Genomic DNA, 57,671 nt, shown 5'->3' with positions numbered 1-57,671 from the left:
AAATCCATCATTCAACCGATTTGATCAATTGGCGTTTGTTGAAGCACCCCTTAGATACACTTGCCCACCTGAATATGATTGGCATAGATAATTCAGAGGGCGTTTACGCACCGACCCTATCTCATGCCGACGGTAAATTTTGGCTGTGCTTTAGCAATGTTCACAGCTGTCGCGGTGGTAGTTGGATGGCAACGCCCTGTTTTGTGGTGACCGCAGAGCAGATTGAAGGCCCGTGGAGCGAGCCGATTTCGATCGGCAACTATGGCTTTGATCCGTCCTTGTTCCATGACGATGATGGCAAAAAATACATGGTTAACATGTTGTGGGATGGACGCAAACACACGAATTATTTTGGCGGCATCGTACTGCAAGAATTTGATGCCGACACCGAGCAACTAAAAGGCCCGCTGAGGAAGATTTTTGCAGGCACTGAGCTTGGCTGTACCGAAGGACCACAAATTCTCAAAAAGGACGGTTACTACTACTTGGTCACCGCCGAAGGAGGCACAGGCATTCACCATGCTGTGACGGTTTGCCGATCACGTTCGCTCACCGGGCCATATGAGATCCACCCCAATAATCCAATGCTAACGTCACGCTTTAAAGAGCATGCCGAGTTGCAGCGTGCAGGTCATGGTTTCTTCTTCCAAACACAAGCCGGCGAGTGGTATATGACCCACCTCTCAGGGCGACAAATCAAGAACCCTGAGGGGCATCAATTCATTCCGAAGTGGGGCCATGGGCATAGCATTCTCGGTCGCGAATCTTGTCTTCAAAAGATCCAATGGCGCGATGGCTGGCCTTATTTAGAAAGTGGTGGAAACACACCATTGGTGAAAGTTCCGGCGCCCAATCTCCCCACTCAGCCTTGGCCTGCCACTACCGGCCGAGATGACTTTGATAACCCTAATCTAGGCATTGACTATCAAACCTTACGAGAGCCCTTTACGGAAACTTGGGGCAGTTTGATCGAGCGGCCCGGTTACCTGCGTTTGCGAGGCCGTCACTATTTATATTCGCGCTACCAACAAAGCTTAGTGGCTCGCCGTCTACAAGCGTTTTACGCCAGCGTAGAAACCGCAATGGAATTTTCGCCATCAAGCTTTTTGCAAATGGCTGGCCTCGTTGTTTATTACGCCCGAACCGGTCACTACTTCCTCAAGCAAACCCTGAATGATGACGGCCAGACAGTGCTGCAAATCGTGCAATATCAAGATGATCAATACGACGAACTGCCAGAAGTCACCATTGAGAGTAACGGGCGCGTGTATCTGAAGGTCTCGCTAGAAAAGCAGTGGTATCAGTTTAGCTACTCCCTTGATGGCATAAACTGGCACGCCATTGGCCCTCGCCTAAATAGCACACCGATGTCCGATGAAGGCGGCTCAGATACCTTCCGCTTTACGGGAACATTCGTCGGCTTATTTGTTTGTGATGTTAGTGGCCAGCAATTGCATGCGGACTTCGATTACCTCGATTATCAAGTGCGCCCTGATGCCGATTGGGATTAATGCAGAAATGGCGGTACCAGCACAGCCGCCATTTCTTTCAAACACAACGTTGAGCACGCTACTTTAAATCGTCAACCGCATAAATTGAGTGAAATTGAACACGCTGGCGATTAAATTTTGGTTGCTCTGGTGCAGCTGGTAACGGCATGACCGATTTTTCTTTGGCTTTGAAAAAATAGGGGGCGACCGTTCCCTTAAAGCTTTTCGGCAATGCAAAATATAGTGTTGCTGGCTCGCCAGCAAATTGCTGAAGGCCAAGATAAGAAATCAAGGCATGCTCTAAGGTGTGGTAGCCATTTTTCCAGTGGTGTTGTTTACCAAACCTTTCTTCACCGTATTCTGGGTCCATACGAAAGCGAACAAACCCATCGAGTGTGTGAGTCAGGTATTGCAAAAGAGAAGGATCAAAAAGCGCCAAGGTTACCGCCGCTTGATCGAGCTCCGCCCATTGCCACCACGAAGCATACATAGCATTTTCATCACCGCGCCAAATCATAAACTCACCATCTTCGCCGTAAATATCCGACAGCATCTTGCGATATTCCGGATCAGACAGGGTTTTAATCGCCATGTAATTGGTCGCGCGGTCAAGCGTTAACCGTATTCCACGCTCGGCTTGTTGTTTCCAGTCATTGAGCTTGAGGTAGTCAGCCGCCAAGTAAACCATCCAATAGCCTTTCACGGTGTGGCCATAGTCATTATGTCGGCCAAAACTAGCTTTCGCCGCCGGGTGGTGAATGCCTCCCCAAAATCGCATTTCTTCTGCACTATGGTATTGGTTCATCAACACTCCCGTCAGCCAAGCCAAGTCGGCATTCCATTTGGCTTGATGTGGCTCTGGCAGCAATGGCGCCACCAGCAGCATATAGGCATTGATCTGATCGAGTTGCGCCACCAGCTCTTGCTGTTTAGCGCTTTGTTCATCGCTGTCGCGTATCACCCAGTAGAGTTCGTTTTTCTGCTGGTTGCGGTACTTGTCGAAAATAAACGCCTGGGTCTCGATAAGCACATTTTCCACGATAGGATCGCGCGTGAGGTAATAATAAAAAGCCAGTCCGAGCAATGCGTACGCTTGATCTTGAGTGCTTCGTTGTTGCCACTTCGATCCTGCCTCACCATTCTCTAGATAACTCACAAAGCCGCCATTTGTCTCATCACGATGCTGGGCCAGCAGGTAGTCAACGCCAGCTTTGGCAAGCGCCAACGCTTTTACATCACCGGTGAGGTGGTAAATCACGCCATAGGTAAAGGTTTGCCGAGACAACATCCGCGTATATTGACGCCCAAGCAAGGGTTTGATCCAAGGTTGATTCAAGGCATCGCACAGGTTGTTCAAATCTGGCAACTGACCATCAAAGCAGCGAAACGTTGGAAAATTGCCAACAGGCTCGCCATACGCTTCAGGCTGCATCCAAAAACGTACTAAATTGTGGTCGATATGATGGCGCCATTCTTTCTCACTCGGCAGCACAACGGGCCCAGCTTGGGCTTGGGCTTGGGCTTGGGCTTGGGCTTGGGCTTGGGCTTGGGCTTGGGCTTGGCAATAAATCGGTGCAACTGCGGCCAAGCAAGCCAACACTAAAGCCACTAGCCAAGCGTTGCGATAAGGTATTCTCGGCATCGGAGTTCTCCTTGATGTGAGACGCCATTTGCCATTGAAGGTAGTTCATCAACAAACAATAAAAATTGACCTACAACAGCGGATTGGCAGAGGGTTTATCCACCACCGGTCAAACCAGCAAAGCAATCGACAAAACAGTGATCCCGAGCCAATCAAATTTTCATATTGGCGGTATCATTGCATGCCATTATCGTCTGTACTCCCAACGCTGTCATAGGGAACGCGCACGTGCAAAGCAAGTCATGTCACATCGAAAGCATTGAGCAATTGCTGGACTGGTTACCACAAGTATCAGCCCACTTACCTGCGCACCACTCGGCGCTCCTCATTCAACTATTCGCATACGACTATGCCGATAACGCGTTGGCCTACGCCCAGCTTTTACATGAACACTGGCCCGATGCGCACATCATAGGCGCCAGCAGTCAGCAATCATTGGCTGAGGGGGAGGCGCAAGAGCATGGCATCACCGTGGTGGTTTCATGTTTTGAACACACCACATTAAAAGTGGCATTCCATGAATTAGATGACGACATCGCGAGCGTAGGACAACAGCTGGCTCAGCAGCTCATAACACCCGATACCAAAGCGTTGATCCTGTTCGCAGATGATGCCGCGTATAATGACGAAGCTTTTTGGCACGGCTTAAGTTCACCAGATCAGCAATTAATTATTGCCGGCGGTCAGGCTGCCCCTATTCCTTCAGGCTCTTGGGTACTGCTCAATGATCAAATACACCATCAAGCGGCTGTTGCCGTCAGTTTGTGCTCAGAGCAACTAACCGCGGTTAATAATGCGTTTAGCGAATGGTTTCCAATTGGTCGTGCCCATGCGGCAGGGTTCAGTCAGGGCGAGCGCTTGTACCGCATTGGTGAGCGTACTGCCTACGAGCAATACTGCCATTACCTCAATGGCGGTCAACCGGTGTCACTCGAAGCAATTGCTGACTTTCCGCTAATGAGCGATGAACACCGCAGCCACAAAATCATCAAACCAACGCTCATTCATGACGATGGCAGCATCAGCTTCAGCGAAGGGATTACGGAAGGTGAATCGGTGTGGTTTGTGTATAGCCATCCGTCATTAACCGAACAACACAAGCAAGACAATATTCGCCAGCTGACAAACTACCAACCGCAGAGCATTTTTATATACAACTGTGCATCGCGCGCGCAGCTAGCTTTTGGTGACACCAGCGAACTGACACCATTTGCGGCCATTGCGTCTACCGCTGGTTTTTATTGCCATGGTGAATTTTCTGGCATTCAGCGCCCGCAGTCGCACCATCACACGCTGACTTACTTGGCCTTATCAGAGTCGCCACAGGCGCAACCAGAGCAGGCACAGTCTTACGATCAACACAGCTCGTTAACGCACTTGTTCTATATGATTCGTCGGTCGTTAGGCGATCTCGAAACCATGACGGTGAACTTAGAACAACAAGTTGAAAACAAAAACCAACAACTGCTGGCGTCGTTAAAAATAGATGCACTCACTGGGCTTCCCAATCACATGGCATTGCAAGCCAGTTGTGAAGTTCTACAGGACATTACCCACGCCGTAGCTATTCGGCTGACCAACCTAGCGGCAATTAACGAGTTTTATAGTCACCATATTGGGGATATTGCACTACGAAAGGTGTCCGAAGAGCTGCAACGTTGGGTTGCTGACTACCCACAAACCGGCCAACTTTACTCCACAGGGCCGAGCGAATGGGTCATCACCTTGCATAAAGTGAGTGATGACATGACCGCCAGCCTTGCCCGCTCCATTGAATACCTAATTGAAGAGCTAGAGTCAGAGCCGCTCAATGTGGAACATGAAATCAATGGGGTGATGCTGAACTTAACGCTGACCGCGGGTGTGGCGGATTACCTCGACATCAAACAGCAAGGTGGCAAAGGCCATGATTTAGTTTTAAAAGCTCAGGAGGCACGCCGCCGAGCCATGCAGCGCAACACAGTCGTGTGCACAGCCGATGAACTCTATCGCTCCAACAACAAGGTCGAACACCACATCAATGCGCTGTGTATCGTCAATAAGGCGCTCTCTGCGGAGCAAGTGTGCATCTTCGGCCAGCCCATTTTCCATGCCGGTAGTCGTCAGCAAGCATCAACCGAATGCTTGGTACGAATTAACAATAAGGGCCGAATCATTAGCCCCGGCGAATTCCTTAGCGCGATCCAAGATACCCACTTATACAGCCGATTAAGTCGGCAGATCATCGAGCAAGCATGTCAACTTATGGATGCGACCGGCCAGCGCTATTCCATTAACTTGGCACCTCAAGATCTGCAAAACGATCACACCATGCAACTGTTACTGCAGCGTATTGGTCAACTCAAAAACCCAACTGCATTGGGCATTGAAATCGTTGAAACCGAGGCAATTGAAGACTACCTGCATTTGAAAAATATTTGCTCGGCGCTGCGCCGACTTGGCACCCGATTAATCATCGATGATTTTGGCTCTGGCTATTCCAATATTGATGAGATCCTGATGCTAGAGCCTGATGTCATTAAGTTTGATGGCAGTTTGATTCGCAATATCGATCGTAATCAGCGGCAGCGCTTAATTGTGTCGAATATGGCCAAGTTGTTTGCTGATATGAACATTAAAACGGTTGCTGAATTCGTCCATTCAGAGGCGGTTTGTAACGTGGTTGAAGAACTAGGCGTGGACTACTTACAAGGTTTTTATTTAGGCCAACCGCAGCCACTTTAGCATTGCTTCAATGAAAACATTCGCCTAAAACGAGCCGTGATAGGCGCAACAAAAAAGGAGCCTCAGGCTCCTTTTTTAATTATCGACAAATTGACTGGCTTTAGAACGTATTAACGTGGAATACGTGTTCAACGGCAGCAATTGCCGCAATCAATTCGTCTGTCGGTTGGTGCTCAACATCCAAAATCGTGTAAGCCACTTCGCCGCGGCTTTTGTTCAACATATCGATGACGTTGATATTCATCTCAGACAACACCGCTAATACTTGGCTCAATACCGCCGGTACATTGTCATTGGCGAAGGTAATGCGGAACCCTTCACTGCGCTCCAAGCGCAAATTCGGGAAGTTGACTGAATTCTGGATATTACCATTTTTCAGGAAATCCATTAGTTGGCGAGCAGCCATTTCAGCGCAGTTGTCTTCCGCCTCACCGGTACTCGCACCTAAGTGCGGCAACAAGATCACATCATCTCGGCCCATTAAAGCTGGTGATGGGAAATCACAAACATATTTGTGAATGCGGTTGTTTTCGAGTTCGTTTAATACGGCCGCTTCTTCTGCCACAGAGCCTCGAGCAAAGTTCAGTAATACCAAACCACGTTTGGCTTGCTCTAGGTTTTCTGCGTTGAGCATATTCTTGGTGTGCTCATTGGCCGGAACGTGCAATGACACATAATCACAACGTGCTAGCAGCGACGGTAAGTTATCTGCACGTTCAACATCCGATGATAAGCGCCATGCGGCTTCAACAGATAGCACAGGGTCATAGCCAACGACGTTCATGCCCAGTGCTAACGCAGCATGCGCAATGTTGGCACCAATCGCCCCCAAACCAATGACACCCAAGGTTTTACCTGCGAGCTCTGAACCAACAAATTTCTTCTTACCCGCTTCTACTTTCTTGTTGAAGTCGCCGGTTTCTAATGTGGTATCAAGTGCTTGGCTGAAATTGGCTGCATCTAACAAGTTGCGTGACGCCAGCAACATGCCCGCAAGCACCAACTCTTTAACCGCGTTGGCATTTGCGCCAGGCGTGTTAAACACCACAATGCCTTGCTTGGTGCAAGCTTCGACCGGAATGTTATTCACGCCGGCACCACAGCGGGCAATGGCTTTAACACTCTCAGGGAAGGTTTCCTGATGAAGGTTATGTGAACGTAGCATGATGGCATCGGGCTCACCCACCACGCTATCGACTTTGTATTGTGCTTCTGGGAATAACACCAGACCTTTTTGGCTAATCGCGTTATAAGTACGAATTGAACGCATTTTTTATATTCCTTGTCTGATGATCAATTAAGCGGCGGTCACTTGCTGGTAGCCCCATGCCAACCAAGGCAGCATGGCTTGTAAATCACTTTCTTCAACGGTAGCACCACACCAAATGCGCAAGCCTGCTGGCGCGTCACGATAGGCGCCAATATCATAAGCAACACCTTCATCAGCCAGTAATTTGACCAGCGCTTTGACTTGCTCTGCGGTTGCATCGAGTTTCAAGCAAACAGACGTGTTTGAGCGGGTTTCGGCCGTTTCAGCCAAGAAATCAATCCAGTCATTGGCAGCAACAAACTGCTCAACGGCTGCGAGGTTTTGCTTTGATTTAGCAATAGATCCCGGCGCTCCGCCAAGGGATTCAACCCAGCTCATGGCATCAATGGCATCGGCTACACACAACATCGATGGCGTGTTGATCGTGGCGCCTTTGAAAATACCTTCGATTAATTGGCCGCCTTTGGCTAAACGGAAGATTTTTGGTAGTGGCCAGCTTGGCGTATAGCTTTCTAAACGAGCTACCGCTTTCGGGCTTAAAATAACCACACCATGAGCGCCTTCACCACCCAGTACTTTCTGCCAGCTAAAGGTAATGACATCGAGCTTTTCCCATGGCATCTCCATGGCAAAAACAGCAGAGGTCGCATCACAAATCGACAGGCCATTGCGATCATCGCTAATAAAATCAGCATTCGGCACACAAACACCTGAAGTTGTGCCATTCCAAGTAAAAATCAAATCATTGTCAGGGTTCGCTTGGCTTAGATCGGGCAGCTGACCGTAATCGGCGGTGTAAGTGTTGCTTTCAATCTTCAATTGTTTGGTGACGTCTGTGAGCCACTCTTTACCAAAAGATTCCCATGCAAAGACATCCACTGGGCGTTCACCCAGCATTGACCACATGACCATTTCCATCGCACCGGTATCAGACGCAGGAACAATGCCCACGCGATAGTCAGCTGGCAGTTGCAACACTTGTTTAGTTTGTTCAATAGCCTGCTGCAACGCAGCTTTACCAACCGCAGAGCGGTGAGAGCGGCCCAAGGTGCTCAAGTCCAGCTTGCTCGCATCGTAGCCTGGGCGCTTGGCGCAAGGGCCAGACGAGAAATTAGGGTTGGCAGGTTTTAATTGTGGTTTAGTCATAGTGGCTTAGCTCCGTGACACTGTCGTTCGGAATGACGCATGGATTTAAAAAAGAAGGGGATTATAAAGATCTTGGCGTTGCAAAAATACTGACCTAGCGCATTTAATTCAAAAAAAACGCATAAATATTCACTATTACGTTATTTCGAATTGCCATATAGCTCAGTCACCGTCCGAGCTAGAATTTCGATCCCTCGTTTTACATCAGCTTCAGGACCGGCGTATGACAAGCGGATACATTGTTGGCAATGAGGCCATGGTTCAGCCAAGCCAGGAAAGAAGTGCTCGCCAGCAACCAACAATAACCCTTGCTGCTTAAGCCGCTGGTAGAGTTCTCGACTGGTGATCGGCAATTCGTCAAACCACAACCACAGGAAGATGGCGCCTTCTGGTTTGTGGATCCGGAATCGAGGATCTGGGATCGCTTGTTTAAGCCAATTCGCGGCACGTTCGGCGCGCTGCTGATAGTAAGGCTTGACGACTTGCTCGCTCAAAGTCAGCAACTCTCCTGTTGCAGCCCAGTGCTGAGCAACGATAGGGCCAATGCTGCCCGGAGCCAACCCCATAATGCCGTTGAGATTACTAATCGCATTGATAATTTCAGGCTTGGCAACCACGATGCCGCAGCGAGCACCCGGCAACCCCAGCTTCGACAAACTCAGGCACAGCACAATGTTGTCATTCCAGATGGGCGAGGCTGACTCAAACATGATGTTTGGAAACGGTGCACCATAGGCATTATCGAGGAGTAGCGGGATATTGGCATCACGGCACAATCGATCAAGCCGAGCCAACTCTTGGTCAGTAATGACATTACCCGACGGGTTAGTCGGTCGTGACAAACACACCACGCCAATGGAATGATCCATAGGTAATTTGTCGAAGTCGGGGTGATATTTAAATTGGCGCTCAGGCAACAATTCTATGCGCGGTTTCACCGTTACAAATAGGTCATCTTCCAGACCTAAATCGCCATAACCAATATATTCGGGACACACCGGCAACAGTACTTTCTTTTTAACACCATCCGCCGAGGTGCCGGCAAAGAGGTTCATCAGGTAGAAGAACGCACTTTGAGACCCATTCGTCAGGGCGATGTGATCAGCACTAATGTCCCAGTCAAATTGTTGGCTGAGCAGTGCCGCCAGCGCTTGTCGAAAACTATCTTTGCCTTGTGGGCCATCGTAGTTCATTAATGACTGCACCAACGAGCCATCGTCTAACGCTTGTTGTAGATGAGCCTTCAATTTCGTTGCTACTTCGGGGATCTGTGCAGGATTGCCACCGCCAAGCATCAGCATTCCATCGCCTTGCATGCCGGCATTAAGATCATCCATCAACTCAGTAATGGCCGAATGCTGCAAAAACTTGTTGGCAAAATCAGACTGCATCATGAACCCAAGATCGCAAAAATTCGCATAAGCATACATGCCCCTGCGTGGTTGGCCAATTTGTTGATAAATCTAACCTGTTCCTGATCTGCGCTGCTATTTATGGCGAAGCAGCTCAGGCATACTATGGTTCTTCCAACAGACATAACCAAAAATCACACACATTATGAAACGAGAATTGGCCATCGAATTTTCCCGAGTGACCGAAGCCGCAGCTCTTGCGGGCTACAAGCACCTCGGCCGGGGCGATAAAAATACAGCTGACGAAGCGGCCGTCAACGCCATGCGCATCGTCATGAATCAAATTGAAATTGACGGTGAAATTGTCATCGGCGAAGGCGAAATTGATGAAGCGCCCATGCTTTATATTGGCGAACATGTTGGCCAAGGCGGCGACGCAGTGGATATTGCTGTCGACCCGATTGAAGGCACCCGAATGACCGCAATGGGGCAAAGTAATGCGCTCGCCGTACTCGCCGTGGGCGAAAAAGGCAGCTTCCTCAAAGCGCCAGACATGTACATGGAAAAGATCGCGGTAGGCCCTGGCGCTAAAGGCGTCATTGATCTTAATAAGCCATTACTAGAAAACATAGAAGCGGTGGCGCAAGCACTCAACAAACCCTTGTCAGAGCTAACCGTGGCAACACTGGCAAAACCACGTCACGATCCCATCATCAAACAATTGCATGAATTAGGCGTTCGCGTGTTTGCCGCGCCCGATGGCGACGTCGCGTTGTCGATTTTAACCTGTATGCCGCGAAGCGAAGTGGACGTCATGTACACCATTGGTGGCGCCCCCGAAGGTGTGGTATCAGCTGCAGTGATCAGAGCGTTGGATGGCGATATGCAAGGCCGTCTAATGTTGCGAACCGAAGCCAAAGGCGACACCGAAGAAAACCGAATTTTGGCAGGTTGGGAATCTGAACGCTGCCGCAACATGGGCGTAGTGCCAAATCAAGTCTTAGCATTGAACGATATGGCCCGTTCCGATCAGGTGATTTTCGCAGCGACAGGAATTACGAAAGGTGATTTGCTCGAAGGCGTCTCGCGTAAAGGCAATTTAGCGGAAACTGAAACCCTGCTAATCCGCGGTAAATCGCGCACGATTCGACGTATTCATTCCATCCATAAAATTGATAAGAAATCGCCCGAGCTGCATCAGTGGATTGATTAAACGAACCAAAGCCTGCATTCGCGAGCTTTAAATAGCACTATCAATGGTCATCGACGATGTAATTGGGTCGCATCGTCGATGTCTTTTTCCTTATAAAACATGCAGTTGTAATTTTTTAACAAATAATTGCCATCAAAAGGCAATTATTTGATCTCACCCTGTGATTATTTTGTTAATGGCGGCTATGTTTTGAACAAAATATCCGCTTAGTTAATGCGGGTACTATAAAAACACAAGGATGCCAGACCATGACCCGCTTGATTCATATAGGCAGAGCCCTGATCTTCCTACTGCTTGCAATGTCCGCTCACGCCGCCGCCCCTAAAGTTCAAAGTCTACAAACCTTCAGTTCCCTATCTGGAGAAAGTCAGCAATGCGTGGGGTGCCACAAAGAACAGAACATCGGCCTGTATCAGCAGTGGGGTAAATCCAAGCACTATGGCGCCAATGTGGGTTGCTACGAATGTCACCAAGCAGCCCCAACTGACAAGGACGCCATTGATCACGAGGGCTACAGTATCTCGGTCATCGTGTCGCCGAAAGATTGCTCTGGCTGCCATCAGCAAGAAGTTGACGAATTTGCTAAGAGCCACCACGCCAAAGCAGGCCAAATCATTGGCTCACTCGATAACTTTTTAGCGGAAGTAGTCGAGGGAGCATTAGTATTTAATGGCGAGTCGCCAGCGGCTGTATCGGGTTGCTGGCAATGTCACGGCGCAGAAATCAAGGTATTGGGAAATGGCGATCTCGACCCCACTACTTGGCCAAATACAGGTATCGGCCGTCTCAATCCCGATGGTTCTGTTGGCGCTTGTAGCGCCTGTCACCAACGTCACGAATTCTCCTTAGTTCAGGCCCGTCGGCCAGAAGCGTGTGGTAAATGCCACTTGGGCCCAGACCACCCGCAAAAAGAGATCTACGAAGAGTCAAAACACGGCATCAACTTCTATGCCCATGTCAACGAGATGAATTTGTCTTCGCCTAAATGGGTCGTTGGTGAGGATTACAATGCCGCACCTACTTGTGCAACGTGTCACATGAGCGCTACCCGCGATTTACCTATTACGCATGACATTGGTGATCGCATCAGTTGGACGCTACGCCCGGCTATATCTGAGAAAGTCGATGCCAAAGCCATTGCTTCCGGTAAGAAAGTCAAACCATGGCAAGATCGCCGCGACGATATGAAAAATGTCTGCGTTGCCTGCCACACCAGCCAATGGGTAGAAAACTTTTACCAGCAGTTCGACAGCTTAGTTAACTTATACAACGATAAGTTTGCACGGCCCGGTAAAGCCTTAATGGATGTACTGAAGAAACATGAATTGATTACGCCAACAGGTTTTGATGAAGAAATTGAATGGACATGGTTTTACCTATGGCACCACGAAGGACGCCGGGCACGCCACGGCGCAGCCATGATGGCTCCAGACTATGTGCAATGGCACGGCATGTATGAAGTTGCCGAACGTTTCTACATTGAGATGGTTCCGCAATTCCGTGAAATCGTAGAGCATGCTGAGCACGAAGGTAAGACAGAAGCTGCTGCCGATGCCAACAAGGTATTGGATGAGATACTCAGCCGTCCAGAACATGCGTGGTTTTCTGGGACCGAACCAGACTCAGTGAAAGCGGCACGTTTGAAAGCGCAGAAAGAGTTTAAGGCTCGCTACGCTAGCGAAAGTAAATAATTAACCGGTTAAGGACAGTTTATGTCTAACAAACAAAGCCGGTTTTGGACGCCCAGCAAGTCGAAATGGCTGCTGGGGATCCCCGTCGGAGGATTCGTTTTTGCGTTACTTGGCGCCGTTGGCCTTGGGGTATTTCATATCACCATGGAAGCCAGCAGCACGAATGAATTCTGCTATTCCTGCCATGTGGGGATGGACACCATTGTCGAAGAGTACCAAGCGTCCGTCCATTATAATAATCGCCATGGCGTGAAGGCTGATTGTGCCGATTGCCATATTTCAAAAGAATTTCTTCCTAAGATGGAAACCAAGATTAAAGCGCTGGCAGATATCTATTACCAGCTCATTGGCACCATCAATATGGAAAATTTCGAACAAGAGCGACTGCGCTTAGCCCAACATGTGTGGGATGAAATGCAAGCCAATGACTCGCGCGAATGCCGTAGCTGCCATGAGCCAACGCGGTGGGATTTAGCTGCGGCACCGACGCGAATTCGAGTCGCTCACCAAAAAACACTATCGGGTGAAGAAACCTGTATCAATTGCCATGCAGGCATCGCTCATCAACTACCACAGCGACATTTAAGCCGGAAAACACCATAAAATCCCCCAATTCATCTCCTGTAACAAATGCGCTTGCTGCTTTTACAATTTAACAAAGCAGCAAGCGTTCAATTATTAACTGTTATTTTTCATATTCTTACATAACTGCTCTCATAAAACCTGTCTGCTCCGAGCAAAAACAACCAAGCGATGCCGCGCTGCTCGGACTTGTCTTTAACGAAAATTTAACGTCGAATGGCTGACACTAACCACATGCAATGGATAGCCATGGCGGCTTGCAAATGAAGGTACCCAAGACTCGAACTGAATACGTAGTTTCCATGCTTCGAGAGCGAATTTTGTCAGGTGAACTGAAAGCCGGTTCAGCGCTGCGACAAGCCGCTTTAGCCGAACAAATAGGCGTTAGTCGTATCCCCATCAGGGAAGCATTACTTCAACTCGAAGCCGAAGGTTTGGTGGAATTTGAACCTCATAAAGGCGCTACCGTTGCCTGTATGTCAAAAGCAATGGTGGACGATCTATTTGAACTTCGCGCACTCATCGAATGCGACCTGCTGCGGCGTTCTATCCCACAAATGACCAAGGAAGATTTTGAACTGGCGGCATCCCGATTAGATAACATGGAGCGGGCATGGCAGCGAGAAGATCCGATTGCCACTTGGAGCGATATGAACATGGACTTTCATATGGCTTTATATCGTGCGGCTAACCGGCCTCATGCTATTGATTTGGTTCGTACACTCAACCATAACTCAGGCCGCTATGTTCGCATGAATTTGTTCCTCACTGGCGCCAAGCCACGATCGGAGTTGGAGCATAGGCAACTACTTGAAATGTGTCATAACGGCGAAGCCGATGCGGCATGTGAGTTACTCCGCACTCATATTTTGAGTTCAGCTGAAGAAATTAAAGCGCTGATTAATGTTTAAGTGAGCCTGTGACCCGGTTCAAAAATAGCCTGTTCATTGGCCTGACTAAGCCCCTTTATGGGGCATAGATCACGACCTCATTAGCACTGTTGGCTAATCTTTACGGCTATGGGCAGCAACGTGGCTGCCGCCGATACGGGTTAACATCATGAGTAAGCGTGAAATAGACGCGCTTCTGGACCAGATGCTCCATCAAATGGATCGCATTAGCACGCAGTGGGATGAAAGCGACAACCAAACGCCGATAGATAGCAATACCGGTAGCCACTCTTCGCAATCAACCAAAGACGCTTCCGTGTCGGAGTTTGTGTAGTTAACTCATGTGGCCGCGTATCGGCACAAAAAAGCGAGCATCAGCTCGCTTTTTTAGTATCTAATTCAACCAATAGCCGCGCTATTTCCTCAGCTAACAGCTCGCTAGAGTGACGAACGACTCCACCAGTTTCATCCAGTAAATGCAGCCCACGAACGTCTAAGCGATTTTGTAACAACGCAATATTACCGACATCAACAAAATTAGCGTACTGAGCAGCATAACGTGCCAACGCATCATCACTAGGCTTATCAACGTTGTAGAAAACACCATCCAATTTTGAGCCCATGTAACGCTCCACAGAGTTCACATAGTCTTCGAGTAAGTAACCTTGTGTCTCACCAAATTTGGTCATGATGTTACTCACAAAATACTTTTTGGCCTTGGCAAAGTGCAGTGCCTCGGACAATCCTTCGACGAGTAAGTTTGGGATGATGCTGGTGTATAAATCGCCAGGGCCAAGCAGGATCATGTCAGCATTAATAATGGCGTCGATCACCGGCAGGTGAACGGTGACATCCTCGCCGTGATGCGGCACCAAAAATACCGAAGAGATATTCGCTCGCTCTAAATGACGCGGAACATCAATCGCAGCTTCACCAAAGACCCGCTGGCCATTAGCTAATTCGGCAACCAAGGTCACTTTATCCGTCGTGACGGGCAGAATTGAGCCTCGCACATTGAGGATTTCTGCCAACGCTTGAATACCTTCAGGAAAAGAGCCCGCATATTCACTTAACATCGTCAGTAACATGTTGCCGGCATTGTGGTTTCTTAAACGTTCACTCTTCGAAAATCGCTTCAGTAGCAGCTCATACGCAACATCTCGTAAAGGCGACATGGCCAAAATACACTTCAGTACATCACCGGCGGGCAGTGCGCCTAGTTCACCGCGCAAGATCCCCGTGCTGCCACCTGAGTCGGCCATTGAAACAACCGCAGTCAAATTGGTGTTGGGTAGATCTCGAAGACCTGACAACAAGGTATATTGGCCACTACCACCACCGATGGTGACAATAGATTTAGGTTTTGTGCGCATAAATCGTTAAGCTACCGATGCGAGAAAAGACAGGTGAAACGCTAATTTAGCAAGCCTAGCGGGTCAATCCGGTAACGGTCAAGCTTATAGACAAGCCAGAAGCGCTTTCGCATACTTAGGCCACAAATACGATAACCTGATAGCCAATTCATGGAACACTTTTCCCATACGCTAGCCCGAGCGATTGAACGAAAAGGCGGAGAGCAGCAACTGTTTAGTTTGCTAACCTCGCCCGTACAATCGCATCAGTTGCAAGCGCTCACCGATGCCGATTGCTTAGCGCAGATCACTAAAGTCGTCTTTCAATCCGGTTTTGCTTGGCGAGTGATCGAACACAAATGGGCAGGTTTCGAAAAGGCTTTTTGGCAGTTTGATCCAAACAAACTGGTATTGCTTGACGACAGCCACATCGAACGGCTGATGCAAAACACCGACATCGTGCGCAATGGCCAAAAAATTAAAACTGTTCCGATCAATGCTCAGCTCATGCTCGATATACGTCAGCAACATGGCTCCTTCGGCCAATTCTTAGCCGAGTGGCCAGAACAGGATATCACCGGCCTTTGGTTGTATTTGAAAAAGCATGGCGCTCGATTGGGCGGCAATAGCGCTTCCTTTGTGTTGCGGCGACTCGGTAAAGACACCTTTGTATTAAGCCGAGATGTCACCGCACATCTTATTAATCAGGGAGTGATCGACAAGCCAGCAACGTCCAAAACCGCTTTAAAGCAAGTCCAGCAAGCGTTTAATACTTGGCAGCAACAAGTGTCACTGCCGCTAACCCAACTCAGTCAGATTATTGCCCTTTCCGTTGGCAGCAATGAGCGGCATGCCGAATGAAGGGGATACAACGGCTCGATCAAACGATTACCGAACCTTTATTGGCACAATCGCGAGCTGCAACGCGTCAACGTGCCCATTTAAACCTGCATGATTCCTATCATGATCCGATTCAGCGCTTCCTAATCGCCATGCAACCGGCGAGTTACGTTCGCCCTCATTACCACTCAGAACCTGACAAATGGGAGCTTTTCACCGCAATTAAGGGCACATTTAGCTTTTTCATTTTTAATGATCAAGGCGTTATTCAACAACGAATAGAGTTAAGCGCTGGCGAGTCGTGCTTTGGTTTGCATCTTGAACCGGGTCAATGGCACAGTGTTATTGCAACGAAAATAAATAGTTTATTTTTTGAAGTGAAACGCGGCCCATATTGCGCAGCTCGTGATAAGGTGTTCGCTTTGTGGGCGCCGAGCGAGCAAGATCCTGACGCATCGAGCTATCGGCACTGGTTGCAACAGGCGCAACCAGGCGAGCGTTTTACTCGCTGACCAATGTGGCGTAATGGCCCGAGTTGTTTAGTAGACATTATGTACAATAACCTCGATGAACAGGCTTTGAATGCCGATGACCAACTGGTTACTTCAGATACCATTTTAGAAGAGCTCAACACGCTTCGTTCTCTGGTCCCCGAAGTCGAGTTGCTTTCGGACAAGTATCAAAACCTAAACCGCCTCCAAGAAGCCCTGTTTACCATTGCCGAATTATCCGGCCGCAATTTAGAACTCACAGAATTTTATCGCGGCCTGCACCATATTATTGCCAACCTGCTTTACGCCGAAAATTTTTATATTGGTCTGAAAAATGACAAAGGTGAGCTGCGCATCGCTTATTTAGCTGATCGCTACGACGAGGGAAAACACCTTGCCGTCAGCCACCAACAGCTTGAAATGGGCATGACCGGCTACCTGATGCGACGCCAAGAGCCAGTGCTTGCCTCCCGCGATCAATACCAAGAACTCATTGAGCAAGGCGAGTTGATGCAGCTCGGCTCCTCGCCGTCATATATTCTCGGCGTCCCCATGATGTCAAACGACAACTGCATGGGTGTTGTTGTTGTGCAAAGTTACGACGATGGCAAAGGGTATGACACCCAAGACATGCAGGTGCTTGAATTTGTTGCCCACCATCTAGCACAAAGTATTGAACGCGCTCACTATCGCGATAGCTTAGAAAAGCGCGTATCTCAGCGTACAGGCGAATTAACACGAGCCAATAGCGAGTTGCAAAAAGAAGTGCAGGAGCGACTCCGCTCCGAGCAGTTGCAACGAACATTATTCGATATCAGCGAAATGGCACACGAAGCCGTCAATATGGACGACTTTTATGCCGCACTGCATCAAGTGATTGCCAAGCTGATTATCTGCGAAAACTTTTACGTTGCCATTCTCGATAGCGACGGCGAAACGCTGCTATTTCCGTATCGAGCCGATCAGTTCGATCCAACGCCAAAACCAAGAACACTTGGCCGAGGAATGACTGAATATTTGATGGCCAGAGCGCACGGCCTGTTACTCAAACAGTCGGACATCCAAGCTCTAGAACAAGCCAAGGCAATTGATAAATCAGGAACTCCGGCTCATTCATGGCTAGGGGTGCCACTGAAAGACGGTAACAATGTGATTGGCGTTATCGTACTGCAAAGCTACGATAGTAATCATCAATATAGCCAGTCAGATCTGGAGCTTATTACCTTCGTATCGCGCCATGTGTCTAGCGCCCTGATCCGCAAGCAAGCCCATGAAAAGCTCGAAAACCAAGTACGCCTGCGTACTCGAGAGTTAGAATCTGAAATTACCGAACGGCGCCGGATTGAGCGACAACTCAAACATGACGCCAGCCATGATAGCCTAACGGGTTTGCCCAACCGCATCGTCTTTTTACAACGCTTGCGTGACGCTTTTAATCGTGCCGACAACTATCGTCATTATGACTTTGCCGTCCTGTTTCTTGACTTAGACCGGTTCAAACTGGTTAACGATAGTCTCGGCCACATGTCGGGTGATGAATTACTGAAAAAAGCCTCATCGCGCATTCGTCGCTGCTTACGTGGCCGCGATCTCATCGCCCGCCTCGGTGGTGATGAATTTGCTATTTTGCTCGAACCAATGAAATCAGAAGAAGATGCCATTGGTTTAGCGCAACGCATTAGCACATCGTTTGATCAGCCGTTTTTTGTCAATGGCGAACGTATCTTTACCGGCTCTAGTATTGGTATTGCCTTGGGCAATGATCGCTACGATGAGCCAGAAGAACTGCTACGAGACGCCGATGCCGCCATGTATCGCGCTAAAGCCCAAGGGCGCCGCCGCTACGTGTTGTTCGATGCCAGCATGCATGAGGAAGCCACTCATGCTCTTAAACTTGAGAATGAGCTTCGCATCGCCATTGACCGCAATCAGTTTGAAGTTTATTACCAGCCCATTTTGTGCAGTAAAGAGGGCAAGCCGGCGGCTATTGAAGCCTTGGTACGCTGGCGTCACCCGACTGACGGCTTAGTCATGCCGGGTCGGTTTATTGAATTAGCCACCGAAATTGGCTTTATTAAAGAGATTGATTGGTACGTGCTTAACCGTGCGTGCTACCAGCTTGCAGAGTGGCGTCAGAATCACCCCGAACTTGCAGACTTATCCGTTACGGTAAACTTAGCCAGTCAGCACTTTTCACAATCCAATTTGCCTGAACAAATCGCCAATGTATTAGAAGTGACGGGGTTGCCAGCCAACGCCTTGCGGGTAGAAATTACCGAGCACGCGCTGCTAGATGATCAGGAAATGGTGCAAACCGTGCTCAGTCAGCTCAGCGAACTTGGCGTTCAGTTGTTGATGGATGACTTTGGTACCGGCTACTCATCGCTGTCATACCTGCACCGCTTCCCCATTAACGGGGTGAAGATTGATCGAAGCTTTATTACCAACATGCGTGGCCAAGAAGAGCACATGGCGATTGTCAAAACCGTCAAGGCGCTAGCTGATAATCTCAAACTCAAATTGGTGGCCGAAGGTATTGAAGATCAAGAAACCCAAGATCTTCTGATTGAAATGGGATGCGACTACCTGCAAGGATTTCATATTCAGCGGCCAGTCAATCGCCGCGTGACCTTAGAATGGCTATTGGAAAACAGCCGCGATTAACGCGCCCAATATCATCACCTCTAACGGCTTGTTGAAGTGAAAAAAACGACAATTTTTACCTTTGTCTGGCACCTGCAAACGGTTAACAGATAAGCACTTTTTGTAATTTAATTACATTAAATGAGCTACAACCCCATTTAACCCCATAAAAAGTATTGACTTAAATCAATTCTCTCTGTAAAAATGACCACATACTGAAACTGCATTTCAATTACAACAACCGGAGATAGCTCATGATTGGTATCCAAATCACAGAAGCCGCCCAAGCAAACCTGGTCAACTCATTCTGGCTGCTCGACGAAGCAAATAAACAAGCTCGTTGTGTTTGTACTAAAGCTGATTATTCTGAAGACGAAGTCGTCGATGTTGCCAAGTTAGGTGAATTCGAATATCGCGAAGTTCCTGTCGAAGCGCCTGCTATTCGTGAAGGTGGCCAACACTTGAACGTGAACGTGCTGACTCGTGAAACACTGGAAGACGCCGTAGAAAACCCAGACAAATACCCACAATTGACGATTCGTGTTTCTGGTTATGCAGTGCGTTTTAATTCACTGACTACAGAACAACAACGCGACGTTATTGCGCGTACTTTTACTCAGAGCCTGTAATTCGGTCGCTCTTGAAGTAATAAAAAAGGCTGCAAATTGCAGCCTTTTTTTGTTTTTACAGCCGCTAGGCTTGTTTGTAACAAAATTACAAACTAATGGATGCTCACAAACTGCGAAGCTTGGCTTCTACCAGCGCGAAGTCTGCGGCAATCTCTTCTGATAAATTCTCTTTATCTGCCACATCCGCCAATGCTTTTGGCAAATCGAGTTGTATCGACAAAATCTCTTCAACGCTCTCAATGAACTTTGCTGGGTGCGCCGTACATAAGAACAAGCCATGTTCACCAGGCTGTAATTGTTGCTCTAATACGCGGTAGGCAATCGCTCCATGCGGTTCACAAACATAGCCTTGTTCGTGCATCGCTTTTAGCGTTTCAGCCGTTTGCTCATCGGTCACCCGATCGGAGCTTAACAGATCCCAGCTAAATTCCTCGCGGCGAACCAACTCTTCAACCCGCGGCCAGTTGTTTGGCGCACTCACATCCATTGCATTAGAAATGGTTGGGATCGTTGGGTTTGGTGACCACTCGCCGCCTTCTAAATATCGCGGCACAGTATCATTCACGTTAGTAGCGGCAACGAAACGTTTGATAGGCAAGCCCATGCTGCGAGCTAATAAGCCTGCCGTCAGGTTACCGAAGTTACCACTAGGAACACTAACAACCAGCTGATCGCGCTTTTCTTTTGGCAGTTGCGCAACCGCTTCAAAGTAATAACAGATCTGAGCCATCAGGCGGCTGATATTAATTGAGTTGGCAGAATTCAAACCAACCGTTTTACGTAGCTCTGGTTGATCGAAGGCTTGCTTCACCATCGTCTGACAATCATCAAATGTACCTTCAACGGCAAGCGTATGAATGTTGCCGCCTAAGGTGCAGAACAACTGCTCTTGCAGGTGACTGATTTTACCTTTCGGGTACATCACCAGTACGTTGATATTATCGATATCAGCAAAGGCGTGAGCCACGGCCGCACCGGTGTCACCTGAAGTAGCCGTCAGAATAGTGATCTTTTCACCGTCGGACAGCTCTTTCAGGCATTGCGCCATGAAACGACCGCCGAAGTCTTTAAAGGCCAACGTCGGCCCGTGGAATAACTCTAACGCCGAGACATTGTCATTGACCGGTACCACGGGTGCAGCGAAGTTAAACGCAGACGCAACCATTTCCGCCAACCGAGGCTTAGCAATTTCATCGCCAATAAGCGCCGATAGGATTTCTGTGGAGCGGCTAGCTAAGTCCATATCCAGCAGTGCGTCAATGTCGTCAAAGCGCGGCAAATCTTGTGGGAAAAATAGCCCCTGATTACGCCCCAAGCCGGTACGAACGGCCTCTTCAAAGTTAACCTGTTGTTCAGGTTCTTTAATGTTGTACAACTTCATGGTTGAGTCGTCTCCACTCAGGTCAATTCAGTCACAGCAACATTGTCTACGCCGACTTCGTCAATGCGGCAGACATGGCTGAAACCATCATCATTTTGTAAATAGTGTTTGGCCAAGTATGCATCGCATTGCTTCGCCACATTCAAATCATCACACACTGCGAATAAGGTCGGTCCAGAGCCACTAATGCCAACAGCATAGGCTCCAAGCTTCAACAATGCTTCTCGTGCCGCTTCAAAGCCTGGCAACAGCACTTTACGGTACGGTTCGGCAATGACGTCCACCATCACATTAGCGGCCAAGGTATCGTTGCCAGCATGTAATGCATGAACGAAATTAGCCAACAAGCGACCATGCGCAATGATGTCTGACTTGCTGTAATGATCCGGCAAGATCGCCCGCGCTTGTGCCGTAGAAACGGTAATGCCCGGATAAGCAGAGCACCAATACCAGCTTTGAGGCGCAGGAAGCGTTGCACACAGCGAATCCTCTTGCTCGGTCATCAATTGAATACCGCCAACAAAACAAGGCGCAACGTTGTCATAGTGAATGGAGCCAGAGATCTGACCTTCCAGCTTGCCCATCAATCGCAATTGTTGATCTTCATTCAATGGTGAACCAAAAAACTGATTCAGCGCGGCCACAGCAGCAACAATGCTTGAAGCACTAGAGCCTAAGCCAGAACCAATCGGCAAATTTTTGTGCAAGTGCATGCGCACTGGCGCAACTTGAATGCCCTGCTCCGCTAAGTGCTGTTGCACGCCAAGGTAACAGTCAAACAAGATGTTTTGCTTCGGATCGTCGGGTAATTTGTGAGCGTACCGGCCTGATGCCGTCAGCTCAAACTCACCGCTGGCACTGTCGTCTACTTCCACCACATCGCCGAGTAAAGTGCCGTCAATCGGTTTTAGCGCAGCACCCAACACATCAAATCCAACCCCAAGGTTTCCGATCGAGGCGGGCGCGTATACCGCAACAGTCATCTTAGACCTCCTGTTTCCACGGAAGTGTGCGCAATAAGTCTGCAAACACACCGGCAGCCGTTACTGCTGCGCCGGCACCATAGCCACGAAGTACATATGGAATTGGGTCATAGTAGCGAGAGTGGAATGCCAAGGCGTTCTCACCATCTTTGACGGCAAACAATGGGTGCTCTGAGCCAACGGCTTGAATCGAAACCTTACACTTGCCATCTTCAATGCTACCGGCGTAACGCAGTACTTTGCCTTCGTCTTTTAGTTTGGCTAACCAGTCAGCAAAATAGGCATCTGCTTCTGGTAATCGAGCCATAAACTCGTCAACCGAGCCAGAATCATCAAACCCTGGCGGCATAGCAGGCTCAACCTCAACATCATCCAATTCTAATGTCATGCCCGCTTCACGCGCCAAAATTAACAGCTTACGCGCAACGTCCATACCGGATAAATCATCACGAGGATCAGGCTCAGTGAAGCCATTACCGCGCGCTTGCGCGGTTACTTCAGAGAACGCCATGCCATCATCAAGTTTGCCGAAGATGTACGACAAAGAACCCGACAATATACCTGAGAAGCTTTTCAGCTCATCACCCGCATTAAGCAGTGACTGCAAGTTATCGATGACCGGTAAGCCAGCACCAACGTTGGTGTCATATAGGAACTGGCGGCGCTTGCGCAGCGCAGTTTCACGCAACGCTTTGTAGTATTCGTACGACTCGGTATTGGCTTTTTTGTTCGGCGTAACAATGTGGAAGCCCGCGCTGAGGAAATCTAAGTATTGTTTTGCCATCCAATCTGACGACGTATTGTCCACCAGCACTGGATTGATATGAGAATGCAAGCGCGCAAAATCACTCACGACTTCTAGAGAGAATTGCTGTTTGCACTGGGCTAGCTCAGCTTCCTTAAATTGTGCGAGGTCGATGCCGTTAGCCGCAAGCTCCATACCTTTGGAGTTGGCAATGCCACATACCCGCAAATCAATATGTTGTTGTTTTAGTGCTTGCTGCTGACGCTTGATTTGGTCCAGCAATTCACCACCAACCACACCAACGCCGACGATAAACGCATCAATACGTTGCATGTGACTGAAGAAAGCGGCGTGACAGGCTCCAATGGCGTAGCGCACTCGATGTTCTGGCACAACAGCCGAGACCGAGCGCTCTGACGAACCTTGCGCAATAGCCACCACATTCACATCAGCCTGTGCCAATGCTTGGAAGAAGCGTGCTGACACGCCCTGATTTTCGCGCATGCCGTCACCTACTAAGGTGACAATCGACAATTGGCTCAAGACTTCGATTGGATCAAGCAGTTGGTTGGCTAGCTCGAGCTCAAACTCTTCGGTCAACGCGAGGCGAGCGGCGTTAGCGTCTTTGCTGCTTAAACAGAAGCTGATGGAATATTCACTGCTCGATTGAGTAATCAACGCAACAGAAATGCCAGCCCGCGAAATACATTCGAAGATCCGCGATGCCATCCCCACCATGCCTTTCATACCAGGGCCCGACACGCTCATCATACTCATGCCTTCGAGCGAGCTAATGCCTTTCACTGCATCTTTGGTATTGGTGTTACCCGACACTAAGGTGCCAGCGCCATCAGGGTTGAAACTGTTTTTGATTAAACAAGGAATATGGAATTGAGCAATTGGCGATACCGTTTTGGGGTGCAAGACCTTAGCGCCAAAGTAAGACAGCTCCATGGCTTCTTTGTAACTCAGCTCATCCACTAAATGGGCGTCTTCAACCAATCGCGGATCGCAATTGTAAACACCATCAACATCCGTCCAGATCTCACAACATTCCGCATCTAAGCAAGCGGCTAAAACGGCTGCTGAGTAGTCTGAGCCATTGCGGCCTAAGGTGACAATTTCGCCTTGCTCGTTGCCTGCGGTAAAGCCAGGCATAAGCTGAATGTGATCGGCACTTAGCTGCAACGCGGCAAAACGTGGTTTACTGGCGGAAATGTCCACCAGCGATTCTAGGTAATCACCGTAGCCCGCAAATAACGCGACAGGATCAAGCACATTGGTGTGGTGGCCTCGGGCATCCAACAACGCAGACATCAGGGCGATATTAATTCGCTCACCTTTGACCAACAAACGCGCTTGAATATCAGCTGGGCATTGGCGCAGCAAAGTGACGCCGTGCAACAACTGACGCAAGTCGGCCATCTCGACATCGAGCAGTTCGCTTAAACGGACATCGTCGAGGCTCGGATAGTCACCTTTAAGGCTCGCTATCATATTGCGGAAAGTGTTCTCAATGTTAGATACCGCCGGAATGGCATCTACACCGTTAACTGTTTTTTCAATGGCACTAACTAGGCTGTTGGTGACGCCACCTGGCGCCGATAAAACAACCGCAATACGTCCAGCGGACGCTTTGTTAATGATGATGCTGGCGGCTCTGTTAAAGCGTGCTGCATCGGCCAGTGATGAGCCTCCAAACTTCAGTACTCGCATCCTTTGACCTCGTTCTCTTTTGCTCGAAATGTGTGCCCTAAATACGAAAAAACCCGGACCTTTTTGGTTCCGGGCTAAGTTACTAACGAAAAGACGTACGACCTCAGCCCAGCAACCTCTCGGTGCGGGTAATAATGGTCATGGTAATTTCAAACGCGGAGCGGTTGAAATGATTCATCGTCAATTACTCTTCTTCGTTTAGTAAAAATGAGGTGCCTATCTTCGAGGTTTAGCAGGGCAAAAGTCAACTGATTTTTACACCGAGAATCGAGGTATTTAATCATCATCTATTGACAAATTGACCTGATGCAAGTTCTGGCCAATCCTCAAGCTTCACTTGGCTCCTTGGTCTTACCTTCATCAGCCACGCTAAGTAAATCTCTGAACACATCCGTCTAAGTTGAGCAGAACGACTTTTCGCACCCCTTTACCATTTAGCCCAACGATAAGCATAAACATGCCTCTCAATTGGCCGAAAGATTGCCATTTATGTACCAAGACTATTGCTCGGCTAGCTACTTTCTCGTTACATTTACAGCCATGTTTTTGTGCATTGGATGCAAGCGATAACATGGGTCAACTGTTCCCTACTCTCTATTTTTCTTTCGACGGTTTTCAGCGTCGCCAGCTGAAGCAAGATTTGCTGCGCGCTTTTAATCAATCTCGCTTGAGTGATTTGGGCTTTAAAGTTCAATTTTCACCCCGAACAGTTGTCGACTTCGGTGTTCCAGATGGCCTAACCGTGACACAACAATGTCAGCAAGCAAGCGTGTTTGTGGCGCTGTTGGAAGCGCAGCCGGGCCACGGCTCGCGTCAAAACATGCTCAACACTGAACTGAGTTATGCCTTGCCAGAAGTGGGTACCCAAGTGGTATTGATTAGCGAAGCTGAGCAACCCGACTTGCCCGCTCAGTTGGCTCGTCAACTGGAGCAACAGTCGATTGCCATTAGCCCTCTCGCCAGCGACGACTTGCCACAGCGAGTTTTCCGTCATTTAGAGCAACATCTGCTGGGAGAACAATCGCCACAACAACTCACGATTCTAACGAGCGATTACAGTATTGATGGCGCTACATTGGACATCAACGAGCAAGCGCTTCAACAACGCCGAGATGGTAACTTATTGGCGCAACTGTACGGACAAGCCCCCGAGCCCGCCAATGGCAGCCCTGCTTTGGCCGATCTACAACAACATCGCCACTGGGGCATGGCCAACCTGCAGCTCGACAATCCAAAAGGTGCAATGGCCAACATTGAGCAATGTTTGGCGCTCAATGATAGTGACTTGATGGCCAACTATTGGCGTTGCCGTTTACTCGCGCAGGACGCAGAAAAAGAATCCGATTGTCATGAGCTGATCCGCCGTGCACAACTCATTCTTAAACATTTGCAACACCAACAAGAAACTCAGCCAGAGCTAACTGCACAGTGCTATTACTTTCAGTCGCTTGGTTACGCCGGTTTGAAGCGTTACGACGAATCCCTGAGTGCAATTACTGAAAGCCTCCCGTTCCAGCACAGCACAGCTTGGCAACACCAAACCGCCTTACGGGCGTTGCAGCTGCTGTCGCAACAAGATGCCTTACCTGAGCGCTTAGACCCTGCGTTGTTAGCAGCCAAAACGTGTTTTCTTACCATGCTTAGCGACAGCCTCGAAGGCTTTCAGCTCGCCTTTCGGCAGTTGTTGCTGAAAACTCCAAAAGAAAAATTGGAAGTTGTGGTTCTTGGTGTCAAACAGGTAGTCATAGGCTCGCTTAAGCAAATTAAGCAACATGAACAAGCGCTGATCGATCATTGCGCTGATTGCGATTTGTTAGTACCAACTCAGCTAGACCAAGAACAAGTCAATGACGCTATGGGCAAATCCATCTGGAACCTGCTCGCCATTGGCCATGATAGCGTCATCCAACAAGTCACCTTATTGCAGCTGTTGGCGAAACAACTCAATGACGATCAAGCTAAAGCCGAGGCGCTTGAAGCTGACGCTGAAGAGCAAGCACAGCAACAACAACGTTTGACTCAAGATTTGGCCAAGCAACAACATAAATATCAGGATATTTGCAGCGCCAAAAAATTAAGCCTCATCGGCAGCGTGGTTGCAGGTGCACTGTCAGCCCTGCTCATTAGTGGTTTCTGGTGGTTGCCGTTAACGCCTTTGGTCATTTCTATTTTACTCGCAGGCGCTGGTGCTGCGCTTGTCCTGCTATTGGTACTGCTAAGCCGCCAAAATACTATGGTTGGCCATATCCAACAGCGCTGCCGGGAGCTGGATAGCTTTTATGCTCTCGATGATGACGAACTACCTGAACCTCGTGCAATGGAAGGCTGGTTTGATCGCCTCATTATTCGCCGCGACAAACGCGCCGAGCGTCAGCAACAGTTACTCACAAAAGCCGGCCAAGTGCGCGAGCAGCTCGCGCCGCGGTTACAACAATTTGTTGCAATGCAATACACCTTTGGTGAAGCCGTACTGAAACAACTCGATGGTGCCTTTGTGTCGGTGCGGTTCAACGGAAAAGCTCCATCTTACCAGCGAGTTTCCGGCATGGAGCAACAACAGTTACCCACGGCGCTCGCCGAACAATTGCCAGAGCAGCAGTGCCCGAATTACTATTTACAACGACATCCTCAGCATGGTGAGCAAGCTGATTTATCCGACATCTATTTTGCAGACCCAATCGATTCGACACGCCTCCGTCAACTCAATGTGGTGCAAACAGCCGCTAATACTGAGGTCATCACCACCCTTGTACGCGCGCCTGTCATGACCAGTGAAGAGCCTTTGGCCTTGCACAAGTGGTTAGTACAAACCGGTGAACAAGTCGCGCCGGAGCAAGCCATTGCCGAATTACAAAATGCCGACATTTCAATTCCATTGGTGGCTCCAACCGCTGGTGTTGTGACCAAACAATTGGTGGATGAGGGCCATGATCTTTCGCCCGATCAAGCCGTATTAGAACTGCAAACAGACTAACGGTTGATATTGATGACAAATTCTCCACAAGCCGAACACCCAACGACAATGATTCTGGCGGCCCACGGTAGCCGCCTGCAATCCTCAAACGATGAAGTGGCCCAGCTCGCCACTAAACTAGCTGCCCAGTTTGAGGCTCAATTCGATTCGGTTCGAGCCGCTTTCCTTGAACTCGCAGAGCCTTCTATTGAAGACAGCATCGCCAAAGCGATTGCCGACGGTTGTCACCAGATAACTGTCGTGCCCTATTTTCTGGCCGCAGGTCGCCATGTTCGCGAAGATGTGCCGGCCATTGTTGCCGAAGCTCAGCGGCTGAATCCTCAAATTACCATTCAGCTGACCGAGCACCTAGGCATCAGCCCCGGCTTAGTCGATGCCATTCATGGCCTGTTACCGTCTACCAATAACGGAAACAACGGATGAGCGCCGTACTTAACGAATTGCTCGCACTATTAAGCCTTGAGACCATCGAGCAAGGAATTTACCGTGGCCAAAGTCAGGATCTAGGTTTTCCACAAGTATTTGGCGGCCAGGTGATCGGCCAAGCGCTGTCAGCCGCTAAGCAAACCATTGATGTTGATCGCTCGATTCACTCATTTCACAGCTATTTTTTGCGACCGGGCGATGCCCGAAAGCCCATTGTTTATGAAGTGGAAGTGATCCGCGATGGTCGCAGTTTTTCCACTCGGCGGGTAAGTGCAAAGCAAAATGGCGAAGTCATATTTTATTTGACGGGTTCATTTCAGATTGCCGAGCCCGGTCATGATCATCAAGCACAAATGCCCGATGTTCCCGGCCCAGACGGGCTGATGTCGGAGCTTGAGTTTGCTCGCTCCCATGCGGATCAAATTCCTGCAGCCATTCGTGACGTATTCACGTGTGAAACACCTATCGAAATGCGACCGGTGACGGCGTACAACCCATTAGCCCCAAAACCAACCAAACCACAACGGTTAACTTGGTTTCGCGCCAATGGGCAATTGCCCGATGATCCCCGAGTGCATCGCTACCTGCTAGCCTATGCATCGGATTTTAATTTTCTGCCAACCGCTGGCCAGCCCCATGGGTTATCGTTATTCGATCGTCGCATTAAAATGGCCACCATCGATCATTCCATGTGGTTCCACCGGCCGTTTCGCGCCGATCAATGGTTGCTCTATGCAGTCAATAGCACCAGCGCTTCAGGTGCGCGAGGCTACGTACAGGGGCAGTTTTTCAATCAACAGGGCCAGCTAGTGGCCTCTACCGCCCAAGAAGGGCTGTTGCGTGACACTCAAATGGCCGGTTCATCAACCGATAGCTGATCAAGTTGAGGGGCAATATTGCCCGGCTGATACAGCCGTAAGCAATAGTCATCTAGCGACTCTAATCGGGGCATGGACAAGCACAACCGCTGCTCTAGCGGTCGCTTGACGACATCTACAGGTTGCCCAATAACGCTAACCTGAGCTTCTACAGGCTGGCCTGTGCCAACCGCTCGGATCCAATGAACCGCTAAACTGTAAAACGCTTCGGCTTTTGTTGCAGCCCGCACCAATGCAGTCAGTTGCTCGTATTTTTCTTGTAGCAATGCCGAGCCAATAAGATTTCTATCACGCCAGTTGTCAGCCTGATTCGGCCATTGCTTTGCCGCTTGCACCACCGGCTCTAAGCCATAATCACCAGCCATTAATGCCAGCGCATGATGATAGCTTTCGGCCAGCTTATTGACCGTGTCCTGATGTTGCCAAGTGACTTGCTGGGTTAAGGGCGAAAGCTCTATTTGCCAATCCAATGAGTGGCTAACACCGTCAGTGTCTATCTGTTCAAAGACATGGGCAGCAATTGCAAAGTCGCGATTTAACACTGGTGTTAGTGACGCCATCAGCTGCGGGTGTTCAGCGAACACCGTCATTTGCTCTGCAACCACAACAGCCAGCTCCGGTCGTTGCTGTAACAGCACAACCAGCCAACCTAATTCCACGCGTAAAGCCCGCTGCAACAACGATTGATACAAACGAATATTGGTGGTTCGAATGTGACGCAGTAGATCGGTTAGGTGACTATTTAGCTGATTAAAAGCTTGCTCCGGTTGCCCTTCTGACAAGCGCAACATGACTGCCGCTAAGTTCAATTCAAGGGCCGACGATAACTGAGCTTTTGGAAACGGAGTATCGTCAAGAGGTTGGTCGAGAGGCCCAAGCGGCGCCTCAGCTGCGAGCAACTGCTCTAGCCGAACAAGCCAAGCTTGCTGCTCACTGACAATCGTTTCAATCCGCTCCATGCTTTGTTCAACCGTGGGCCAGCATTCCACCATGGAGATATAGCAAGGGAGACCAAAACGCCAGTTAGATGGCTCTGCGATGATTAATTCATCGCTCTCTTCGTGGGTAGAGCTGCGCCAGCGTTGTTCACCATAGGCTTGATTGGAGGCGTCAATTGGCGCATCAAATCCCAGCATCATGTAGAAACTACCGTTAACCGATTGCGTCTTATTTAGCTGTTCAGTTTGGTTTAACCAACGTTGGCCGATAACCGTCAATGATGGTTGGGTTAGCAAACTAACGCCGACGATAGCCCAAATCAACGCAACGACAAGGGCGCACCAAAGCAGAGTTTTAAATCGCGACGGACGAGAAACGGTTTGCGGCATGGTCATTCCGTGTAAGCCTTTTGATTTCGGTACAATTGCAATCTACTGCGATAATCCGAGAGTACGTCTTCACCTAAGCCACCCTCTTTGAGCAGCATGGTGATTGCTTTTTGTTGCACCTTCGCGGCGCCATCAAATTCGCCTAATGCGGCTGTCACCGCTGCGAGTGTATCCATCGTCATTGCGTCCAGCGGACCTAATTGCTGACGTTTTTCCATGTACTGCTTCGCTTGTTGCGGATCGCGTAACGATTGCAATTTGCTCGTTGATAAAAACCAAGCCATGTCATTGAGCATGGTGGGATCCGTTTGGTCGAGACTTTGCGTCAACAATTCAATACCAAGATAAGGATCATGGCCGGCCGCACCGCCTTGTAAGTAGGCATAACCCAACTGACGTACGCAGGGTAAGTAGCCACCGTTCGCACACTTGGAATACCACTCTAGCGCTTGTAAGGGCTGAGATTTATCGAGCAACGACTCTGCGAAATCAAACTGAGCGACCCAATCGGATTCGCCCGGAAGATCGAGTTCGGTAAGGTTGTTTGCGGGCTGTTCTGCTGATGGCTTCAGTGCTTGTAACCGTTGCAGTACCAAAAGGTCGCTACCACAGCCTGTTAACAGCAGAGGCGCCACTAAAGGAAGTAGTAGCCAGGGCTTCATCATTGTTTATCGCTCGCCGGCTTGGTTGCCACTACATCTGGGTTGCTACATGCACTACAAGCATTGCCGAATGATTGCACCTCGCCATTTGAAAGCAAGCCATCGGTTGGTTCGTATTGCATGGTACAGATTTCTGGCCGTACTTCTGGACATGCCGCATATCCCGCTGGCAAGGCTTGCTCAGGCACTGAACTTTGGCAGCCTATAAGGTAAAAAATAGTCATGAACATGAATAATTTATCTGCTTTTGGGAGACTCATAGACACTTCCTTTTCAATGGGTTCGAAGGCTTGCGATCGCAGTTACCTCAAATTTATCATAGTTGGCGATCAAGCCTGAGGCCGTTGCGCGTGCGCTGAACCACCGTCATCTAAGTCGATCGACAAGCGACCCAACTCAGGTTTACCGTAAAAATAACCTTGCGCAAACTGCACTCCAATTTGCTCTAACCGTTTAGCAACTTGTTCATTTTCTACAAATTCGGCGACCAGCTGAAAGCCTCGCAAATTGGAAATGTTCACCAAAAACTCCAACAACGGCACCACAGCGTCATCAGTATTAAGCTTACGAATGAAGCAGCCGTCAACTTTAACGTAGTCAAACGGCAAACTGAGCAAATTGTTTACCGAAGAATAGCCCACACCAAAGTCATCAAGCGCGACCTGACAGCCAAGCGCTTGCAAGCGCTCGATATTCTTCTGCGTCAAATTGATATTTTCTAATGCCGCACTTTCGGTGATTTCAATCACCAGATCAGGGCCGCAGCCGCTGAACTCTATTCGCTGCAGTAACGTTTCGGTTAGCTGCGCATCCGACATCGACATGCCGGAAATGTTAACTGCGAGACGATGTTTTTGACCATTGCGGCGCAATTGCATCAGCAGCGTTAAAACTTGATTCAACACCCATTTGTCTAATACGCCAACATCACGCTGGCGCTCAGCAGCCTGAATGAGCGGGTAAGCAGAGACATAATTACCAATCTCATCTTCGATCCGCAACAGCACTTCATAGTGCGATAACTGGCCATCGGACACTTGCACAATGGGTTGGTAAGCCAGCGCCAAACGTTGATCACGAATCGCAGAATGAACCCGCGAGTACATGAAACGCTGTTTGAGTAAGTAGCCTTCAAGATCCGGGTCACGGAGTGAAGCAAACCGGCCTTTGCCTTGAGATTTGGAGTAATTGAGCGCGATATCAGCACGAGTCATCAACACATCGGGCTCATCACCATGCTCTGGCGCAACCACCACGCCAATCGACAAACTCAAACGGTGGAGCATTTTATCGCCAGCGAGCATGATTTGGCGACTCGACTCCAATAGCTTCCCAGCCATCTGTTCGCCTTGCTCCAAACTTGCACTTGGCATCCATACCGCAAATTCATCGCCAGCAATTCGAGCTGCGCGAAATGGTAGATGCACATGTTCGGCCAAAATAGACGCAAGCTTCATCAGCATATCGTTGCCTAGTTGATGACCACTGGCGTCGTTGATTTCTTTAAAGTCGTCGATATCGATCAACAGCAATGCTGACGTGTCGGCGTCACGAATCGTTTCTTTGAGCAGCTGGTAAAAACTTTCTCGATTCGCTAATCCAGTCATGCCATCGTGGTGCGATAACCAATCTTTGTCGTTGCTGATACGCGCCAACGTCACCCGTGTCGCTTCATCTTGCAGACCATACATGGCTAACTTGCGCACAAATGGCTGGGCAAGTTTAGGCGCTTGTTGCATGGCGGGAACCAGTTGTTTCTGCAAACGACTAAATTTGCCCGCTTCGATATCCGAAATGATGTGGCCGAGTTGCTGAAATAAACCTTGCCAACGTAACTGCCGCTGCCACTGAAAATATGGCAATAAAATCAGTCCCAGTAAGGCCAGTAGCAATAATCCCAGCAAAACATACCAATGAGCGGCCACTTCAGTGCCTTGCAATGGCCGCCCCGTCAGCAACATGGGCCAATCCGGCAACACCCTATCGGAAGCGTTAAACCAGTCCTGCTGGTGCTGACTGGCGAAATAAACACCTATATCTTGCTCAACCGAGCTGGTCTCTGAGTTTGGTAATGACGTTAGGACTGAATTAGCCAGCTGCAGTTGGTAACCAAGCTTTTGCTCGTATGATTGCAACCAACTGTCGAGATCAACCACCACCACTAACTCATCGCCGTTTCGACTGGCTTTTAACAACAGCTGGCATGAAGGCTGACACAACCAATGCACCGGCTCTAATTTACGTGGAAGACGCTCGGCTGCGCCCAACGGCGTGGTGGCAACCCAGGCTTTGCCACGGACTCGGTATATGAATTCTTGGAATTGCAATGGTGACGATGGCGCAATACGCCCAGCCAAGTCGGTTAACATGGCCGCGTTAATGCGATCATCAGCTTGTTGGAATTGGCCTGATAGGTGGTTGTGTGTGAACTGGATGTCACGTGCCAGTAACTCGCTAATTAAGTCGAGTTGTTGCACGGTTTTGTCCCCACGCGACTGGTTCCCCGGAACCGTCAACGCAACAACATATGCCAGCGCAATAGTCAGCGCTAACATAGTCGCAAGCCAAGCCAGTTTCAGCGATCGCATCATGATCGACTTCGGCTTTGCGACAGTCGGTTCAGTAGCAATTGATGACTACTCTGAACGCCACTCAAGTTATTCACACCTAAACTCTCATCCTTCTAACCATTGATTTTGTCAAACGCCCTTTCATTCACCACGGTAGAACTGTGGTAGCTCAGCAGCAACTGTTCAAGCGAAATGGGCGAACAGAACAAGTGGCCTTGCAGCGCATGCTGGCCGAATTGCTGCACGATCTCAAGCTGAGTTTCAGTCTCAACGCCTTCAATCGTCACGTTCAAGTTCAGTGCTTCAGCAGCCCGAATCAAACTTTCCATTAAAATTCTTACAGTTGGCTTTTCAACTTCATCAGTAAAACTACGGTCAACCTTCAAAGTATTAATCGGGAATGAACTCAATTGCTTAATAGAGGTATAGCCGGTACCAAAATCATCAATCGCCAACGAAATGCCAAAGTCAGCCCATTCCTGCATGACCTTGTTGGATATTTCGGTCCATTCCAGCTGGAATGTCTCGGTGATCTCCAACTCAATATTTTTCAGGTATGGTTGGTGCTGTTTCAGCAACGGCCGCAAGAAGTCAGAAAACTGATGATCTTTCAGCTCAGCTGCCGAGACATTGATACAAAGTTTAAAGCTTTCACCAAATTTAGCTTCCAACTCCGGCAACACACTTAATGCTTTTTCAACCACCCAATGATCGATGGCGCGGTAAACGCCGCACGCTTCTGCGATTGGAATAAAGTCGGAGGGCTCAACCGCTCCCAATGCTGGTGAGTTCCAACGCAGTAACACTTCGGCACCCACCACCCGACTTAAATCTACGCCACTGAATACTGGCATAAATGCCAGTGTTAATTCTTCTGACAAGTTCGCGTTTCGCAACGATTCTTCAATTTCTTTACGGCGTTGTAAGCGCTGTGCCATTTGTTGCGAAAACAGGCGATATTGATTCTTGCCGTGTTGCTTTGCCTGATACATGGCCGCATCAGCATTGGACAGCAAAGCCCCTGCATGGGCAGCATCTTGTGGGTACTGAGCAATACCAATACTGGCTCGAACAGGCAGTAACAACTGACCTAACTCAAAGCCACTGCTGAACAATTCGATGATATCAGTTGCCAATTGTTCGCCTTGCTCACGACCATCATTCGCCAAAATCAAAATGGCGAATTCATCACCCGCCAACCGAGCCAGCTGAATAGTACTAGGCAGTTGCAAGTCTTGCCGATACTGAATCGCGATATTTGATAACTGGTGGGCAAAATGAATTAACAGCTCATCGCCCACTTTGTGGCCAAAACTGTCATTCACAAACTTGAAATTGTCCAAATCGATAAACAGTAAGCAGGCCGTCTGTTCGCGTTCTCGGCAAAACTCAATGCCTTGATTCACTTGTTCGGTAAAGGCTAAACGATTAGGAAGCCCCGTAAGGCTATCGGTCAGAGCCAGATTGTGGCTTTCCTCATGAGCCATTTTAAGTTTGCGGTAGAGCTTTAAAAAAGCGCGCTTGAGGGAATAGAGCTCGCGTACATCAGAATTACGATTAGGCCGAATGGCATCAAGCTCGTTGCTCTTAATCGCCGACTCCAAATCTTGAATCGGCCGAACTAACGTTAATCGGATCAGCAACGCCATGAGCAATAAGGTTAATAACATCACCGTGGCGAACAGAATAGAAACCTGTCGGAGCACACGCATGGTTTCATCGTTGAGTAGCGACGAAGGCAGCAACAAATTAACTGTATGACCTTCCAATACTGGTTGGCTAAGCAAAATCCCCTGCTCTTCTTTGGCGAGCTTGGGCGAGCGATTGAATGAAATGGCACCTTTACCATAGCGCGCCATCACTTTAGCCATGCTGTCATTTAACGCAAAGCCCGATAGAACCTGTGCAATCACCACACTATCAGCGAGTTGCGACGGCAGTGGTTGATGAAGCGACAGCGGTTCAACTCGAGTCATCAAGGCCATGCGGTATTCATTACCGGTATTGTAAATCAACACATCTCGGGTCAACTGGGAATCAGCAAACCGTTTAAACAGCATCCGCTCTTCGGTCAAATGATCAGCAAATGGATCGAGCGAGGTTTCCACCATCACGGTCGAATTATGAAAGCGATCTAACACCACCAGTGAGTAATACAAATCGGCTTGGTTCGCCAACGTTGCAATGAGCTGTTCACTGGTGCGGCGGCTCGCCAAGGACCACAACTCTTCGCCGCTTTGCTGTAAAAATGACACGAACGCGGGCGACTGCAATAGCGCTTGCTCCACCCCCATCAAATGATCGCGCGACAATTGAATACTGGCATGAACATTCGCCAATGCGAATTCAGCTCGCGCTCGCTCGAGCTTTTGAATGGCATCGGTTCGCTGTTGATAAAACAAGTACGCAATACCGATAAAAGCCACTGCGAGAGGCGGAATTAGGGCGAACAGTGCGCGTCTATTGAGAGGCATGGATTTTCTCCAACGCACTTAAAATTCGGCTTCGTAAATTGATGGCCTTGATGCTCATTGGCGCATAAAGCTGCATGCGAGCTCGTTGATGTGGGGGTAAATACACTAACGGGTCAGTTCGGTATTCTTTCGACGTAAGCGGAAGTGCGGCTAAATTCGGACTTGCCGTATAGGTATATTCAGCGTTTTTTGCGGCATTTTCAGGTAAATGCAGAAAATTTAAAAAGCGCATCGCCTGTTCAGTATTAGAGGAGTCTTCCATAACAGCAAAGCAATCGATCCATAACAAGCTTCCTTCCGAAGGTAAAAGGTATTGCCAATGGTCATTTCCTGTCAGCTCATTCAATACTTTTTGATCGCCGGAATACGCCAACGCGACATAAATTTCGTCGAAGCTGGGATCGCTTTGCGCAGCTGTAATGATGTATTCCAGTGACAACACATTCGGCAACCACAGCTTGGTCACCTCAAATGCCTCGCGCAAATGAAGCGGGTTGCTCGTGCTAATGGGGTAATTCAAACTGATCAACGCAGGGATAATACTATCGAACAGATCGACATGCCCGCCCAGATGCCCCCGAAGGTAGGCCGGAGGACTTAAAAATTTAGCCCAACTCGCAATATCCTGTGGCTTTACTTTATCTGCTCGATAAACCAAACCAAGGGTGCCCCAAGAATAAGCAACGCCATGCAAATCATGGCCACCACAGGTCTGATGAAGTTGAGGATCGAGATGCTGCAGGTTTGGTAGCTGAGCCGCATCGAGCTGAGCCAACCGTTCTTGGTCAGCATACAAGTTTAATTGCTGCGAGTTCATTAATGCGATGTCGAAGTATTGTCCGGCTTGCGACGACAAAATTTGCTCTCGCATTTCATCGGAATCAAAAAAAGACAGCCGCAATTGAATACCCGTCTGCGCTTCAAAGTCGGCGACTACTTCCGGTGAGATATATTCTTCCCAAGTCAGAATGCTAAGCGTCTGACTCGCGCCATGGGCAGTAGCGGTCACGCTCAACAACCATGTCAACACGATGACGAGGGTAATTCTTATTGGCAAGCTTACGCCGGTCATAAAGCCACTCCTTTTGGCTTGGACATTCAAGGGTGAAGCTATCTTAGAAATCACGGTTTTAGCATGCCATTTTTAACGCCAAAGGTAACGGCAAATAAACACAGATTTAACAAAAAACATGGTCTCCAACTTATTGAGGATTAAAAATCTTGCGCGATGAACCAGCACCCGCCAAGCAAGCGGTACCGGTTACTTCATAAACCAGCTCACAGAACCACACCTCAAGCGCTTGAAAGGGTCATCAATGTGCTACGTTTCGACAGTCGGTAGGCTAGCCGACGATTCAGGATTGTTGGGCTCCACTGTGTTTATAGCGCAAGACTCAACAACCACTAAAACACCAATACTCAACAACATAAAAAACGAGACCCACCATGCAAATTTTCCGCTTGCTAGGGCTATTCCTCACATTTGCTGCCATGTCCGCCTGTTCCGGTTTGCATCCGTCAGATGTGCTCTATTTAAAAGGCTCCATGAACAACTGGAACACCAATGATCCGCTGATACTCGATAACGGTGTCCATCAAATTGATATCACATTGGCAAAAGGCCAGCACCAATTTCAAATCGCCAACAGTGACAATCAATGTGGCAGTCGATTTGGTGCGGTGACCAAAGACCGCTTAAAACTGAATCGTGATTACACGACCAATGCGTGCGCAGATGAAGCCGCCTTTGAACTGAAAGTATTTCGTCAAGCGTCCTACCGTATTGCGCTGGACACCACGCAAACGCCAGCGCAATTGCGCATCAGTCTAACGCCTAAAGCAACCTTACCCATCGCGGCCGCTAAACCTCAGGTTTGCCCCTCATGGGATGGCTCTGCTGTCACCATCGATGTCAGCCAAGCGTTTACGGATGGAGAGACGGTTCGAGATTTCTATTCCGGTCAGTTGGCTGCGGTGCAACATGGCAAATTGACTATGACCCCCGCCCCTAACAGCGACGGCTTACTCTTACTGGAAAAAGCCGATCACCAAGCAAGCGCTTTTAGTTGGGATAATGCCTCGGTCTACTTTGTTATGACGGATCGTTTTTATAACGGCGATGCGAGCAATGACAATAGCTACGGCCGAATGAGCGATGGCGAAAAGGAAATCGGCACCTTCCACGGTGGTGACTTAAAAGGGCTAACGGAAAAACTCGATTACATTGCAGATCTTGGCATGACCGCCATTTGGATCACTGCGCCGTATGAGCAGATTCATGGTTGGGTTGGCGGCGGTAATAGCGGTGACTTTAAACACTATGCATACCACGGCTACTACGCACTTGATTTTACCAAGCTCGACGCCAACATGGGCACTGAAGATGACTTACGCACCTTTGTTGATTCTGCCCATCAACGCGGTATTCGGGTTATTTTTGACGTGGTGATGAATCACACTGGTTACGCCACCTTGGCTGACATGCAGCAGTATGATTTTGGCGGTTTTTACGACAAAAACCAAAGCGTTTCAACATTGCTTGGCACCGACAATTGGACCGATTGGCAACCCAAGTCTCACCAAAGTTGGCATGACTTCAACCATACCGTTGACTTCACGCATAGCAACTGGATGAACTGGTGGGGTAAGCAGTGGATCCGTACCGACATCGCGGACTATGACAACCCTGGTTACGATGAACGCACCAAATCGCTCGCGTACTTACCTGATTTCAAAACAGAATCGACCGAAATTGTTGATCTACCGGTGTTCTTTCGCAACAAGCCCGATACCAACGCCGTTAGTATTGAAGGCTATACCGTTCGAGATTACCTCGTTCACTGGTTAACCGATTGGGTAGAAGAGTACGGCATTGATGGTTTCCGCATTGATACCGCCAAGCACGTCGAATTAGAGGCTTGGCAAGCACTCAAAGAACAAGCAACACAGGCATTGGCCAACTGGAAACAAGCCAACCCAGAAAAGGCTTTAGACGATGCACCTTTTTGGATGACCGGTGAAGTATGGGCTCACGGCATCACGCGCAGCAACTACTTTGACGCCGGGTTTGATTCTGTTATCAACTTCGATTTCCAGAACGAAGAAGCAACCAAAGCCATGGCTTGCTTGGCTGACGCTGACACCCTATTCAGTCAATACGCCAAAGCCATCAACCAAGACCCAAGCTTTAACGTACTGAGTTACATTTCTTCGCACGATACTAAGTTGTTCTTTGGTAGCCACAGCAAGACCTTGCGACAACAGCAAGCGATTGCGGCTCCGCTACTGTTATTGCCGGGCGCGGTGCAAGTCTATTACGGCGACGAAAGTGCCCGTGAGTTTGGCCCTACCGGTAGCGATCCACACCAAGGTACTCGCTCTGACATGAATTGGAATCAGATGACGGGAAAACGTGCCGAGCTATTGGCCCATTGGCAAAAAATCGCTCAATTCCGCAAGCGCCATGAGGCCATTGGTGCCGGTAGCCACCAGAAAATTAGTGATGCCCCTTATGCCTTCAAGCGCACTAAGGGAGACGATACCGCCGTGGTTGTTTGGGCTGGGAAAAACTAACCCGCCACAACGATCAATCTAACCATTAATAAACTCACCATAAAGAAAGGAGCGAAAGCTCCTTTCTTTTTTGCCCCAACGTGTCGCCTACTAATTGAATTTTCGACAATAAAGGAAAAATCACTCCAATGGGCTAACCTTACTAAACTCAACTAATTCTCTTCACTATTGATAGGTGAGGTTAGGATGCCATCTTACTTTCGTAGGCTGCTAATCATTGTCTTAAGCTGTTTACAACTCGCTGCTCACGCCACCGAAGTTGCCCCCGTAGGCACCATAGATGAACTCAAAGCATCACCATTGCGGCCAGCCGACACATCTTCTCCGCGCGAAACATTGGCCAGCTTTTTACGTTACTCGGATTTTGCGGTACAAACTTGGAAAGAAGAAGGGAACACCAACCCACAGCCGGCATTGCTAGCCTCTCAGACCATGGATCTTTCCAATATAAAAATCCGTACCCGGCGCATCAAAGTGCTTGAGAGTATAATCTATCTAAAGGAGATCCTAGATAGAATTCCGTTGCCTCCCTCGGCACAAATCCCCGGAAATAGCGAAGTTAACGCACAGCCCGAATTACTCCGTTGGCGCATTCCAAAAACCCAGATAACAATAAGCAAAATCACCGAAGGGCCACTATCCGGCCAGTTTTTGTTTTCTTCAGATACCATCAAGAACCTCGAGACTTATTACGAGCAGGTTCAACACCTGCCATATAAGCAAGGTGCGGCGGAAAACCTATTACAACAATTCTGGGTTAGCCCCGGTCGATATATTCCGCGCGCCTGGATTCATGCACTTCCTGAATGGACCAAACACGTGAAATGGTCAACCGCTGTGTGGCAATGGCTGGCGCTGTTCATGACCGCGACGTTATCAGTTTTAATTGGCCAACAGTTCGTCCGAATAGGTGCAAAGTGGGATAGCTGGGCAGAAGGGAAAAATGCATGGTTTAAATTTGGCTCGCCCTTGGCTTTATTGAGCATCATCCTGCTCATTTTGGCGGTTCGTGATTTCGTTGTATACGGGGTTTTCTTATTCGGTGAAGTATATGAAATCGTATCTTTTGCCCTTTGGACAATCGTTTTTGCGGTGGCCGCTTGGCTAACCATTATTACGGTTGGCCGGCTCGGTGTAGCGTTAGCTCACCAGGGAACGACTGACACAAGCAATGACAATTCTGAACGCGCTCAAGAAAGCCTCGACTATTCGTTGGTCAGAGTTCTATTCCGTATCCTAGGTGGCGTTCTGGTAACCCTAATCGCCATTTACGCGGCTGAATTTCTTGGTTACTCAATTTCTCCGTTAATCGCAGGTTTAAGTATCGGTGGTCTAGCCGTGGCTCTCGCCATTCGGCCGTTGCTGGAAAACATGGTGAACGGCTTAACCTTGTATGCCGATGGCGGAGTAAAAGTGGGTGAGTTTTGCCGTTATGGCGACAAGGTTGGCGTGATCGAGCACATCGGCTTGCGTTCAACTAAAATACGCACCCTTGAGCGCTCATTGGTAACGATCCCCAATTCCGAATTTGCCCAAATGGAGTTGGATAATTTAGAAAAACGGGACATGCGCCGTATGGAGTCTGTGTTGCGGATCAGATACGACACCAGCATTGAGCAACTGCGCTTTCTTCTCGCGAGCTTGCGAGATTTACTACACCGCCACCCAAAGGTCGACGATGAGCGTCAGCGTGTTAGATTTTCCGGTTTTGGTAATTATTCCCATCATATTGAGTTGCAGTGCTATTTGCGCTGTAAAGACTACGATACTTTTCTAGCCATTCGTGAAGACATTCTGCTTCGCATCGGCGAATTAGTGGAAAAAGCAGGCTCCGGATTTGCCTATGCCTCGCAACGAGAATTTTTAGGCCGAGCAGAACAACTTAATCAATCGCGAAAAGCAACTGCTGAACAAACCATCCACAACTGGCGTCAAACAGGTAAGTTGCCCTTTCCAGACTTTCCTGCCAGTCACAGAGATGACTATGACGATAGCTTGGACTATCCACCAGAAGGCTCGGCAAGTGATACAGCTGACAAATAACCCCCCTATAATTCCTCTTTATACTGTACAAGGAGTGTTGTTTTGACATTTGAGATTGCGTTACTGGGCTTTGCCGCGTTAATCGCTATTGGCATCTTACTCCACCACCCATCGCGAACATTGGGGATACCATCGCTACTAATCTTCATGGGCGTTGGCTTAGCACTGGGCAATGGCGAGTACGGATTTGTCTATGACGATTTAGATCTGACCTCAGAGATCGGCGCGGTTGCGCTTAACGTCATCGTATTTGTGGGCGGCCTAAATACCAGTACTGCAAACATCAAAGTCGCCTACAAAGAAGGCGGAACCTTGTCATCGCTTGGAGTTGTTGTTACCTCCGTCGCATTGGCCTTGTGCATGTACTGGCTGTTTGATTTCTCGTTTCTGCACTGTTTATTGTTCGCTGCCGTCGTCTCGTCCACTGATGCTGCAGCAGTGTTTTCCATTCTCGAATCGAAGAAGCTCAAGCTCAAACAAAATACCGCCACTGTGTTGGAGTTTGAGTCGGCCACCAACGATCCAGTAGCCCTGTTGATGGTGATGGTTTTAACCCAGTTGACCCTATCATCAGAAGCTAGTCTCGCCCTCTCTGAACTGACCATGACCTTAGTGATGCAAATTGGTGTCGCCTTGGTGGTGGCATTTGTGGTGGCCAAAGTAGCCAGCTTGTTACTGAATTATATCCACCTGCAAGAGTGGGGGCTTATCCCCGTATTTATTCTGGCGGTCTTTGTCTTGGCGACATATAGTGCCGAGTTTGCGGGGGGAAATATCCTGCTAGCGTCTTACGTAGCTGGTGTGGTAATTGGCAATAGCGTGGAGCGCGGCATGGAAGTGAGTCGTCACTTCTTTAATAGCTTAAGCTGGCTGGCACAGTCTCTGATGTTCATTGTGCTAGGCCTGCAAATATTTCCGCTGGAATTGCTACCGGTGTTTTGGCAAGCCACCCTCGCCGCCATACTGCTGATGTTCATCGCCCGGCCAATTGCAGTTCAATTGTGTTACTTGCCGTTTCGCAAAGCCAGTTGGCAGAAGCGTGCCTTTATCTCTGCTATAGGGTTAAAAGGCGCCACCCCGATTGTGTTTGCCCTAATCCCAGCAGCTGCTGGCGTCGAACATAGCCTGACCATGGTTTACATGGTGTTCTTTGTGGTGCTGTTCTCGGTAGTTTTACAGGGCAGTGCGCTGGAGCCATTAGCGAACAAACTCCAGCTGAATCAAGAGGAAGAGCCGCCTAGCTCAACTTCAACTGATCGATAATAAATCGACCAATATCTTTGATCTGCGGTAAACACACCTCGTGCGCCATATCGTAGTGCTTGACGGTTGTGCTCAAGCCTAGCCGTTGCAAGTCATTAATGGCAGCTTGCGCCATTGCTGGCACAACAACTTCGTCACCGTTGCCATGATGTACTTCGATTGGCATAGAACGATTAGCATCGTTAACAATCATTCGCTCGGCACTTGGAAAATAGGTTGATAGCGCTAGTAGTCCAGCCAAAGGTTTGGGGTATGCTAAAGCTGTTTGGTAGGCCACTGCACCACCTTGGGAAAAGCCAGCCAATAAAATTCGCTTGGAATCGATACCCGCCTCAAGGTGCAAATCGATAAGCTGCTTGAGCATGTCGGCCGATGCTAGTAGCTGACCAAGGTTAAACTCACGCTTCTCGCCCATACTAGTAATGTCATACCAAGCAGGCATCACGTAACCAGCATTAATGGTTACCGGTATTTGTGGCGCATTGGGGAACACAAAACGGATCTTCGCGTTAGCTGGTAAACCTAGGTGAGGCAATACAGGTACGAAATCATCACCACTGGCGCCCAAGCCATGTAGCCAAATCACTACGGCATCAAAATCTTCGGCGCTTTGCCGCACCACACAATTAAATTCCATTATTGCTCCCGCTGATTATTGTTGACTGCACATGTTGGCCACAAACAAAAACAGGGCCAATAGGCCCTGTTTTCTTCGTTCTGATTTGTATCAGAATTACTCGATACCAAGCAACTCTACTTCAAACACTAGAACTGAATATGGAGGAATTGCACCACCGGCACCTTGCTCACCATACGCCAAGTTGTGCGGGATGGTCAGACGCCATTTAGAACCAACAGTCATCAGCTGAAGTGCTTCTACCCAACCTGGAATCACACCAGTTACAGGGAAAGAAATCGGCTCACCACGCGCAACAGAGCTGTCAAAAACAGTGCCGTCAATCAGTGTACCGTGATAGTGAACGTTCACTTTGTCGCCAGATGTTGGTTGCGCACCGTCACCCGCAGTCAATACTTCGTATTGAAGGCCTGACTCAGTTACTTCAACGCCATCTTTAGCAGCATTGTCACTCAGGAAGACTTCGCCTTCTTTGATCACAGAAGCGTGCTTGGTTTTTTCAAGCTCTTGCATGCGCTCTTGGATCACGGCAAACGCAGCATTAATCTGATCAGCAGGAACAGCAAATTCTTCACCTCGCAGTGAGTCTGCTAAACCTTGTTGAACCGCGGCAATATCTACGCCTTCAAACGCTTGTTGCGCGAGTTGATCACCCATTTGACGGCCAACGCCATAGCTGGCTTTTTGCTCGTCGGTTGTATACTCAGCCATAATTTCTCCGGTGCTGATGTGTTCAAAGCGTGCAATGGTAACAAAGCACGCCGCAAAAATCGGCAGTTAGCGCCAATTTTTATGCTTATTCGCTCCAAGTCTGCTCAATCGTGAAATAAACTGGCTTGCGCATGTTAGTCATCATCCTGATGCCATCGCGTTGTGCTTGGTCATGCAGGGCATCATCGCAAGGGAGTTAATTCGCTGACATTCAAACTTCTGACGTTCATTGTCGCTATATTGTTATTTCGATCTCGGAGTATGGGGGATTCGCAAAATAGTCATATGATTGCCATATCCTTGGCGACTGCACCGCATCATTTGAACAACTATCATTTGAACAACTAGAGTACCCCATGAAGTTTTCTATTCGATTGCTAATACTCGCTTGGTTAACATTGCTAGCCCCTTGCTTTGCCGCTGATGTCATTGCTCACCGCGGCGCTTCTGGCCAACTACCGGAACACTCTTTGGTGGCGACAGCCTACGCCCACGCGAGTGGCGCAGATTACATTGAACAAGATGTGGTCCTAAGCCGCGATGGTGTGCCAATTGTGCTGCATGACATTGAGCTGGATACCACCACAAATGTGGCTGAAATATTTCCCAAACGCGCACGTCCAGACGGTCGTTACTACGCCATTGATTTTGATTTAGCAGAGCTAAAAACGCTTGAACTTCATGAACGCATCAAAACTAAAACCGGTCAGCCGGTTTACCCTCAGCGCTTTCCGGTCCAGCACATTGGCTTACGTATCCCCACATTGGCGGAACAAATTACGCTGATCCAAGGGCTCAATAAGAGTACCACGACCAATGTAGGGATTTACCCTGAAATCAAAGCGCCAGCGTGGCACCGTGCACAGGGGCAAGACATTAGCGCTATCGTCCTCAAAACTCTGGCCGACTTTGGCTATAGCAAACGAAGCCACGGAGCTTATCTACAATGTTTTGATGCTAAGGAAACATTGCGTATTCGCACGGAGTTGGGATCGGACTTAAAACTTGTGCAATTGATTGCTGAAAACGCCTGGCGCGAAAGTGATACGGATTACGACTGGCTAAAAACCGCTGACGGTTTAAAGCATGTTGCCAGTTATGCCGATGGTATTGGCCCTTGGTGGCCTCAAGTGATTAATGATCAACAGCAAGCCTCAACATTGTTGAAACATGCTCAACAATTGGGGTTAGTCGTTCACCCCTATACGTTTAGAGCCGATGATTTACCGCCGTGGGCCGACTCATACCAGCATTGGCTTGCGCAGTACTTGCAAACCCTAGGTGTGGATGGCGTATTCACCGATTTTCCGATGCAAACGCGGCTTATCATCATGAATCTTTACCGCAGTCGTTTAGAACCCTATGAATCTCGGTTAAGTTCAGAGTAGACTGACCGTTAGCCGATTATTGAAATTGAGCCGCGAGATTACCGCTTGGTAGGTATATAGGCTCACCCATTGCCAAACAAGGAAATACCAATGCAAGTGGCCCAAGACAAAGTTGTTGTCATGCACTACTCCGTTCACGCCCAAGACACCCTGCTCGACTCATCGCTCGATGGCGAACCGTTGCAAATTATTTGCGGCCATAAGCAGTTAATTGATGGTTTAGAAGAAGCCTTGATGGGCCACAGTGCTGGTGAAACATTTAGTGTTGAGGTGGAATCTGACAAAGCCTATGGTCCGCGTAACGAAAACCTAATGCAGGCAGTGCCAAAAGATATGTTTGGCGATAATGAAGTCAAGCAAGGCATGCAATTCCGCGCCACCACCGATGAAGGTGAGCAATCTGTCATCGTGTTGGACGTGACGGACGAGGAAGTGATTGTTGATGGTAATCATCCTCTGGCAGGCATGGATCTGACCTTTGATGTGGAAATTGTGGAAGTGCGCGATGCCACAGCCGACGAACTATCTCACGGCCACGTGCACGGCCCAGGCGGTTGTGGTCACAATCATTAATCACGAACCAGTCATCAAGCTCATGACGAAAAAAGCGCCCTTAGGCGCTTTTTTTATGGAAATCGTTATGACTTGGTGACCAACCAAATGGCGTGTACAACGCCCGGCAAGAAGAAGAGCAGGCACAAGACAATATTTATAAGTAAGTGTTTACCGACCCCGTCCTTCAAAACTACAGCGACTGGAGGAAGTAAAATTGCCAAAATAATTAAAATAACTTTGTTCATTTCCATTCCTTTTTTATGACCGACTTGTTTCTAGCTTTGTAATCTGTGTGCGACTGTTAGCTCCAAACGGCAACGGAGCGCAATAACACCGCTCAATGCCTTGTTTCCTGCTTTGGTTATTCGCCAGCGCTTGCCCTGCCTGTTCTTTTGGCTGAGGCAGAACAAACTAATCGCATTAGGAGCACCATTGAATTTCAACCTTGCGGTAAACAACCCAAGGCCTTAGGTAAAGACTAGTTCGATATTGTGCTTTATGAGTTCATTCAAGCCAAAACAAATAAGCCGCTAGCGCTCTCTTAACGCATTCGCTCTGGCACGTGTAATTGGTTTAAGCAGGTAATCCAAAACTGATTTTTTACCGGTCATAATGTCCACCGACGTCATCATGCCGGTGATAATTGGCAAAGGCTGCGCTTCTTGCCCCAAGAAGCTCTTATCGGTTTCCACGCGCACCAGGTAATAACTCACGCCCTCTTCATCTACGATGGTATCCGGGCTTACATGAACAACTTTACCCGTCAGGCCACCGTAAATAGCAAAGTCATAAGCAGTAAATTTAACCAAGGCATCCAAGCCATTGCGAATAAAGGCAATATCTTCTGGCTTAATGCGCGCTTCAACTAACAAACGGCCATCAATAGGTACAATTTCAACCAGATTCATGCCCGGCTGAACCACCCCGCCCACGGTATTAATATTGAGGGTTTGAATCGTGCCGTTCACCGGTGAACGGACTAAGGTGCGCACCACTTTATCTTGCAAACCAACACGACTTTCTTGCAACTGGCGCAGCTCGGCTTCGATTTTACTGAGCTCTCGCAGTGATTCTGAACGGAATTTAGAAGCGAGCTCTTGCCGTTTTTCCAACGATTCATTCATCGCCTTTTCGGCTTTTGGAATGGCTAAGCGAGCGGCATTCATATCGCCTTTTAAGTTATTTTCCTCGCGCAATTTTTGCAGAAATTCAATTTGCGATACCACGCCTTCTTCGACCAGCGGCTTCATCAGCGCAACTTCCTGCTGAGACAGGCTATAGCTCATTTTGAGACTATCCAACTTGCCTTGCAGAGCTTCTAAATCACTTTCCGATTGCGCGTATTGTTCGTCCACCACTTCCAATGCGCTTAGCATGCCGTTCAAACGGCCTCCAAGTACCACCTTTTCGCGAGTTACCAGCTCAGGCAGTTCTTCGGCCAGTCGCTCTAAGTTTTCTTCACTCAATGACGACGCGCTATCGGTGCCCAGTGAACCATCGGCAACCACCGCGGCCGAAGCGATTTCATCTTTTAATCTGGCAATCACCACGCGGTGGTTGTCGTAAGCTTGATTCTTTTCTCGGAAGTCCGAGCGAAATTGTGTGTCATCCAAGCGCAACAAAGGCTCACCAGCGGAGACCGCCTGCCCTTCGGTAATAAAGATTTCGTCAACAATACCACCTTCAAGGTTTTGGATAACTTGCAGGTGTTGCGATGGGATCACTTTGCCCATCCCGACGGACACTTCGTCAACTTCAGCAAACGCAGCCCAGACAATGGCCACAATCACAAACGCTAACGATGCCCACACCATTTGGCGGGCGCCAGTTGGCGAATTCAGTAAAGCGGCAGCGGCGCGATCGGGCATCATTTCGAGTTGTTGGGGTGAATAACGTTCTGTTGGCTTATTCATGCTTCGCGATCCACCTGTAGACGGCCAGAACGTAACGCTTCCTGAACCGATTTTTTCGGGCCATCGGCTACGATACGACCTTGTTCAATCACCACCAATCTATCGACCAAAGCCAGCATCGACGCTTTATGGGTAATGAGCACTAGGGTTTTGCCTTTCATTACATCCTGCAATTTAGCTTTTAACCGCACTTCGCTGGTGTTATCCATCGACGCGGTCGGTTCATCGAGCACAACGATAGGTGGATCGAGCAATAACGCTCGTGCCAACACAACCGCCTGTCGTTGCCCGCCCGACAAGTTAGCGCCGCGCTCGGCAACACTCATATCTAGCCCTTGCGGGTGGCGGCTAGCAAACTCATCAACCCCCGCTAATGCGGCAGCCCGCAATACCTGCTCATCTGAGATCCATGGCACGCCCAAGGTCAGATTTTCGCGCAAGGTTCCGTAAAACAGTGTGACATCCTGCGGCACCACGCCCATCAAATGACGGATATGACTGGGGCTAAGTTGACGACTATCAACATCATCCAACAAGATGCTGCCCTTCTGTGGCTCGTACATCGCGGTAATCAGCTTACCAAGGGTGGATTTGCCTGAGCCAATACGGCCAATAATCCCGATGCGCTCGCCAGCCTTTATCGACAAATTCACATTCGCCAGCGCCGGATTTTGTTGCTCGGGATAAGCAAACGTCACATCGCGAATATCGATATTGCCAAGCAAGGTTTCACGATAAAGGAAACGCTTATCGTCTGGCCGCTCAACCGGTAACGCCATGATTTGGTCGAGCATGGTAAATGCTGCCCGACTTTGGTTATATCGCGTGGCTAATTGAGCCACTTGTGCCATGGGTTGTAACGCACGGCCAGAAAGCATCACACAGGCAATCAAGCCACCCATCGACAACACGCCTTCGGTAATTTGATAGACCCCGGCGATAATCAGAAACACCGTGGTGAGCTGGACACATAAGGTTGCTACGCCCGATACCGACGCAGCATGGCGGCGGCTTTCTGCACTCCATTGCGCAATATGGCCATTGGCTTGCTCCCAACGTTGCTGCATTTGCCCTTCGGCGCCCGTTAACTTGATGGTTTCAAGCCCCGATAGTGCTTCAACGAGCGTCGCATTCTTTAGGCTCGACATCCGGCCTGACTCATCAACGGCTTTGCGCATTGGCTTTTGGATCCAAGCGCTATAGCCAATGATCACCAAGGCAAGCGCCAACGGGATGACCGCCATCCAGCCGCCAAGAAACGCCACGATGGCGAAAAACAGCAAGGTAAATGGCAAATCAATCACGGCGGTAATGGTCGCCGATGTGACGAAATCTCGGATGGCATCAAAGTCTTGCAAATGACGAGCAAATGCACCAACCGAAGCCGGACGTTGAGCGAGTTTTACGCCCATCACCCGCTCTAGGATTTTCGCAGAAATGAGCACTTCTGACTTTTTCCCGGCCACATCAATAAAGTGCGAGCGCATCAGCCGCAGCACAAAATCAAATAGGAATACCAAGCACACCCCAAGTGCCAATACCCACAAGGTATCAACGGCATGGTTTGGCACCACGCGATCGTACACATTCATGACAAACAGTGGGCTGGCCAGCGCAAACAAGCTGATTAAAAATGAAGCCACCAACACGTCGCGATAGATCCGCCAGTTGCCCTTCAGCGTGCTCCAGAACCAATGACCACTATGATGTTTAAGCGATTGCGGCGAGCGTTCGTCGAAGCGAACTTGCGGTTTTACGAACAGGCTATAACCGGAATAATCAGCCAGTAATTGCTCACGGGCGATCGTTATTTCACCTTCACCGGCTTCCAAAACCACCAGAGTGGCTTGTTCGGTGTCGAGTTTGGTCATGACGACCGCTTTACCATCGTTCAGCAAAAGTACCGCTGGTAGCAACTCCGCGTGTAACTGCTCTAACGGTTGTTGTAATAAGCGAGCCGATAAACTGGCGCGACTCGCGGCGCGAATAAACAGCGCGGGCGTTAAGCGGTTGTGCTCCAACGGCAAGCCAGCAACCAATTCGTCCCGGGCGATGGGGTTGCCATGCCACTTACTTAAAAACGTTAATGCATCGAGCAGTGGATCAAGAAATGCCTTTTCCTGATCGCCAAGGTTCCAGTCTTGTGGACCTTCCTGTGACATGTTGATTCCTTTGCGTGAATTCACAACCTGACAGCTTGGCCAGCAACAAGCCCATTTAGCAGTTGCCCAGACCATCGGTTAAGGTCATTATGATTTACAAAACTTAAACAGAAAGAAAGCTTTGCATCCATGTTTTTTGTGAGCCGCAACACCTCTGGTGATATTACCGCCATTGCTCGCGAAGCGAGTGAACAATTTCCTGAAGCCATTGCCGGAGATTCGCCGGAGCTGGTGGCCTTTTTGCAGCGCCAAGGTGACGGCGCCGATATGCTGTCGCTGCTGCAAGATTCCGATACCCCACTGATCCGGGTACTGGAAGACTTAGTGCAGTTGTTGGTGAAGAAAAACCTCATCCAATTCACTGAGTTGCCAGAACCTGCTCAACTAAAATTACTGGACAGGAAACAGATCCGTACGCGTTTGAGCGAGTTCAGCACCGACTCCACCTTGCTCGACAGTGGCGACGAAGCACCGTTAATTTAGTTGTTAATAAAGCCTTGGAACCCTTGCACGCCGCATTCTTGCAGCGACTTGAGTTGTGCCTCTTGCTCTACCGCTGTGGCATACACGGGAATATCTAAATTGCGCGCGGTGGTTGCTACCGCGGCAACCACACTTAAATTCTGCTCGTCGAGCTGTCGGCATAATGCGGCCGATAGTTTCAGATAATCTGGTCGTAATGACTTCAAGTAGCCCAAATCGGCCGCCGCTTGCTCCGTTGCTACGCCAACATTATCAATACCAACGCGATACCCCAGCGAGCGCAGCACTGCAACAAAGCTCGCCACAGCAGCCCGATCGCGACCAACGTAAACTTCCGCCAACTCCACGTAAACCCGTTGCCGTTCATCTGCCGGCACTTCGGCCAATGCTTGCAAAAAGCGAGTGTCGCGAATCGATGACAATGAGACATTAATGGCAACGGCAGCGCCTGAGCTAAATTCAGCTTGCTGACGGACTTGTTGCAAGACTGCTTGATCGAGCTCTGATCCAAGATCAAATTGTTCGATCACAGGAACAAAAATTGCCGCATTGAGCGGTTTTCCATCTTCATCTTCAATGCCCGCGTACACTTCATCATGCAGTGATGCGCCGCCCAACTCCGCTACCAACGACTGTACTCGCAGCTGTAATTCACCTTTCCGTAAACGACGACGCAGTAAATTGACCCACTGCTGACCCGAGCGCAATTTATCGGCAGCCGCATCCTCGCTCCGCCACAACCAAGGGTTTTGGCCCTGCTGCTCGGCATCACGTAAGGCATGATCTAAGCGAGTAAAAACATCGGTGACATTGTCATCAATGGCAACCGGCACGCCTGCGATGGCACAAGTTGATTCAAACGGTGCAGTCCCTTTGGCGTGCAATGAGTCCATGTGTTGAGCCACTTTTGCCAGTGGCTCGGATAAATCTTGCTTTGGTAAGACCGGAATGAGCACCGCAAAATCAGTTTCTGATAAGCGCCCAATCATGACCTGCTGATCATCAAATTCTTGGCGCAATGAATCCACTGATTGCTGCATTAAATCGAGCCACTGCTTATAGCCATAATGCTTGCGAATACGATCACGATCGTGCAACGACAGCATCACCACCGCTTGCGGCTGTTGCTCGGATAACCGAGATTGCAGTTCGTTGATCAGGTGACGGCGATTAGCAACCTTGGTTTCTGGATCTTGTTGGACTCTGGTTTTCAACGTGGCTAATTGCGCAGTATTGGCTTTAAATTGTTCGCTCAAAATTCCAGTTAAATGGTTCAGCGCTTTCACGACTTGGCGCAGCTCACGCGTTCTTGGCAGTGGAATACGGAAGCCGAATTCACGCTGCTCAATGGCTGACACTTGTTGTTCAATTTGAGTGAGCGGCCGCTTAATCACCACGCGTAACACCACCACGGTCAGTAAACTCATGATCACAAAGAGTGAGCCGTAAAACATCATTAAGTGAACGCTAAGTTGCCATAGCTGTGCCTGAACAAAACCAGGGTGGCCTTCAATGCGAATCGTCGCCACTTCATTCCAGCCTGTGGTAATGGGCGCTTCAGCAACCATAGGGATGATTTCAAACAATTGCGTAAACCAGCTTGGAACACCTGCGGGCTGTGCTTGGTTGACCTTACGAAGGTGTTCACCATTTTCATAAATCTCAACATCGATACTTCGGAAAAATGCACCATCGAAAGCAGCCAGCATGGTCGACTCGGCCAAGGCTCTGTCGTACGGCTGTAACACGGGCGCCAAACGCATACCCAGCGCAGTGAGCGCACTTTCAATGGAAACCTGTTGTTGAACACGCAAGGAGTCAGAGCTGCTTTTGATGTTCAACATCATTACCGCAGAGAGCGACACGATAGTCATGACCACTAACAGCAGCAGTACTTGTCGATACAATGTCATTCGTTCACTTCCTTCATCATGCTAATTAGTGTTCCCAGGCGACGTTGGTGCGCTGCCTTGCAGGTATTGCGATTGACGCTGGCGCAAATCTCGCCACAGGCTAAGTCGGCTAGAATCACCCACCAGTTTGCCGTCGCCGCGAGCTTTAGCGAGCCACAAATAGTCGGCGTCAAAGCTATAAATTGGAATGAGATCACCACGTTGAGTGGCTGGTTTAATTACCGGATCGATGTTGTCGAGGACCAAAGGAATGGCGCCCCGTTTGGGATAGTAGGTGAGTACCATATGATGCTGGTTATAGGTCACGGCTTTGACATACATCAGACGCAACTTGCTGGCATCAAACCCCATTTCTAACAGGCTGTAATACTTGGCGATGGTGAAGTCTTCACAATCACCGGCAGCACGCCCAATAAACTCAACCGGCGTGGCCCAGTAGTCTTCTTGTTGCCAAACGACGTCATCGTTAGCAAACAAAAAACCATTAAAATAATCATTCACCAGCTCAAGCTGTTGCAGCTCTTCTTTCCCTCGATTGGTTTCAATCAAGGTACGCCAGCGCTCACCACGCAAGCCCGCTTCCTCACCGTAATGGGTTCGCAGCGCGCTGATGACTTTTGAGAAATCGAGTTGAGCGTTGGCCAGCAACAATAAGCTGACCAACATCATTGGAATAACAGCGAAGAACGCCAAGCGCTGCGGTAGCGAAACAGATCGGCGAGCCTTGATAAAGCTCATTGCCGGCCTCGGTGTTTCAGTCGCCTGGCCATTCCTTCTGTTATAACTCCGAGTTAGCAGATGATGCCGTTGCAGCAACTCGCTTATTCGCGCTCATTTCCACTTCAATACGGCGGTTAGCGGCTGCATCTTCGGTACTTGTTTCTGGTGTCACTAGCGGTTGCGTTTCACCATGACCTAACGCTGAAACACGCTCCGCAGCAATACCATAGCGTTCAACCAATAAATGGCGTACGGCTTGTGCTCGGCGCTCTGATAACTTCTGGTTGTAAGCGGTAGAACCAACCAGCGAGGTATGGCCTTCAACAACGATTTTTAGCTGAGGATGCTGTTCCATGAACTCGGCTATATCAGCAACATTTTGATAGTAAGTTGTTGGTACGGTTGCATCATCGTGAGCAAATAAGATGGTGACTTGCTTAACAATCGCTTGCTCAAAGAATTGTGTACAACCGTCAGCATCAACACTATGCCCTATTGGAGTGGTTGGGCACTTGTCCATCTCATTGGCAACGCCGTCTTGATCATCATCGACCATGGCAACTTTAGGGTTACCTTGCGCACCAAAGAAATACTGCAAACCAACACTCGCAATGAAGTCGGTGGTGCTGTCATCAAAGCCGAATAAGCCTTGTACTTCGCCAATCAGCGCCCAATCATCGGTCAAGTGATAACGCGCACCTAAACCTAAATGAGCACCTGGTTGGCTGCCGTTATCAAAGTCTTCATAGTGAGGGCCTACGAACACATAGTTAAAGTCATTATTAAACTTATAAAGGGCATCCATGGCGTACCACCAAGCCGTTTCATCATCGCTAATGTTGTCGACATCTAGCTCGGCTTGCTCGACTCTCAGTCGTAATTCCCAATGCTCATTAGAAAAGGGTTGAATACCAAACTGACCGCCAAATAAAGTCCCGCGTAATACTTCATTACCAGACTCGTGACGATGGTCGGAATCCATTTCCGCATGACCAATTTGGCCACCAACATAATATCCATAGCCCTGACGTTCTTCCGCCACGGCAGCTGTTGTAAGTAAAGCAGCAATGCTTCCTGCGATTAGCGTTCGTTTCATTCCCTTGTTCCTAATTGAGATTTTAAGTGTTGATTAAAGTTGTTAGCGTAATGTGCGATTGAGACTACCGATGGCTTCTAACACTCGCGCTTTCGCTTGTTCGTATTCTGTTTGGGCATCGGTATATTGATTACGCGCACCGAAAAGTTCGTTTTCTGAATCCAACATATCGAGCAAGGTACGTTTGCCTAGGTTGAATTCTTTTTTATAGGCGTCTCGGGTTTTTTCTGAGGCGGTCACGTAGCGCTCCAAAAATACCTGCTGTTTGCCCAGCATTTCATAAGCAGCCCATGCAAGATCAATGCGCTGGGTTGCTTCTCGGTGAGCGTTAGCATTGATCGCTCGCGCCTGCTCGACAACATAAGCGGAGGCTTTTTGATTGGCCTTATCTGAGCCGCCACGGAACAAATTCCAACGCATTTGTACCATAGCGCCGTAGTTTGTGTCTGAGCCATTCACGCCATCGATGTCGTCGCCGTAATCACCATATAAAACCAAATCAAGTTCAGGGTAGTTGCTCGACTTGCTGTATTCGTAACGACTTTCAGCCTCATTGATATCGGCTTTAGAAGCCAAGATCACCGGGTTTTGTTTACGCACTAATTCATGAGCTTGGGCTTTATTGCTTGGTAACCAACGTTCTTCAAAACGAAAGCTGAGCAAATCACGGGGGGCGCTTTCACCGACAATTTGGATATAGGCAGATTCGGCATCAAGCACGTTGTTTTGCGCGGCAATCACATTCGATTCAGCATTGTTCAACCGGCTTTCGATTTGAGATTTATCAGCAATGGTGCCAACACCACGGTCAACACGGCTGCTGATTTGCTTGTAGATAACGCGGTGGTTTTCGAGATTCTCCAAAGCTAGCTGAAGCTGCGTGCGATACCGAATCACATCAAGGTAAACACGCGCCGCGGCTAATGCGATAGCCTCTGCTGTAGCCTGACGCTGATGTTCCCGAGCTTGAGTGAAAGCTTCTGTCCGCTCAACATCGCTACCCGTGGCAAAGCCATCAAACAACATTTGTCTGGCTTCAAAGCCCACACGGCCATTATTCCATGTGTCGCTATCGGTACCATTAGCGCGAGTGGTTGAGTTATCAACAACTTGATAGCCCCAATCGGCCGTGACATCAACCGAAGGCAAGTAACCGCCTTGGGCTTCTTGAATGACCTGCTCGCCCTCACGTACTTTGCGATCGCTTTCAAGCATTTGTGGATGAGTTTCAACTGCGCTTTGAACCGCCTGTGGTAGCGTTTGCGCCATTGCGTGATGGCAGCACGCCCACACCAGGAGCACACTCACCGCGCTCAATCTGGCAAATTTCATTAACAAACTCCCAAAAAATAACTACATATCGACATTAACGTTACTGTCGTCTGGTTGCCGTATTTCGCTCTGCGGCGAATCTGCATCTGCTGGCGCTGCGCCATTGTCTGCAGCGGGTAATAAGTCATCCAGCTCATTCGGCTGTTCTAGTAATTCATCAAAAACAAGGGCCTGTATACTGACTTCTGGTTCATTTTCTCCAATAACAGCAACCGTAACCTCCGCAGTACTTTCATTACCATTGCCATCGGTCACGGTATAAGTAAAGCTTTGCTCGGCCCACTCGCCGGCCTCCAACTCTGAAGAGCTTGCGGGTGTAAAGGTGATAGTGCCACTGTCGGCATCGTAAATCACCGTCGCACCATCAGCTGCCTGCACACTAACAATCGAGATCGTGTCACCATCGGGGTCGGAATCGTTTGCCAATAAGGTCGCCGCACTAATCGCTAGCGGTTCGGACTCGGTCGTAATAAAGCCACCTGTAATCACATCAGCGGCAATTGACTCTACATAATAGTCTGACGAGTTTGAACCATCAGCGAGTGGATCGGCGATGCCATCCGCAGCGCCGTACTCCAATGCTTCAAAACGAATCGAGTCAAAATACAATGAATCACCATCATCATTGGTGGGTTCAATGGACACTGAGCCCGAACTACCATCGGAGGTAAACACGCCACTGGCGACTTCTTCGCCACCCAACAGCGCAACCCATTTACCTGTTTCCACTTGATTAGCTTGACCATCATCGGCGGCATTTAAGTTGCCGTAAGTGAAGGTAGCAGAATCAGCATAACCACCTAGCTGTACTGTTAGAGATTCGGAGGTGGAATTTTCATTATCACCAGGAGTAAATTCGATTTCCCTGCTATCCCCCATTGGGCTGTAAACACCAATATATTGACCTATCGTAGTTGCGATAGCAGGCTCACCGTCAACACCGGAGTCACCAGTTGCTAAAAGGCCACGAATAGCTGAAGCCCAGCTGTATGTAATATTTGCTTCCGAATCTTCGTGATTATGCCCAAAGTAGGTGCTCTGAGTGATTAAGCTAGCATCATCTCCTGCAATCGGTACTTCGCCTATTCGGGTGTCCACCGAGGCTGAATCCGACCCTTCGGCCGATTCATTGCCCGCTTGGTCGGTCACCGTGGCCACCACCTCAATGGGGTCACCATCGGCTGGCGCATCGTATTCAAAGCTCAGCTCACCATCACTGATATGGCTGCTGGTCAATGTGATCGGCGTTTGACCGGTCACCGTTAAAATGTCACCCGCAACCGCATCGTCTGGCAAGGTCACCGTAACCCCAACCGTGCCGTTCAACTCATTGTTGCTCAGCGTGCCATCGTTATTACTATCTTCAGTGATCACCACTGTCGGCGCACTCGGCGCCGTTGTATCTCCAACCACCGCTGAATCCGACCCTTCGGCCGATTCATTGCCCGCTTGATCGGTCACCGTGGCCACCACCTCAATGGTGTCACCATCGGCTGGCGCATCGTATTCAAAGCTCAGCTCACCATCACTGATATGGCTGCTGGTCAATGTGATCGGCGTTTGACCGGTCACCGTTAAAATGTCACCCGCAACCGCATCGTCTGGCAAGGTCACCGTAACCCCAACCGTGCCGTTCAACTCATTGTTGCTCAGCGTGCCATCGTTATTACTATCTTCAGTGATCACCACTGTCGGCGCACTCGGCGCCGTTGTATCTCCAACCACCGCTGAATCCGACCCTTCGGCCGATTCATTGCCCGCTTGGTCGGTCACCGTGGCCACCACCTCAA

At 49.1% G+C, this 57,671-nt stretch carries 44 protein-coding genes (1 of these 44 running past the window's edge); 20 read left to right on the top strand and 24 right to left on the bottom strand.

The window, feature by feature from the left end; all coding sequences use genetic code 11:
• On the top strand, positions 1 to 1,511 hold the 3' portion of the coding sequence (locus tag K0504_RS13780) for a glycoside hydrolase family 43 protein (protein ID WP_220104741.1). 115 nt of this gene lie to the left of the window's left edge; the window shows 1,511 of its 1,626 coding nt (coding positions 116–1,626); its start codon lies off the left edge, out of view; the stop codon is at positions 1,509 to 1,511.
• Between the two features lie 58 nt (positions 1,512 to 1,569).
• On the opposite strand, the gene K0504_RS13775 is transcribed toward K0504_RS13780, so the two are convergent.
• Positions 1,570 to 3,132 (bottom strand): AGE family epimerase/isomerase, encoded by a 1,563-nt coding sequence (locus K0504_RS13775; RefSeq protein ID WP_220104740.1) that lies wholly within the window; start codon positions 3,130 to 3,132, stop codon positions 1,570 to 1,572.
• A gap of 228 nt (positions 3,133 to 3,360) precedes the next feature.
• Here K0504_RS13775 and K0504_RS13770 point away from each other — a divergent pair, with 228 nt between their 5' ends.
• A complete protein-coding gene (locus K0504_RS13770; RefSeq protein ID WP_220104739.1) occupies positions 3,361 to 5,856 on the top strand; it encodes a bifunctional diguanylate cyclase/phosphodiesterase in 2,496 nt (831 codons plus the stop codon).
• Between the two features lie 100 nt (positions 5,857 to 5,956).
• On the opposite strand, the gene K0504_RS13765 is transcribed toward K0504_RS13770, so the two are convergent.
• The 3 genes from K0504_RS13765 to K0504_RS13755 form a co-directional block, all read right to left on the bottom strand.
• The gene (locus K0504_RS13765) at positions 5,957 to 7,126 is read right to left on the bottom strand and encodes a 3-phosphoglycerate dehydrogenase family protein (RefSeq protein ID WP_220104738.1); all 1,170 of its coding nucleotides are present in this window, start codon (positions 7,124 to 7,126) and stop codon (positions 5,957 to 5,959) included.
• 27 nt (positions 7,127 to 7,153) lie between these two features.
• The gene (locus tag K0504_RS13760) at positions 7,154 to 8,272 is read right to left on the bottom strand and encodes a phosphoserine transaminase (protein ID WP_220104737.1); all 1,119 of its coding nucleotides are present in this window, start codon (positions 8,270 to 8,272) and stop codon (positions 7,154 to 7,156) included.
• A 140-nt stretch (positions 8,273 to 8,412) separates the two neighbouring features.
• Positions 8,413 to 9,666 carry a valine--pyruvate transaminase gene (locus K0504_RS13755; protein ID WP_220104736.1) on the bottom strand — a complete coding sequence of 418 codons (1,254 nt, stop codon included), beginning with the start codon at positions 9,664 to 9,666 and terminating at the stop codon, positions 8,413 to 8,415.
• A 163-nt stretch (positions 9,667 to 9,829) separates the two neighbouring features.
• Between K0504_RS13755 and glpX the strand changes: the two genes are divergently transcribed.
• The 5 genes from glpX (at position 9,830) to K0504_RS13730 (ending at position 14,334) form a co-directional block, all read left to right on the top strand.
• A complete protein-coding gene (gene glpX, locus K0504_RS13750; protein WP_220104735.1) occupies positions 9,830 to 10,837 on the top strand; it encodes a class II fructose-bisphosphatase in 1,008 nt (335 codons plus the stop codon).
• 248 nt (positions 10,838 to 11,085) lie between these two features.
• The gene (locus K0504_RS13745) at positions 11,086 to 12,528 is read left to right on the top strand and encodes a multiheme c-type cytochrome (RefSeq protein WP_220104734.1); all 1,443 of its coding nucleotides are present in this window, start codon (positions 11,086 to 11,088) and stop codon (positions 12,526 to 12,528) included.
• Between the two features lie 21 nt (positions 12,529 to 12,549).
• Complete coding sequence (locus K0504_RS13740) at positions 12,550 to 13,131, top strand: NapC/NirT family cytochrome c (RefSeq protein WP_220104733.1); 582 nt, start codon at positions 12,550 to 12,552, stop codon at positions 13,129 to 13,131.
• 242 nt (positions 13,132 to 13,373) lie between these two features.
• Positions 13,374 to 14,021, top strand: coding sequence for a GntR family transcriptional regulator (locus K0504_RS13735; protein WP_220104732.1), 648 nt, complete (start codon positions 13,374 to 13,376; stop codon positions 14,019 to 14,021).
• A gap of 148 nt (positions 14,022 to 14,169) precedes the next feature.
• Positions 14,170 to 14,334: a hypothetical protein gene (locus tag K0504_RS13730; protein ID WP_220104731.1), complete on the top strand. Its 165-nt coding sequence runs from the start codon at positions 14,170 to 14,172 to the stop codon at positions 14,332 to 14,334.
• A gap of 40 nt (positions 14,335 to 14,374) precedes the next feature.
• On the opposite strand, the gene K0504_RS13725 is transcribed toward K0504_RS13730, so the two are convergent.
• On the bottom strand, positions 14,375 to 15,373 hold the full coding sequence (locus K0504_RS13725) for a gluconeogenesis factor YvcK family protein (RefSeq protein ID WP_220104730.1): 999 nt from the start codon (positions 15,371 to 15,373) through the stop codon (positions 14,375 to 14,377).
• 150 nt (positions 15,374 to 15,523) lie between these two features.
• Between K0504_RS13725 and K0504_RS13720 the strand changes: the two genes are divergently transcribed.
• The 4 genes from K0504_RS13720 to grcA all read left to right on the top strand — a co-directional run bounded on the left by K0504_RS13720 (position 15,524) and on the right by grcA (position 19,955).
• Positions 15,524 to 16,213 (top strand): DNA-3-methyladenine glycosylase I, encoded by a 690-nt coding sequence (locus K0504_RS13720; RefSeq protein WP_220104729.1) that lies wholly within the window; start codon positions 15,524 to 15,526, stop codon positions 16,211 to 16,213.
• On the top strand, positions 16,210 to 16,704 hold the full coding sequence (locus K0504_RS13715; RefSeq protein WP_220104728.1) for a WbuC family cupin fold metalloprotein: 495 nt from the start codon (positions 16,210 to 16,212) through the stop codon (positions 16,702 to 16,704). The genes K0504_RS13720 and K0504_RS13715 overlap by 4 nt, the downstream gene beginning before the upstream one ends.
• Positions 16,705 to 16,743: 39 nt before the next feature.
• Entirely contained in the window at positions 16,744 to 19,347 is a 2,604-nt protein-coding gene (locus tag K0504_RS13710) for an EAL domain-containing protein (protein ID WP_220104727.1), read from the top strand.
• A 233-nt stretch (positions 19,348 to 19,580) separates the two neighbouring features.
• On the top strand, positions 19,581 to 19,955 hold the full coding sequence (gene grcA / locus K0504_RS13705) for an autonomous glycyl radical cofactor GrcA (RefSeq protein ID WP_220104726.1): 375 nt from the start codon (positions 19,581 to 19,583) through the stop codon (positions 19,953 to 19,955).
• A gap of 103 nt (positions 19,956 to 20,058) precedes the next feature.
• On the opposite strand, the gene thrC is transcribed toward grcA, so the two are convergent.
• Genes thrC through thrA form a run of 3 tightly spaced genes read right to left on the bottom strand, consistent with a single transcriptional unit; the run spans position 20,059 to position 24,780 of the window.
• Positions 20,059 to 21,336, bottom strand: coding sequence for a threonine synthase (gene thrC / locus K0504_RS13700; RefSeq protein ID WP_220104725.1), 1,278 nt, complete (start codon positions 21,334 to 21,336; stop codon positions 20,059 to 20,061).
• Positions 21,337 to 21,353: 17 nt separating this feature from the next.
• Positions 21,354 to 22,319 carry a homoserine kinase gene (thrB, locus tag K0504_RS13695; protein ID WP_220104724.1) on the bottom strand — a complete coding sequence of 322 codons (966 nt, stop codon included), beginning with the start codon at positions 22,317 to 22,319 and terminating at the stop codon, positions 21,354 to 21,356.
• Between the two features lies 1 nt (position 22,320).
• The gene (thrA, locus tag K0504_RS13690) at positions 22,321 to 24,780 is read right to left on the bottom strand and encodes a bifunctional aspartate kinase/homoserine dehydrogenase I (RefSeq protein ID WP_220104723.1); all 2,460 of its coding nucleotides are present in this window, start codon (positions 24,778 to 24,780) and stop codon (positions 22,321 to 22,323) included.
• A gap of 571 nt (positions 24,781 to 25,351) precedes the next feature.
• On the opposite strand from thrA, the gene K0504_RS13685 reads away from it, so the two are divergent.
• From K0504_RS13685 to tesB, 3 genes are read left to right on the top strand one after another with little or no spacing between them, the layout of a single operon-like run.
• Positions 25,352 to 27,754: a lipoyl domain-containing protein gene (locus tag K0504_RS13685; protein WP_220104722.1), complete on the top strand. Its 2,403-nt coding sequence runs from the start codon at positions 25,352 to 25,354 to the stop codon at positions 27,752 to 27,754.
• Positions 27,755 to 27,766: 12 nt separating this feature from the next.
• Positions 27,767 to 28,177 (top strand): sirohydrochlorin chelatase, encoded by a 411-nt coding sequence (locus tag K0504_RS13680; protein ID WP_220104721.1) that lies wholly within the window; start codon positions 27,767 to 27,769, stop codon positions 28,175 to 28,177.
• Entirely contained in the window at positions 28,174 to 29,058 is an 885-nt protein-coding gene (gene tesB / locus K0504_RS13675; RefSeq protein ID WP_220104720.1) for an acyl-CoA thioesterase II, read from the top strand. The genes K0504_RS13680 and tesB overlap by 4 nt, the downstream gene beginning before the upstream one ends.
• Here the strand turns inward: tesB and K0504_RS13670 are convergent.
• The 6 genes from K0504_RS13670 to K0504_RS13645 form a co-directional block, all read right to left on the bottom strand.
• Entirely contained in the window at positions 29,028 to 30,386 is a 1,359-nt protein-coding gene (locus K0504_RS13670) for a hypothetical protein (protein WP_220104719.1), read from the bottom strand. The two genes, tesB and K0504_RS13670, sit on opposite strands and share 31 nt — an antisense overlap.
• A gap of 2 nt (positions 30,387 to 30,388) precedes the next feature.
• Positions 30,389 to 31,051, bottom strand: a complete 663-nt coding sequence (locus tag K0504_RS13665) for an SEL1-like repeat protein (RefSeq protein WP_220104718.1) — start codon at positions 31,049 to 31,051, stop codon at positions 30,389 to 30,391.
• Entirely contained in the window at positions 31,048 to 31,308 is a 261-nt protein-coding gene (locus tag K0504_RS13660) for a hypothetical protein (protein WP_220104717.1), read from the bottom strand. Before K0504_RS13660 ends, K0504_RS13665 begins: the two co-directional genes overlap by 4 nt.
• A 69-nt stretch (positions 31,309 to 31,377) precedes the next feature.
• A complete protein-coding gene (locus K0504_RS13655; RefSeq protein ID WP_220104716.1) occupies positions 31,378 to 33,639 on the bottom strand; it encodes a putative bifunctional diguanylate cyclase/phosphodiesterase in 2,262 nt (753 codons plus the stop codon).
• Between the two features lie 92 nt (positions 33,640 to 33,731).
• Positions 33,732 to 36,092, bottom strand: a complete 2,361-nt coding sequence (locus tag K0504_RS13650) for a putative bifunctional diguanylate cyclase/phosphodiesterase (protein ID WP_220104715.1) — start codon at positions 36,090 to 36,092, stop codon at positions 33,732 to 33,734.
• On the bottom strand, positions 36,079 to 37,164 hold the full coding sequence (locus tag K0504_RS13645) for a polyamine ABC transporter substrate-binding protein (RefSeq protein WP_220104714.1): 1,086 nt from the start codon (positions 37,162 to 37,164) through the stop codon (positions 36,079 to 36,081). The genes K0504_RS13650 and K0504_RS13645 overlap by 14 nt, the downstream gene beginning before the upstream one ends.
• A 374-nt stretch (positions 37,165 to 37,538) precedes the next feature.
• On the opposite strand from K0504_RS13645, the gene K0504_RS13640 reads away from it, so the two are divergent.
• The 3 genes from K0504_RS13640 (at position 37,539) to K0504_RS13630 (ending at position 42,971) form a co-directional block, all read left to right on the top strand.
• A complete protein-coding gene (locus tag K0504_RS13640; RefSeq protein ID WP_220104713.1) occupies positions 37,539 to 39,665 on the top strand; it encodes an alpha-amylase in 2,127 nt (708 codons plus the stop codon).
• 186 nt (positions 39,666 to 39,851) lie between these two features.
• Entirely contained in the window at positions 39,852 to 41,708 is a 1,857-nt protein-coding gene (locus tag K0504_RS13635) for a mechanosensitive ion channel family protein (RefSeq protein ID WP_220104712.1), read from the top strand.
• Between the two features lie 42 nt (positions 41,709 to 41,750).
• Entirely contained in the window at positions 41,751 to 42,971 is a 1,221-nt protein-coding gene (locus tag K0504_RS13630; protein WP_220104711.1) for a potassium/proton antiporter, read from the top strand.
• Here K0504_RS13630 and K0504_RS13625 read toward each other — a convergent pair.
• The gene (locus tag K0504_RS13625) at positions 42,946 to 43,608 is read right to left on the bottom strand and encodes an alpha/beta hydrolase (protein ID WP_220104710.1); all 663 of its coding nucleotides are present in this window, start codon (positions 43,606 to 43,608) and stop codon (positions 42,946 to 42,948) included. The genes K0504_RS13630 and K0504_RS13625 overlap by 26 nt on opposite strands.
• A gap of 96 nt (positions 43,609 to 43,704) precedes the next feature.
• Positions 43,705 to 44,319 carry an FKBP-type peptidyl-prolyl cis-trans isomerase gene (locus K0504_RS13620; protein WP_220104709.1) on the bottom strand — a complete coding sequence of 205 codons (615 nt, stop codon included), beginning with the start codon at positions 44,317 to 44,319 and terminating at the stop codon, positions 43,705 to 43,707.
• 356 nt (positions 44,320 to 44,675) lie between these two features.
• Between K0504_RS13620 and glpQ the strand changes: the two genes are divergently transcribed.
• Positions 44,676 to 45,707, top strand: coding sequence for a glycerophosphodiester phosphodiesterase (gene glpQ, locus K0504_RS13615; protein ID WP_220104708.1), 1,032 nt, complete (start codon positions 44,676 to 44,678; stop codon positions 45,705 to 45,707).
• Positions 45,708 to 45,797: 90 nt separating this feature from the next.
• Positions 45,798 to 46,280 carry an FKBP-type peptidyl-prolyl cis-trans isomerase gene (locus tag K0504_RS13610; RefSeq protein ID WP_220104707.1) on the top strand — a complete coding sequence of 161 codons (483 nt, stop codon included), beginning with the start codon at positions 45,798 to 45,800 and terminating at the stop codon, positions 46,278 to 46,280.
• A gap of 65 nt (positions 46,281 to 46,345) precedes the next feature.
• Here the strand turns inward: K0504_RS13610 and K0504_RS13605 are convergent, their stop codons facing one another.
• The 3 genes from K0504_RS13605 to K0504_RS13595 form a co-directional block, all read right to left on the bottom strand.
• Complete coding sequence (locus K0504_RS13605; protein WP_220104706.1) at positions 46,346 to 46,513, bottom strand: YqaE/Pmp3 family membrane protein; 168 nt, start codon at positions 46,511 to 46,513, stop codon at positions 46,346 to 46,348.
• Between the two features lie 279 nt (positions 46,514 to 46,792).
• Entirely contained in the window at positions 46,793 to 48,175 is a 1,383-nt protein-coding gene (locus K0504_RS13600; RefSeq protein ID WP_220104705.1) for an HlyD family type I secretion periplasmic adaptor subunit, read from the bottom strand.
• On the bottom strand, positions 48,172 to 50,337 hold the full coding sequence (locus tag K0504_RS13595) for a type I secretion system permease/ATPase (protein ID WP_220104704.1): 2,166 nt from the start codon (positions 50,335 to 50,337) through the stop codon (positions 48,172 to 48,174). Before K0504_RS13595 ends, K0504_RS13600 begins: the two co-directional genes overlap by 4 nt.
• Positions 50,338 to 50,466: 129 nt before the next feature.
• On the opposite strand from K0504_RS13595, the gene K0504_RS13590 reads away from it, so the two are divergent.
• Positions 50,467 to 50,820, top strand: a complete 354-nt coding sequence (locus tag K0504_RS13590) for a hypothetical protein (RefSeq protein ID WP_220104703.1) — start codon at positions 50,467 to 50,469, stop codon at positions 50,818 to 50,820.
• On the opposite strand, the gene K0504_RS13585 is transcribed toward K0504_RS13590, so the two are convergent.
• From K0504_RS13585 to K0504_RS13565, 5 genes are all read right to left on the bottom strand, one after another.
• A complete protein-coding gene (locus K0504_RS13585) occupies positions 50,817 to 52,733 on the bottom strand; it encodes an EAL domain-containing protein (RefSeq protein WP_220104702.1) in 1,917 nt (638 codons plus the stop codon). The genes K0504_RS13590 and K0504_RS13585 overlap by 4 nt on opposite strands.
• A gap of 21 nt (positions 52,734 to 52,754) precedes the next feature.
• A complete protein-coding gene (locus K0504_RS13580) occupies positions 52,755 to 53,471 on the bottom strand; it encodes a transglutaminase-like cysteine peptidase (RefSeq protein WP_220104701.1) in 717 nt (238 codons plus the stop codon).
• A 40-nt stretch (positions 53,472 to 53,511) separates the two neighbouring features.
• Positions 53,512 to 54,549: an OmpA family protein gene (locus tag K0504_RS13575; RefSeq protein ID WP_220104700.1), complete on the bottom strand. Its 1,038-nt coding sequence runs from the start codon at positions 54,547 to 54,549 to the stop codon at positions 53,512 to 53,514.
• Positions 54,550 to 54,591: 42 nt separating this feature from the next.
• Positions 54,592 to 55,881 carry a TolC family outer membrane protein gene (locus K0504_RS13570; RefSeq protein ID WP_220104699.1) on the bottom strand — a complete coding sequence of 430 codons (1,290 nt, stop codon included), beginning with the start codon at positions 55,879 to 55,881 and terminating at the stop codon, positions 54,592 to 54,594.
• Between the two features lie 21 nt (positions 55,882 to 55,902).
• A partial coding sequence (locus tag K0504_RS13565; protein WP_220104698.1) for an Ig-like domain-containing protein occupies positions 55,903 to 57,671 on the bottom strand: 1,769 nt, incomplete at its 5' end.

Source organism: Neiella holothuriorum (assembly GCF_019457915.1).
Taxonomy (GTDB): Bacteria; Pseudomonadota; Gammaproteobacteria; order Enterobacterales; family Neiellaceae; genus Neiella; species Neiella holothuriorum.
The sequence above is the reverse complement of the archived record's forward strand: the minus strand, read 5'-3'. Positions and strand labels throughout refer to the sequence as shown.

What these genes read in the sequence shown, in the direction of transcription:
- K0504_RS13590 (WP_220104703.1), top strand. Translation starts at nt 50,467, where the DNA reads ATGTTTTTTGTGAGCCGCAACACCTCTGGTGATATTACCGCCATTGCT.
- K0504_RS13725 (WP_220104730.1), bottom strand. Translation starts at nt 15,373, where the DNA reads ATGCGCACAAAACCTAAATCTATTGTCACCATCGGTGGTGGTAGTGGC.
- K0504_RS13605 (WP_220104706.1), bottom strand. Translation starts at nt 46,513, where the DNA reads ATGGAAATGAACAAAGTTATTTTAATTATTTTGGCAATTTTACTTCCT.
- K0504_RS13670 (WP_220104719.1), bottom strand. Translation starts at nt 30,386, where the DNA reads ATGCCGCAAACCGTTTCTCGTCCGTCGCGATTTAAAACTCTGCTTTGG.
- K0504_RS13640 (WP_220104713.1), top strand. Translation starts at nt 37,539, where the DNA reads ATGCAAATTTTCCGCTTGCTAGGGCTATTCCTCACATTTGCTGCCATG.
- K0504_RS13720 (WP_220104729.1), top strand. Translation starts at nt 15,524, where the DNA reads ATGGAACACTTTTCCCATACGCTAGCCCGAGCGATTGAACGAAAAGGC.
- K0504_RS13625 (WP_220104710.1), bottom strand. Translation starts at nt 43,608, where the DNA reads ATGGAATTTAATTGTGTGGTGCGGCAAAGCGCCGAAGATTTTGATGCC.
- glpX (WP_220104735.1), top strand. Translation starts at nt 9,830, where the DNA reads ATGAAACGAGAATTGGCCATCGAATTTTCCCGAGTGACCGAAGCCGCA.
- K0504_RS13575 (WP_220104700.1), bottom strand. Translation starts at nt 54,549, where the DNA reads ATGAAACGAACGCTAATCGCAGGAAGCATTGCTGCTTTACTTACAACA.
- K0504_RS13645 (WP_220104714.1), bottom strand. Translation starts at nt 37,164, where the DNA reads ATGACCGGCGTAAGCTTGCCAATAAGAATTACCCTCGTCATCGTGTTG.
- thrB (WP_220104724.1), bottom strand. Translation starts at nt 22,319, where the DNA reads ATGACTGTTGCGGTATACGCGCCCGCCTCGATCGGAAACCTTGGGGTT.
- K0504_RS13635 (WP_220104712.1), top strand. Translation starts at nt 39,852, where the DNA reads ATGCCATCTTACTTTCGTAGGCTGCTAATCATTGTCTTAAGCTGTTTA.
- K0504_RS13600 (WP_220104705.1), bottom strand. Translation starts at nt 48,175, where the DNA reads ATGAATAAGCCAACAGAACGTTATTCACCCCAACAACTCGAAATGATG.
- K0504_RS13610 (WP_220104707.1), top strand. Translation starts at nt 45,798, where the DNA reads ATGCAAGTGGCCCAAGACAAAGTTGTTGTCATGCACTACTCCGTTCAC.
- K0504_RS13765 (WP_220104738.1), bottom strand. Translation starts at nt 7,126, where the DNA reads ATGCGTTCAATTCGTACTTATAACGCGATTAGCCAAAAAGGTCTGGTG.
- K0504_RS13710 (WP_220104727.1), top strand. Translation starts at nt 16,744, where the DNA reads ATGTACAATAACCTCGATGAACAGGCTTTGAATGCCGATGACCAACTG.
- K0504_RS13760 (WP_220104737.1), bottom strand. Translation starts at nt 8,272, where the DNA reads ATGACTAAACCACAATTAAAACCTGCCAACCCTAATTTCTCGTCTGGC.
- K0504_RS13650 (WP_220104715.1), bottom strand. Translation starts at nt 36,092, where the DNA reads ATGCCTCTCAATAGACGCGCACTGTTCGCCCTAATTCCGCCTCTCGCA.
- K0504_RS13735 (WP_220104732.1), top strand. Translation starts at nt 13,374, where the DNA reads ATGAAGGTACCCAAGACTCGAACTGAATACGTAGTTTCCATGCTTCGA.
- K0504_RS13680 (WP_220104721.1), top strand. Translation starts at nt 27,767, where the DNA reads ATGACAAATTCTCCACAAGCCGAACACCCAACGACAATGATTCTGGCG.
- glpQ (WP_220104708.1), top strand. Translation starts at nt 44,676, where the DNA reads ATGAAGTTTTCTATTCGATTGCTAATACTCGCTTGGTTAACATTGCTA.
- grcA (WP_220104726.1), top strand. Translation starts at nt 19,581, where the DNA reads ATGATTGGTATCCAAATCACAGAAGCCGCCCAAGCAAACCTGGTCAAC.
- K0504_RS13595 (WP_220104704.1), bottom strand. Translation starts at nt 50,337, where the DNA reads ATGTCACAGGAAGGTCCACAAGACTGGAACCTTGGCGATCAGGAAAAG.
- tesB (WP_220104720.1), top strand. Translation starts at nt 28,174, where the DNA reads ATGAGCGCCGTACTTAACGAATTGCTCGCACTATTAAGCCTTGAGACC.
- thrA (WP_220104723.1), bottom strand. Translation starts at nt 24,780, where the DNA reads ATGCGAGTACTGAAGTTTGGAGGCTCATCACTGGCCGATGCAGCACGC.
- K0504_RS13620 (WP_220104709.1), bottom strand. Translation starts at nt 44,319, where the DNA reads ATGGCTGAGTATACAACCGACGAGCAAAAAGCCAGCTATGGCGTTGGC.
- K0504_RS13685 (WP_220104722.1), top strand. Translation starts at nt 25,352, where the DNA reads ATGGGTCAACTGTTCCCTACTCTCTATTTTTCTTTCGACGGTTTTCAG.
- K0504_RS13775 (WP_220104740.1), bottom strand. Translation starts at nt 3,132, where the DNA reads ATGCCGAGAATACCTTATCGCAACGCTTGGCTAGTGGCTTTAGTGTTG.
- K0504_RS13655 (WP_220104716.1), bottom strand. Translation starts at nt 33,639, where the DNA reads ATGATGCGATCGCTGAAACTGGCTTGGCTTGCGACTATGTTAGCGCTG.
- K0504_RS13665 (WP_220104718.1), bottom strand. Translation starts at nt 31,051, where the DNA reads ATGATGAAGCCCTGGCTACTACTTCCTTTAGTGGCGCCTCTGCTGTTA.
- K0504_RS13580 (WP_220104701.1), bottom strand. Translation starts at nt 53,471, where the DNA reads ATGAGCTTTATCAAGGCTCGCCGATCTGTTTCGCTACCGCAGCGCTTG.
- K0504_RS13585 (WP_220104702.1), bottom strand. Translation starts at nt 52,733, where the DNA reads ATGACATTGTATCGACAAGTACTGCTGCTGTTAGTGGTCATGACTATC.
- K0504_RS13660 (WP_220104717.1), bottom strand. Translation starts at nt 31,308, where the DNA reads ATGAGTCTCCCAAAAGCAGATAAATTATTCATGTTCATGACTATTTTT.
- thrC (WP_220104725.1), bottom strand. Translation starts at nt 21,336, where the DNA reads ATGAAGTTGTACAACATTAAAGAACCTGAACAACAGGTTAACTTTGAA.
- K0504_RS13715 (WP_220104728.1), top strand. Translation starts at nt 16,210, where the DNA reads ATGAAGGGGATACAACGGCTCGATCAAACGATTACCGAACCTTTATTG.
- K0504_RS13740 (WP_220104733.1), top strand. Translation starts at nt 12,550, where the DNA reads ATGTCTAACAAACAAAGCCGGTTTTGGACGCCCAGCAAGTCGAAATGG.
- K0504_RS13730 (WP_220104731.1), top strand. Translation starts at nt 14,170, where the DNA reads ATGAGTAAGCGTGAAATAGACGCGCTTCTGGACCAGATGCTCCATCAA.
- K0504_RS13570 (WP_220104699.1), bottom strand. Translation starts at nt 55,881, where the DNA reads ATGAAATTTGCCAGATTGAGCGCGGTGAGTGTGCTCCTGGTGTGGGCG.
- K0504_RS13755 (WP_220104736.1), bottom strand. Translation starts at nt 9,666, where the DNA reads ATGATGCAGTCTGATTTTGCCAACAAGTTTTTGCAGCATTCGGCCATT.
- K0504_RS13745 (WP_220104734.1), top strand. Translation starts at nt 11,086, where the DNA reads ATGACCCGCTTGATTCATATAGGCAGAGCCCTGATCTTCCTACTGCTT.